The organism is Corynebacterium ihumii (assembly GCF_028609825.1).
GTDB classification, from domain to species: Bacteria; Actinomycetota; Actinomycetes; order Mycobacteriales; family Mycobacteriaceae; genus Corynebacterium; species Corynebacterium afermentans.
Window position 1 is genome coordinate 782,259 of record NZ_CP063190.1, and the last position, 54,539, is coordinate 836,797.

Genomic DNA, 54,539 nt, shown 5'->3' on the forward strand with positions numbered 1-54,539 from the left:
TGCCACCTCGCTCTGTGTCGATTTGTGCGTAGCAATCTAAATTCATGTCAGACCGTGGGTAATAAACGAATATTTCAGGAAGAACTTCAGACCTATATGAGGTGAGGATTTCCACCTTTTTAGAAAGAAAAGAGAAAGGTGCGGTGTTATTGGCTAACAATTCAACTTCTACTTTCCCGTTGGAGCTGAAAGAACAAGCATTTAGTCCCCGCGCCAAGCCCGCGTACTCCTCCGGGATCGGCTCGACGTTGTGGAAGCCGGCGGCGGCGAATTCCTCGGGCGAGATCTCAGTGCAGGGGTCGAAGATGTCGTCGCCGAGGGCGTAGGGGTCGAAGTCGCCGATTTCGAGGGTGCCGCTTTTGAAGTGGAACGCGGCGGGAGTATCGACAGAACTATCTTCAGAACTGCTAGCAGAGCGGTCAATCGCAACACCGGCGGATTCGGCGCTGTGCTCGTTCGCATGGTTGTTGGCGGTGGGGGCCGGAGGGGCGTCGATAGGCGAAGGCTCCGAAGCGCAACCCGCGAGTACCCCGCATGCAACGAGCCAAGCGATGTGGCGTTTCACGTACCCCCTCCAATAAAAAAGCTTCCCCACCAGGACTCGAACCTAGAATGACGGTACCAAAAACCGTAGTGTTGCCGATTACACCATGGGGAATAGCACCGCTGATTGTAGACCAGACCCGCCAACTGCCAAAGACGGGGTTAACACTACGACGCTCTAAGCTAGGTCGCATGGCTCGAAGGCGAATGACAGCACCCCAGCGCAGAGATCAGTTGATCGGAGTGGGGCGCCAGGCATTCGCTGAGCGCGGGTTCGATGGCATTTCCATGGAGGAGATCGCGGCGCGCGCCGGGGTGTCCAAGCCTGTGGTGTACGAGCATTTCGGCAGCAAGGAAGGCCTGTACCAGGAGGTTGTGCGGCTGGAGATGGCCCGGCTGGAGCGCACGATTACATCGAATATCCAGGCCGGTCCGTGGCGCGACCGCATTGAGCGCGGCGTGCTGGCGTTACTCACGTACGTGGAGGAGGAGACGGACGGGTTTGTCATCCTCGCGCACGGGCAGCTGCCGGGGGAGGGGCGGACGTATTCGACGATTCTCAACCGCGTCACCGCCGAGGTGAGTTACCTGCTGGGAGAGGCGTTTAAGCACCGCGGGCTCGACGAGTCGATGGCGGGCCTGTACGGTCAGGCGCTTGTCGGCACCGTCTCCAATTCTGCGCTGTGGTGGCTGGACGAGCGCACGCCGGACAAGCACACTGTGGCGGCGCACATTTCCAACTTGTGCTGGAACGGGTTGCGGGGGATGGAAGCGCAGCCGCGCGTGTACGGAAGCGGCCAGGCGAGCGACGAGACAAGCGACGAAACCGCAGAGAAGGATGCGTAAGACACATGACTGAAACCACCCCGCCCGTGTTGGGCGGTTTGCTCACGGCGGCGCTGACGGACCCGAAGTTGAAGGGGCTGGTCACGCATGTGGGCGAGGATTCGTTGCACGTCACTGGCATCGACCAGGTGCGCTCTTGGGCGGCTGGTGCGATTGCGCGCGAGGCGCCGGTGCTTTTGGTCACGGCTACCGGCCACGAGGCGGAGGATCTTGCGGCGGAGCTGAAGGCCATTTTGGGCGAGGAGAAGGTCGCGCAGTTCCCGGCGTATGAGACGCTGCCGCACGAGCGTCTTTCGCCGGCGCCGGACATTGTGGGGCGCCACTCGAAGGTGCTGTGGGAGATGCCGCGCGTGATCGTCGCGGCGGCGCGCGCGGTGTGCCAGCCGGTGCTGCCACCTGCCCAGCCGATCAGCATCGCGGTGGACCAGGAGCACGACTTTGAGGACCTGACCGCGAAGCTGGTGCACTTCGCGTACAACCATGTGGACATGGTGGCGCAGCGCGGCGAGTTCGCCACCCGCGGCGGCATCATCGATGTCTTCCCGACTACCGCGCAAAACCCGGTACGCATCGAGTTCTGGGGCGACGAGGTCACCGACATCCGCTCGTTCGCAGTCGCGGACCAGCGCACCATCGAAGAGGTGCGGTCGGTCGATCTGCACCCTGCGAGGCAATTGCTTATCGACGATACCGTGGCCGCCAAGGCCGACGACCTCGCGCGAAAGTTCCCCTCGAACCCGACGCTGTCGTCGCTGCTGGCCCGCATCTCGGAGAAGCAGCCGGCGGACGGCATGGAAGCGCTCATCCCGGCGCTGACGGACAAGCAGTACTCGGTGCTGCCGGAGCTCATGCCCGCCGGCTCCGTGGTGATGGTGACCAACCCGGAGAAGGTGCGCACCCGCATCGCTGATTTGGAGGCGACGGACCGCGAGTTCCTCGAGGCCGGCTGGGAGGCAGCCGCCATGGGTGCCGAGGGGCCTGTGGTGGTGGAGGGCCTGGACGTGTCCGCCTCGTCGTACCGCTCGTACGAGTCGCTGGAGGTCTCCGCCTCCAAGGCCGGCAACGCCTGGTGGACGTTCGCCCCGCCCGGGATGTTCGCCGCCGACGACGCAGACACGCTGCCGCTGGAGTTCGAGGCCGCGCCTGCGCCGAAGGGCGACCCGAAGGCGATTGAACAGCTCTACGCCACGCTGAAGCTCTACATCGGCCAAAACCACGGCAAGGTGGCGTTCGTGGCGCCGGCTAAGGGCACGATCGACCGCATGGCGGAGCGCCTGCGCGAGCACGGCATCTCCGCCCGCGTGGCCACGCCCGGATTGGAGCCCGTCGAGGGCGCGGTGACGCTGTACCAGGCCCTGTCGCACGCGGGCCTGGTCTTCGGCGGGCCGAACCTGGTCGTGGTCACCGAAACGGACGTCACCGGCAACCGCGTGGGTGATATCGCAGGTGCTAAACGACGGGCCCCGCGCCGCCGCAACCGCGTCGACCCGCTTGCCCTGCAGCCTGGCGACTTCGTGGTGCACGACACCCACGGCATCGGCAAGTTCGTGAAGATGGCGGAGCGCACCGTCAAAGCCGGCGACGAGGACTCGCGCCGCGAGTACATCGTGCTGGAGTACCAGCCCGCCAAGCGCGGTCAGCCCGGCGACCAGCTTTGGGTGCCAATGGAGTCTCTGGACCTGCTGAGTAAGTACACCGGGGGCGAGAAGCCGTCGCTTAGCAAAATGGGCGGCTCAGACTGGAAGTCGACGAAGCGCAAGGCGCGCGCCGCGGTCCGCGAGATCGCAGGCGAGCTGGTGGAGCTCTACGCCAAGCGCCAGGCCGCGCCGGGCCATGCGTTCGCGCCGGACACCCCGTGGCAGCACGAGATGGAAGACGCCTTCCCGTTCGTGGAGACCGAAGACCAGCTCACCGCCATCGACGCGGTGAAGTCAGACATGGAAAAGCCCACGCCGATGGACCGCGTCATCGTGGGCGATGTGGGCTTCGGCAAAACCGAGGTCGCCGTGCGCGCCGCGTTCAAGGCAGTCCAGGACGGCAAGCAGGTCGCGGTGCTCGTGCCCACAACCCTTCTGGCCCAGCAGCATTTCTCCACGTTCAACCAGCGCATGGACGGCTTCGGCGTAACCGTGCGCGAACTGTCGCGCTTTACCACCGCCGCGGAGTCGAAGAAGATCATCTCGGGGCTTGCGGATGGCTCGGTGGACATCGTCATCGGCACCCACCGCCTGCTGCAGACGGGCGTGCAGTGGAAGAACCTCGGCCTGATCATCGTGGACGAGGAGCAGCGCTTCGGCGTCGAACACAAGGAACACATCAAGGCGCTGAAATCGCACGTGGACGTGCTGACCATGACCGCGACGCCGATCCCGCGCACCCTGGAGATGTCGCTGACCGGCATCCGCGAGATGACCTCCATCACCACCGCGCCGGAGGACCGCCACCCCGTGCTGACCTATGTCGGCCCGCAGGAAGACAAGCAGGTCGCCGCCGCGATCCGCCGCGAGCTGCTCCGCGACGGCCAGGTCTTCTACATCCACAACAAAGTCTCCGACATTGAAAAGACCGCCCGCCAGCTTCGCGAGCTGGTCCCGGAGGCACGCATCGTCGTCGCCCACGGCCAGATGAGCGAGCAAGTGCTCGAGCAGACCGTGCAGGGGTTTTGGAACCGTGAGTACGACATCATGGTCTGCACCACCATCGTGGAAACCGGCCTGGACATCGCCAACGCCAACACCCTGATCGTGGAAAACGCCCAGAACATGGGCTTAAGCCAGCTGCACCAGTTGCGCGGGCGCGTGGGGCGCTCCCGCGAGCGCGCCTACGCGTACTTTTTGTACCCGAAGGACAAAACGCTCACGGAGACTTCCTACGACCGACTGGCCACCATCGCCCAGAACAACGACTTAGGCTCCGGCATCGCCGTGGCGCAAAAGGACCTGGAGATGCGCGGCGCCGGCAACGTGCTGGGCGCCGAGCAGTCCGGCCACATCGCCGGGGTGGGCTTCGACATGTATGTGCGCCTAGTCAGCGAGGCCGTGGAGACCTTCAAGGGACTGATGAGCGGCGAGCCCGTCGACGCCACCGACAAGGGCCCCAAGGAAATCCGCGTGGACCTGCCCGTGGACGCCCACATCCCGGAGACCTACATCAACTCCGAGCGACTGCGCCTGGAGGTCTACCGCAAGCTCGCCGAGGCGCGCGACGACGACGCCCTGACCGCCGCCGCCGACGACATGATCGACCGTTTCGGTGCCCTGCCGAGCGAGGTTGAGCACCTCATGGCGGTGGCGCGGCTGCGCAACCAGGCCCGTGAGGTGGGTGTTTCCGACATCCTCACCCAGGGCAGCCGCATCAAGCTGCACCCGGTGGAGCTGCCGGACTCCAAGCAGGTGCGCCTGAAGCGCCTTTACCCGGGTGCGAACTTCCGCGCCGCGGCGAAGGCGCTGCAGGTGCCGATGCCGCGCGAAGGTGGCGCGAAGCGCGCCCTGAACGCGCCGAACCTGCGCGATACGGAGCTGTTGCAGTGGGTGGCCGACTTCATGACGGAGATGCTCGACGCGCCGCAGATCTCGGTCGCGGGGGCCACCAAAGCTGAGGAGAAGCCGAAGAAGAAGGTGTTCTCCGTCAGCGAGTAGGCGGTTCGGGCCCCTGGGTGGTCTGTGGGGAGCGCGACTCCTGGGCGGTGCTCGGTTCCGCGGCCCTACGCCTCCCGCGCGAAAGGGGAGAGGAGGCCGACGTTGCCCCCGCGTCCTAGAGGAACTGGGGCAGGATCAAAAGCATCCCGATGCTCCAGGTCAGGTGCACGGCGATCGGGGAGTAGAGCCTGCCGGTTTTCGCCGCTTCGAAGTAGGCCACCGCCCCCAGTACGCCGGCGGCGAACACCAGCAGCGGCACGCCCATCACGCACGTGACCAGGCTGTAGGCCAGTGTGGACCACACGCCGGCCTGCACCACCGACTGGCCCATGCCCCGCAGCTGGCGCGGCACCACGTCGCGGAACACCAGCTCCTCGCCGAGGCCGTTGACCACCAGCACCAGCAGCGTCAGGGCGTATCCGCCCTTGTCGGGCGTGTCCAGCAGCTCCGCCGCGGGGCCAGCGAGGAAGGGGATATGCTGTACCACCAGGGCGCCGAGGACGAACACGAGCGCCAGGGCGGCACCGATGAGGGCGCCCCGGAGGACGTCGATAAGCTTTTTGGGCCCCATAAACGCCTGGCGGTTGCCCCACAGCCACCACGCGGCCGCGTACACCACGGCGGTACAGGCGGTGGCCCAGTAGAAGCCCGCGGTGCCATCGCCGGCGCGGCGTGCTAGAAATAGTCCGAGTGCGCCGAGGGTGCAGGGAGCTAAAAAGAGCCATTGCCTGGTCAAGTGGGATCTCCGTCCAAATACATTCGCCGGTCCGGGAGTAAGATTACGGCATGGTTGCACAACGAACTGGTCTGGTCACCGGGGCGACGGGCTACGTCGGCGGACTCGTGGTCGAGCAACTGCTTCGCGGTGGCTGGCGCGTGAAAATCCTCGCCCGCAACGAAGAAAAGGCCCTAGCGAGATCCTGGGGCGATGAGGTGGAGATCGTCGAAGGTGACGCCGCAAAGCGCGACGACGTCGCACGAGCCCTCGAAGGAGCGGACTGCGCGTGGTACCTGCTGCACTCCATGGACGACGGCGCCGGCTTCGCCCAAGAGGAAGCCGACATGGCGCGACGGTTGGGGGAAGAAGCCAAGCGCGCCGGGGTGGGCCGAATCGTGTACCTGGGCGGGCTGCACCCACAGGGCGAGAACATGTCCGAACACCTCGCCTCGCGCGTCCGGGTTGGGGAGATTCTCATGGATTCCGGTGTGCCCACCGCGGTGCTGCAGGCGGGCGTGGTCATCGGTGACGGGTCGCTGTCGTTCCAGCTGCTGCGGCATGTCACTGAACGCGTGCCCGCGTTTGTCGCACCGGAGTGGATCACCAATGAGATCACTCCGATCGGCGCCCGTGACATTGCCTTTTACCTTGCCGCGGCGGCAGATCTCCCGGCGGAGATGAATCGCACTTTCGACGTGGGCGGGCCGGACTCGATGCCGTATGTGGAGATGATGCAGCGCTACGCCGAGGCGGTGGGGCTGCACCGCCGCCCGTACTTCACCGCGCCGATCATGACCCGCGCGCTGGCCGCGTGGGGGTTGGGTGTGCTTACCCCGCTGGACCACAATCAAATCCGGCCGATCTTCGAATCGGTCAGCGTGGACACCGTGGTTAAGGAACACGACCTGGAAGCGCTGGTGGGAACGCCGGCGGGTGGTAACCAGCGCTTCGAGGACGCGGTGCGGGCGGCCGCCGAGGGCACCGAGCCAGGCTGGTATGGCGGGTTGGCCACCACGTTCCATCTGGCGGCGGTGGCCGCGGGCGCGTTAAGCCGGCGGCCGTTGGTGCAGGTGCCGCTCAACCTCGCCGCGGCGGTGGCGGGCACCATCGCCGCTGGCAACGCAAGGGAGACCGGACGCTCGCCGTGGCCCGCGGTTGTGGCGAGCGGGCTCGGCGTCGCCGCGATGTCGGCAGTTACTTCACGGAGAAGGTGATCATCTCGGTGTCGTCCGGCTTGCCGCGGTAGCGGCCATCGTCGCCGGGGAAGTTATTGTCCAGCGCGGTGAGGTAGCGGCCGTCTTCCAGCTGGATGATGGTCTCGACGCTGAGTAGTGCGAATTGGAACGGGTCGCCGACGCCGTAGGCGCGGGCGTCGGAGACCATGCCGATCTTGCCCGGGTTGGCAATATCGAGCAGGTCCGCCATCAGGTCCTTCTTCAGCGTGGAGCCAGCCTTGGCGTCCGCGAAGTCCTCGACCTCGAAGACCTTCTTCAGCTGCGCCTCCGAGCCGCGGAAATCGTCGCGCTCGAGCACGAGCAGGCGACCGTCCCTGGTTATAAACGCGTCGCCGATCAGAGCGTCATCGCCCTCGGCCACGTAGTTCCAGGTCTTGCCGGTGTACTCGCCGGATTCGGTGTCGAACTGGGAGATCACGCGCACACGCTTGTCGGTGGCCTCGTCGAGGTAGCCCTCGAAGATCGGGTAGAGGTAGCGGCCGTCGGTGGCCATGGCCTCGAAGCCCTTGGAGTTGCGCAGGTTCGGTTCTTCTTCAGCACCCAACGTCGGGTTGGACGGGCTCTTAACGTCCGGGTAGGCGTACGGGGCGTCGAGAAGCGTGCCGTCCTTGTCCACGTGGAGGATGTAGGGGCCGAACTCCTCGCCGACCCAGAAGGTGCCGTCCGCGGCCTGCACGAAGGACTCCGGGTCGAAGTCCGCGCCGGTAAGTAGGCGGTCCTCGGTGTCGTTGTTGACGATGTCCCAGGAAATCTTGTTGTTCGGGTCCTTCAGCGAGACGTAGTCCAGCACTTCGATGCCGCCGGTGTCCTTCGGGTTCTTCGCGGTATCCGCGGTCTCCCAGTTCGGCTTCACCTTGTAGATGCGCAGCAGGAAGTCGGAGGAGTTCTTCTTCGAGCCGAAGCCGTTGTCGGGAAGCGCGTAGAACTGACCATCGCCCTTCTCGATGATGCCGGAAAAGCCCGGGATGACCTGGCCCTTGAACGGGTGGGTCTGCCCGTTGCCGTCGAAGGCATCCTTGCCGGAATCCGGGCCGGGCGCCTGGTAGAGCGCCGAGAGCTTCGCGCGGCCGTCAAGGACGGGGCCTTCCGCATCAGGTGCCGTCTGGGTCGGGGCCGTGACCTGGTTACTGGACCCGGTGCCCTCAGAGCTTCCGCCGGCGGCGGCGCCGATCGCGCCACCGACAAGGCCGCCGACGACGAATACGCCTGCGACAGCAGCGATGATCTGCTCGAGGCTGAGGTCTTTGAAGATCTGATCGAGCGGGGAGGGGAGATGAATATTCATGGGCTGTAGCCTTTTTAATCGCTTGCGGGTGGACGCGAAACTCAGAAGATGCTGAGATTTCGCACAGCGAGTGTAAGGCCACGCGGCCGGCTCCGCTCGGTGAAAATGAGCTCGCCGATTGCGGTTTGCACACGCCGGGGAAGTACGATGTTTCCCCGTCGCCCCTATAGCCCAATTGGCAGAGGCAGCGGACTTAAAATCCGCCCAGTGTCGGTTCGAGCCCGACTGGGGGCACCACGATTATTTCGCCGCGCCGAGCGCCGCCTTGATCAGCGGGATCTGTAGCGGCAGGCGCCCGATGGAGATGATCTGTTTCTGCCACGGCTCGTTGCGCCACTGCCACGCCATGTTGAAGTTGGCCGGCCACACCGCGGCGAGCAGCGCAGCGGCGAACTTCCCGCCGGCAGCCCGCGTTTTCGGGTTTGCCAGCAGGGCAGCGGCGGCGAGTTCGGCCACGCCGGAGACGTAGGTGTAGGTGCGTGCGGAGCCGGGAAGGGCGTCGGGCACGATGCCGTCGAAAGGCTCAGGCTTTGCAAAGTGGAGCACGCCCGCGCCAGCGAACAGGGGAATGAGGAACTTCTGAAACTTGGTCACCTTGCCGAGAGTACGCCTCACACCGCCTGAGCCACCTGGTCGGCGACGAAGGCGGACCCGGCGCGGGAGGGGTGCAGGGCCATGTTGTAGCCGGCCGTGGTGGTGTCGATGAGCCCGGCCACCCAGCGGTCGGCGTCGCGGGCGCACGTGCTGTGGTCAGTGGAAAGCGTGTGGATGTCGATGAACGTCGCGCCCACCTGGGCGGCGAGCGCGCGCTGGTAGGACTGGGTGCGTTGCTCCCATTGTCGCACCCGGGGTGCGGGGACACCGAGTGGGGCGTTCGGCATCACGTTGATTAGGCAGATCCGCCCGGTTCCACCGGTGACCGAGAGCATCCCCGGGATGAGGATCTTGGCCCGGGGTGCGGCGGCGCGCACTTTGGCCATAGCGTCGTGCATGTTGCGGAAGTAGTTGTCGCGCACCGCGTCGGCGTTGTACGGCGCGCCGGGGGATTCGACCAATGGGCGCCAATGATCGTTGAACCCGACCGCCAGCGTCACCGCCCGAGTGTTGGCGTTGAGGTCGCCCGCGCGAACCGCGAGGTCGACGTGGCCGGGCAGGCTGGCCGATTGGTGGCCGGTGCACGACCAGTCCGCCACGGTAAGACCGGTGCGGGCTTGTAGCTGGCGCGGCCAGTTGTCCGGTCCTTGCAGGCAGCCTGCCTGGCTGGGGTAGGAGGAGACCAGCCTTTCCGACGACCCGGAGGACAGCTGCGAGCTTCCCGCGAGGTTGAGCGCGGAGTTGCGGTACTGGTCCGGGTTCGAGGTAAATGAATCGCCGAAAACGACCACGTTGCCGGTGGGCTGAGCCGTGACAGGCGCGGCTGTGCTGGCGACAATGGCCGCGCATGCGGCAATGCCAGCGGCGACTTTGCGGAACAGAACTTTCATTCAGACGACCCTACCGGTTGCCTTTGATGTCGCTGTACGCCGCGAGCGCGGTCTTTCGGGATTCCTTGACGTCGACCATCGGCTCCGGATAGCCAGGCAGCAGCGCCTCCGGCGCCCACCGCGAAACGTACGCGCCGGCGGGGTCGAACTTCTCCTGCTGCGTTAGCGGGTTGAAGACGCGGAAGTACGGCGCGGCATCGTCGCCGGAGCCGGACACCCACTGCCAGTTGAACGGGTTGGAGGCGGCGTCGGCGTCGACGAGCGTGTCCCAGAACCACTCCTCCCCGTGGCGCCAGTGAATGCCCAGATTCTTGGTCAGCCAGGAGCCCGCGACCATGCGTACGCGATTATGCATGGTGCCGGTTTCCCACAGCTCGCGCATGCCGGCATCCACCAGCGGCATGCCTGTTTCACCCCGCTGCCACCGCGCTAGCTGGTCCAGGTGCTGCGCGGCGTCAAGATCCGGTTCCATGGCAGGATCCGCAAACGCCTGCGCGTGCTCCCACGGTGCGGCGTTGCCGCTCCACGCCCACTCGAAGCCGTCGAACTGGCTGCGTACATTGCGCACCGCCAGATCCGGCAGGTGGTACAAGCGGTACCAGGCAAACTCGCGCCACACCAGCTGGCGCAAAAACGCCCACGCGTGACTCGCGGCGGCCGGGTGCGCCTCCGCAAACGCTGCCGTTTCCGCCCAGACGTAACCGGGGGAGAGCTCTCCGAAGCGCAGGTGTGCGCTCAGCCCCGAGGTCGCGCCGGCGGCCAGGTCGTTGTTGTCGTAGCCGCGCCCATCTACCAGCCCGTCCAAAAATTCGTGGAAGCGCGAAAGGGCCGCGTCCTCGCCAGGGGTGTTGTGCGCGGCCAAGCCAGCGGCCCACGCCGGTGCCTCCGGAACCTCCAGCCGCGTGCCGCCGGGTAGTACCGGCACCGCCACCGGCTGCGGCGGGTGCGCGACCAGGTGCTGCTGCACGGCCTTATAAAACGGCGTGAACACCCGGTACGGGGTGCCGTCGCCGGTATTGATCTCCCACGGCTCCGCGAGCAAAAACCCCGGGAACGTGCGCGCGTCCACCGCGCGCTTGACCTCCGCGTCCAAGTCAATCGCATCGTAGCGGCGGTTCCACACCACCTCAGCACCGAGCTCTGTGACCAGGCGCGGGACGATCTCGCGGGGGTCGCCCTGCTCGTAGATGATGGGGAGCTTCGTGCTTAACGACGCAACACTGCGTTCGCGCCACCACGCGGCGGCGCGGCCTAAGGGGCGGGTGCCGCCGGAGGTGTCGTCGATAAGCACACCCGCAACCTCCCCGCGCGATACGGCCCACGAAAGCGCGGGGTTGTCCGTGACGCGCAGATCGTCGCGGAACCAAACAAGAGTGGTGGGCACGTGCGCCTCCGTTCAGTAGAGTCAAGGCCATGACTGATCGTATGAATGTGGAATCCTTCAACCTCGACCACACCAAGGTAGCCGCCCCGTTTATCCGGCTCGCGGACCGCAAGGAGCTGCCCGCTGGCGACACGCTGGTGAAGTGGGACATCCGCTTCAAGCAGCCCAACGTCGAGCACCTGGAGATGCCGGCGGTGCACTCGCTGGAGCACATGTTCGCCGAGCACGCCCGCAACCACGCGGACAACGTCATCGACTTCGGCCCGATGGGCTGCCAGACCGGCTTCTACCTCATGCTTTCCGGCGACGTTGCCGAGGCTGAGGTCGCTGAGCTGGTGGAAAAGACGCTGACGGACATCACCAAGGCCGACGAGGTCCCGGCCGCCAACGAGAAGCAATGCGGCAGGGGTGCAAGCCACGACCTGGAGGCGGCCAAGCGCGAGGCCCAGGCGTTTTTGGACAAGCGCGACGAGTGGGGCAGCGTCTTTAAGTAGTCGGGTCCACCACCCGGAATTCCAGCGGCGCGGTGCGCAGGCGGTAGACGCCCGGCACCGCGTCGAATATTGCGAGCAGCTCGTGGGCGAACTCCGCGGTGGCGGGGACGACAACATGGTCGCTCGCACACTCGGTTGTCGGCGACTGCGGGTTGAGCAGCAGCCACGTTTCGCCGTTGAGCAGCGCGAATGACCTCCCGTGCAGCAGGCGGTGGCGCGCGGCACGGAGTAACGCGCGCGCAGCCGCCGGATCCAGGTCCACGCGCCCCTCGGCATCGACCTCGAGGTAGCGGGCGTGCATCGCGCCTATCGACGCCCCTTCGGACCCCACCGCCTCATCCAACAATGCCCGATCCTGCGGGTCGGCGCTGATTGGGGCGCGGTCCGTAGAAGCAAGGCCAAGCGGCACGCGGTCGCCGACAAAGGCCGCGAATTTCAGCGGGTCCCAGGACAGCATCTGTTCCACGTCGTCGCCGTTTATGCCGACCGCGTACGTGAAGCGGATCAGGCCGGTCGGCCCGTCTACCACACCGAGGACCGGGTCGGTGACAAACACGAAGCCGGACAAGGTGCCGCGCGGGTTGTCCAGCACGAGGTAGTGGCCAGGCTCGATGTCGTCGCGGGCGGCGCGGGCGAGCAGGCGTGCCGGCCACTCGTCGGGAAGCGCAGGCGTGCCGCGCACGCGCAACGTGAGCTCCGTTTGGGTGCCTGCGGCAGGCTGGGAAGACTCCACGCGGGACTTGCCATACGTGCAGTACAACACGTGGGGGACCGGCTCGGGCAGCACGTACGCGTGGACCTCTAGGCGGCGGTAGGAAAACACGTACGCGTCCTCGCCGCCGGCGGCCTGCGCGATATGGCCGCGCACCACATCACCGCCGGTTTTCGGGCCGCGGCGGGCGTTGTCGAGCACTCCCATGCAGGCCACCATATCCCCGCTGGAAGGCGGCGAGTGATCGGCTGGCATCACACTGGCGGGAACCTTTTCGGTACGTGTGGCGTTATACCCGGTGAACTCTTGGACAAACTCATTGGAAAGGAATGTGGGACGTGAGAAGCACTAACCCTGTTCTGCGCAACATTCCGGGGGCGGATGCGGACAACGGCTACCAGGCCGGCCAGACCGCGACGCTTCCGGGGAACGCGCCCGAAATTGATCAGCAACGCCCGATGACGGTCGACGACGTGGTGACCAAGACGGGCATCACGCTCGCCGTGATCATTGCGTTCGCCGCAGTGAACTTCGGCATCTTCCTCACCGGCAACATCCGCCTTGGCATGATCCTGACCTTCGTCGGCGCCATCGGCGGCTTCATCACCACCCTGGTCAACGCGTTCCGCCGCGAATTCGGCTCAAAGACGCTGACGCTGATCTACGCCGCGTTTGAGGGCTTGTTCCTCGGCGGCTTCTCCCTGACCGTCTCCGGCTGGTTCAACGTCGGCGGCGCCGATGCCAGCCAGCTCATCTTCCAGGCCATTTTGGGCACGATCGGCGTGTTCATCGGCATGCTCGTCGTCTACCGTCGCGGCGCTATCCGCGTCACTCCGCGTTTCCACCGCATCGTCACCGGCATGATCTTCGGCGTGGCCATCATGGCGGTGGGCAACCTCCTACTGGCAATCTTCGCTGGCATCTCCCCGCTTCGCGACGGCGGCACGCTGTCCATCATCTTCGGCGTGGTCTGCGTCGTGCTGGCCGCCCTGTCCTTCCTGCAGGACTTCGACCTGGCCGACAAGCTGGTCCGCACCGGTGCGCCGGAGCGCGCCTCCTGGGGTGTTGCGCTTGGTCTGGCTGTGACCCTGGTGTGGCTCTACACCGAGATCCTGCGCCTGCTGTCCTACTTCAACGACCGCTAGGCCGCTAGGCCCACAGAAACGCAAAGCGCCTCGCTTCCGGAGATAATCCGGAAGCGAGGCGCTTTGTCGTGCGTGCGGCTTAGTAGTTGTTGTCTGGCACCACGGACTGGCCGTTGACGGACACGGTGGTAAACACCGGCTTGCCGTCAATGATCTCCGGGTTGCCCAACACAACCTTCACGTCTTCTTCGCGGTTGTCCGGGGAGACAACGACGCGGGTGCCGGTGCCCTCGGCGAGATCCTCGCCCCACTGCTCCCAGACGATGTTCTCGAGGAAGTCGTCCTGGTTTTCGCAGTCCACGGTGAGGCGGTCCGGGCGCACCAGGTCGGTGGCGCCGCAGTTATTGAACACCGGGGCGGCAGCGACGGCGGCCTCTGCAGTCTCCTGCTCCTGCACCGCGTTTGCCTCGGTGACGTTGGTCGCCGTCGCGGTGCTGGTGGCGGTGGTCGCGGTGCCGGCGCCCTTCAGGGAGTTCGGGTCCTGGGTGGTGGCGGTGTCGACCTTCTCGGAGGAGGGGTTCTCGTGCGGCGGGGTGCAGCCTGCCAGAGCGATGGCGGCCAGGGCGGCGACGCCGGCGACAGCTTTGCGGGAAGAGGTGGCAATCACAGGAATGGTCCTTCTGTTTTTGGAAAGAGAAAAGTATTGGCTACTTCGCGCGGGGCGTGGATGCCTTGACTGAATCATACGGCTCGGCGGAGACGATGGTGACGGAAATCTCGCGGCCGTTCGGGGCGGTGTATTTGCGGGTTTCGCCCTCGGAAGCGCCGACGACGGCTGCGCCGAGCGGGGACTGCTCCGAGTAGGTCTCAAGGTCCGCGTTGTCCGTGGAGGCTGCGCGGGTGCCGATGAGGAAGGTCTCGCGGTCGTCCTCGTCGCCGTCGTAGTAGACGTGCACGACGGAACCGACGTGGGCGACACCCTCGACGATGCCGGTGCGCTCGGTGGTGGAGTTGGACAGGATTTCGGAGATCTGCTTGATGCGCGCCTCCTCCTGGTCCTGCTGCTCGCGGGCTGCGTCGTAGCCGGCGTTCTCCTTGAGGTCGCCCTCTTCGCGGCGCTCGTTGATCTCGGCCGCGATGGCGGGGCGGTTGTCAATGAGCTGCTGCAGTTCGGCCTCGAGCTTGGCCTTCATTTCAGGAGTGATGTACTGCTGCTGGGATTCAGCCATAGGGGTCTAAACCTTCCCTGATACGTGAAATCGGCCCGCCGCTCGCGGGCCAATGTGTGCAGATATACAGCCGGAAGATTACCACACGCGGATGTGGCGGTTTCCGCTAGCGTGCTGCGTAGAAGCTGCTCTCCGGGTCCATGTAGAAGGGGAGATTTTCGGAGCAGCCGTAGATGCGCCCCGACACCAAAGGCTCGCGCACCGGCAGGTCCACGGCGATGCGGGAGTGCTCGTCGCCGCCAGCTGGCAGGACCACCTCGCGGCGGCCCACCTCGGCGTGGGAGTAGTCCACCGCCGTGACGATGCAGTACGCGGGCGTGTCAGGGTTTTTGCGGTCCACGTCGATCCAGAGTCGGCCCGTGTTGTCGTCGATATGCTCCTGCGAAATAAATTCGGCGCGGACCGGTTGGTTGAAGCGCTCCATGATCGTGCGGGCGCCCACGAAAAGCAGTGCGATCATGAGCAGCGCGGAGACAATCGCCACCACCTTGCCGCCGATTGAGCCGCCGGAGCCGCGGTTGCGACCGTAGCGTTCGGCTGGGCGGGGAGAGGTGGCGGTGCTCACGGAAACGGCTCCTTGCAGGTGGTAAGGACTTTAGCGTTGATGGTACTAAGATGACGCGGAGGTACAGAACTGACCCCTACGAAAGTTGGATTGATCGAGTGACCGGGTTTCGTCTCATGGCAATTCACGCCCACCCAGACGACGAGTCCTCAAAGGGTGCGGCCACCATGGCCAAGTACGCCGCGGAAGGCAACCGCGTCAAGGTCGTCACGTGCACTGACGGCAGGCGCGGCGACATCCTCAATCCGGCTATGGACCGCCCCGGCGTGCTAGACAACATCCTCGACGTGCGCCGCGAGGAGATGGCGCGCGCCGCGGCGGCGCTCGGCGTCGAGCACGTCTGGCTGGGCTACGAGGACTCCGGGCTGCCGGAGGGCGACCCGCTGCCGTCGCTGCCGGAAGGCTCGTTCGCGGTGCAGGACCCGGAAGAAGTGGCAGCGGAGATTGTGAAGCAGATCCGCGAATTCCGCCCGCACGTGATCATCACGTACGACGAAAACGGCGGCTACCCGCACCCGGACCACCTGATGGTGCACGCGATTTCCATGATCGCCTGGGAGCGCGCAGGCGACCCGGATTTCGCCCCCGGCGCCGGCGAGCCGTGGACGCCGCTGAAGCTGTACTACTCGCACGGCTTCATCCTGCAGCGCATGAAGCTTCTGCAAGAGCGGCTTATCCAGCGCGGCGAGAAGAGCCCGTACGAGCTGATGATCAAACGCTGGGAGGAAAACGAAGGCGACGTCTTCGACCGCGTGACCACCCAGGTGGAGTGCGCCGACTACTTCCCGCAACGTGCCGAAGCGCTGACGGCCCACGCCACGCAGATCGATCCCGCCGGCGCTTTTTTGGCCAGCCCGGTGAAGGACCAGCAGGACGTCTGGCCCACCGAGGAGTTTGAGCTGGCCGCGACCAGGGTAAAGACCACCCTGCCGGAAACGGATCTGTTTGCCGGCATCGAGGAGGAAAACTAAATGTCTACGTTCACCATCTCTGCCGCCAGCGCCGCGAACTTCGTGCTGGCCCAGAACCCGGGCGAGACCCCGGTCGGCCCGGACTTCGGCAAAGCGTCGCCGATTGGGTTGCTGCTGCTGGTGGTCCTGGCCATTGTCGTGCTGTTCATCGGCTGGTCGTTTCACCGCCGCTTTTCCCGTTTCAAGCGCCGCCAGGCGTTCGCGGAAGCCCGCGGGATTGATCCGTTCGATGAGAAAGCCATCGACGAGGCCATGGAGAAGGCTGGTCTGAAGGACCAGCGGAAGAAAAACGCTTTCTAGCTGTCTAGAATCTATCCTGTGTCTGTCCTTTCGAAGCTGCAATACCCGCTGTACCCGCTGTATGAGGCGCGCCTGAAGCGCGAGCTGCGCGGCAAAAAGCGCCCGAAGCACATTGCCGTGATGGCCGACGGCAACCGGCGTTGGGCGCGCGAGGCGGGCTTCGAGGACATTTCCCACGGCCACCGCGTCGGCGGCGCGAAAATCGGCGAGCTTGTGCGCTGGTCCGCGGAGATGGACGTGGACGTGCTCACCATCTACCTGCTGTCCACGGAGAATCTGCAGCGCACCACCGAAGAGGTGGAGCTGTTGTTCGACATCATTTCCGGTGTCATCGAGGATCTCGCCACGGAGGACTACACCTGCCGCGTGCGGTTGGTTGGGCATTTGGATTTGTTGCCGGAGGACGTCGCTAAGCGGATGCGCGAGGGCGCGGCCGCAACCGATACGAAGCATGGACTCACCGTGAATATCGCGGTCGGCTATGGCGGGCGCCAGGAGATCGTGGACGCGGTGCAATCGCTTATCGACGACAAAGCGCACGCCGGAGTGCCAGCCACGGAGATGGCCGCCGAGATCACCGTGGAATCGATCGGGGAGCACCTCTACACCTCCGGTCAGCCGGACCCGGACCTGGTTATCCGCACCTCCGGTGAGCAGCGCCTGTCCGGGTTTTTGCTGTGGCAGGCCGCGTACTCGGAGATCTGGTTCACCGACATCTATTGGCCGGCGTTCCGCAAAATCGATTTCCTGCGCGCGCTGCGCGATTACTCGCAGCGCTCCCGCCGCTTTGGCAAGTAGCTACATTTTGCGCATGCGCACGCGTTGGACGGTGTGGTCGTAATCCTTGCGCAACACCAGCGAGGCGCGCACGCGGGTGGGCAGGATGTTTTCCACCAGGTTGGGCAGGTTGATGGTCTGCCACAGCTCGCGGGCGGCGTAGGCGGCCTCGGCGTCGTCCATGCCGGCGAAGCCCTCGAAGTGGTTTCCGGGCTGCTGGAACGAGGTATCGCGGAGTTTGAGGAAGCGCTCGATGTACCAACGCTCGATGTCTTCGGTCTTCGCGTCGACGTAAATGGAGAAATCGAACAGGTCCGAAATCATCAGCGTTGGCCCGGTCTGCAGCACGTTTAACCCTTCGAGGATGAGGATGTCGGGCTGGCGGACTTCCACGAACTCGTCGGGGAGGATGTCGTAGGCCTCGTGCGAGTAGACCGGTGCCTTGACCACTGGCTGGCCGGACTTGACCTCGGTGACAAACCGCATGAGGTTTCTGCGGTTGTAGGACTCCGGGAAGCCTTTGCGTTTCATGATCCCGCGCTCTTCCAGCACCGCCTTGGGGTGGAGGAAGCCGTCGGTGGTGACCAGGTCCACCCGCGGGTGCGAGTCCCAGCGCTGCAACAGCACTTGCAACACACGCGCGGTGGTGGACTTGCCCACGGCCACCGAGCCGGCCAGGCCGATGATGAACGGCACGTGCCCCGGGTCGCCGCCGATGAATGTCTCGGTGGCGTTGGTGAGCTTTTGCCGGGCGCGCACCTGCAGGTGAATCAGGCGCGACAGCGGCAGGTAGATGTCCTCGACCTCCTGCAGGTCGAGGTTTTCGCCGATGCCGGAGAGCTTCTTTAGCTCCTCCTCGGTGAGCACCTGAGGCATTTTGGCGCGGCGCTTGCGCCAGTCCTCGCGGTGGAAGTCGAGGTACGGCGACGAATCGGCTCGAGACATAGCCACCATTGTTGCACCCGCGCAAAAGGGGAATAAATCAGCCTTCTGGGCGTGCCGATTTTCCTATACTTCGAGGAGCCGTAATCAACGCGAAAAGAAAGGACCCGGTCGACGTGTCTGAAGACCTCCGTTACCAGGATCTGGCCACCTACGATCCCGAAGTGCACGCTGCAATTGTGGACGAGCTGGCGCGCCAGCGCGACACCTTGGAGATGATCGCTTCCGAGAATTTCGTGCCCCGCTCTGTGCTGCAGGCGCAGGGCTCGGTGCTGACCAACAAGTACGCCGAGGGGTACCCGGGCCGCCGCTACTACGGCGGCTGTGAGCACGTGGACGTGATCGAGGACTTGGCGCGCGACCGCGCCAAGGAGGTCTTCGGTGCCCAGTACGCGAACGTGCAGCCGCACTCGGGTGCGCAGGCCAACGCCGCGGTGCTCATGGCGCTGGCGGAGCCGGGCGACACCATCTTGGGCCTGGACCTGGCGCACGGCGGCCACCTCACTCACGGCATGAAGATCAACTTCTCCGGCCGTCTCTACAACGTGGAGGCGTACCAGGTGGAGGAGGACACCCACCAGATCGACATGGCCAAGCTGCGCGAGCAGGCCCGCGAGGTCAAGCCGAAGGTGATCATCGCTGGCTGGTCCGCGTACCCGCGCCACGAGGACTTCGCGGAGTTCCGTTCCATCGCCGACGAGGTCGGCGCCTACCTGTGGGTGGACATGGCCCACTTCGCCGGCTTAGTCGCCGCTGGCCTGCACCCGAGCCCGGTCCCGCACGCGCACGTGGTGTCCTCCACGGTGCACAAGACCTTGGGCGGCCCGCGCTCCGGTTTCATCCTCACCAACGACCTGGAGCTGCACAAGAAGCTCAACTCCGCGGTTTTCCCGGGCCAGCAGGGCGGCCCGCTGATGCACGTCGTGGCTGCGAAGGCGACGGCGTTCAAGATCGCCGGCACCGAGGAATTCAAGGACCGCCAGCAGCGCACCCTCGACGGCGCGAAGGTGCTGGCGGAGCGTCTGCTTGCCGACGACGCACGCGAGGCCGGCGTCTCCGTCGTCTCCGGCGGCACCGAGGTGCACCTCGTGCTGGTGGACCTGCGCAACTCGCCGATGGACGGGCAGCAGGCTGAGGACCTGCTGCACTCGGTGGGCATCACCGTCAACCGCAACGCGGTGCCGTTCGACCCGCGCCCGCCGAAGGTGACCTCCGGCCTGCGCATCGGCACTTCCGCGCTGGCCACCCGCGGCTTCGGCGAGGAGGATTTCCGCGAGGTCGCCGAGATCATCGCGGAGACGTTGATGAAGGCTGAGAATGCCGACGTTGATGCGCTGCGCGGCCGCGTTGAAGCCCTGGCGCGCAAGTACCCGCTCTACCCGGACCTCGAGGATTGGAAGATGCTCTAGTCCTCCTCGGCTTCTCCGGCGTCGGCGCTTGCGCCGTCGCCGCCGTCGACTGCGTGCCCGCGCTGCTCCGCAAGAGTGGCGCGGGCTTTTTGCAGCCACTCGGGCTGGTCGCCCAGCAGCGCGCGGATTTCCTCGGTGGTCATCGCCTGGTCCACGCCGGCGTTTTTCAGCGCGGTCACGGAAATGCCCAGCTTGCGGGCCACCTCGGGGCGCGGGTGCGGGCCGGAAAGCCGCAGCTCCTGCAGCCACTGCGGCGGGTTGTCCTGGAGTTCGCGCAGTTCGGCGTGGGTCACGGCGCCGTCCTGAAACTCTTGCGGGGTGGCGGGGAGGTAGATGCCCAGCTTCTTTGCGGCGGTCACCGGCTTCATGGCGGTGCCGGAGGGGGTCTGTTCAGTCATGGCCAAAACGGTAGCATTGGCAGCCATGCTCACCATTGCCTTCGTCACCGGCACTGAGCCGGGGAAGTGGTTCCGCCGATTCGAGGAACTCACAAGAAGTCGCCTTGAGACGGTGCCGTCGGATGATCCGTTCGTGCTCGTCGGCAAGCAAGCAACTGCGGCGCTCGTGCGGCTTCCGGACGAGCGCGTCACCGACGAGCACCACGTGGTGCGCCTCTACGAAGAGGCAGCCGGCGTCGCGGTGCCGAAAGATTCCGTCTATGCGGAGGTCGGGGAGGTCACCCGCGCGGATGTGGCGGAGGAGATCGTGAATTTTGATGGGCCATCTCCTATCGACGACCTCCGGTCCGCCCTCCAAGTCGTCGCCGCGAACGTCGGCGTGGCCTTCGCACCCCTGCCGCTGTTGAAGAACCTCGCGCGCAAACAGATCAAAGCGTTACCGCTTGTGGGGGAGGAGCCGGCGACCCAGATCGCGCTTGTGTGGCGCAAAGTGGACGATTCGGACGCTGTGCAGGACTTTGTCGGCGTGACCAAGGGGAGGACGGTGCGTTCCTCGCGCGGAAAAGCGCACCCCCGATCGGGTGCAAAGAGGGCTCGACGTTAACGCAAAGTTCATAATGGACGATGCACTAATTTCAAGAATGAAAGGTAATGATTATGTTTTCCCGTAAGATTGTCGCTTCCGCAGCTGCCCTGACCCTTGGCGCAACCGGCCTGGTTGCTTGCTCCAACGATGGCGAGGGCGAGCCGACCTCCACCGAGGTTGTCTCCGAGACCGCTACCGAGACCGAGGTCGCCACTGAGACCGCTGGCGAGGGCGACGCCGACAAGTCCGGCGAGGCTACCGACGGCGCCGCAGCTGGCGATGCTGAGGCTACCGAGGAGATCACCACCGCTGACGGCGCAACCGCAATGGTGCCGGCTGGCGTGAAGTCCGCTATGGATCAGTACGCGCAGCCGGAGTGGGGCGAGCCGATGGCGGTTGAGGAGACCGACGGCGGCTGGATCGTCACCTACGACAACGAGCACTACATCACCTGGAACGAGAACACCGGCGGCGCACCGACCTGGGGCCAGATCGCTAACGAGTGGATCACCGACGTCCGTCTGGACCAGAAGATGGGCTTCCCGGTCGCACCGGAGACCGAGAACGCTGATCAGTCCGGCTGGACCCAGGAGTTCGAGAACGGCACCATCGAGTGGACCCGCGGCGGCACCGCTGACGCTTTCGAGGCCATCGTCACCGAGAAGTAAAACGGCGCGTAACCTCGCCTGATTTCGAGCGCCACCTGGCTGCGGCCGGGTGGCGCTTTTGTGTTGTCTCGCCCACGTTTGCGCGCCGTGGTGCGGATCTGGACAATGGGTCGCATGCAAAAATCGGACTTTGCCATCCGGCCCATCCGACCGGAAGACTATCCGCAGGTACGAGCCATCTATGAGATGGGACTACAGACAGGCAACGCTTCTTGGGAAACCAAGGGGCAGAACTGGGAGCAATTTTCCCGCAAGAAGATCATGGAGACCGTCTTCGTGGCGGTCGATGCGGACGACGACAACAAAGTCCTCGGCTGGGTAGGGGCCGCAAAAGCCTCCACCCGCAGCGTGTTCCACGGCGTGGTTGAGGACTCGATCTACACCCACCCGGACGCACGCGGCCGCGGCGTCGCCGGCGCGTTGCTAGACCACCTGATCCAGACGTGCATCAGCTTGCACAAGTGGTCCATCCACTCCTGGATCTTCCCCGAAAATGAAGGATCCGCGGGCCTGCATAAGTCCCGCGGATTCGAAAAGGTGGGCACGTTCCACAACATGGCGCGGATGGCCTACGGCGAGCGCCAAGGCGAGTGGCGCGACTGCGACATCTGGGAGCTGATTCTGCCGATGTCGCGCGACTCCTAGCTCAGGTCTTCTTTGAGCGCCTCCTCGCGCACCGGCAGGAGGAGGACGAAGGCGATAACCGTCAGCGGGACCATGAGTAGGAACACAGGCGTCAGGCCGTCGTTGTAGCTGCTCAGCACCGCTTCCCGGAGGGGATCCGGAAGCTGGGCGACAGTGCCGGGGGTGAGGCTGTTCGCCGCGCCGTCCTGAAACTTCGCGGCGTACGCCTCGCCCTCCGGGCCCAGTTTCGCCAGCGCCTCCGGCAAGCGCTGCTCCAAGTTGTCACGCATGTTGTGGATGAACAGTGAGCCCGAAAGCGACGCGCCAATGGACGAGCCGATCTGACGGAAGAAGTTGTTCGTCGACGTCGCTGTGCCGACGTGCTTGAGCGGGAACGAGTTCTGCACGATGAGCACCAGCACCTGCATGACCAGGCCCAGGCCAAAGCCGAAGATGAACATGTAGATGCCCAGCCTGGTCAGCGACGTGGTGACATCCAGGCGCGAGAACAGGAACAGCCCCAGCGTGGTGATGAGCATGCCAACCAGCGGGTAGATCTTGTATCGGCCGGTCTTGGAGATGATGAAGCCGACCGTCATGCCGGTGACGAGCATGCCGATGACCATCGGCAGCATCATCAGGCCCGCCTCGGTGGGGGTGAGCTGGTGGACCATCTGCAGGTAGGTGGGCAGGTACGCCAGACCGCTGGCCATGGCCAGGCCCAGCACGGTGCCGGCCAGGGTGGTCAGGACCATGTTGCGGTTTTGGAACAGATCCATCGGGATCAGCGGGTTGGTCACGCGCAGCTCCACGAACACGAACGCCACGGCCGCAACCAGGGCGATCAGCGAGGTGGTGATGATGGTGGGGGAGGTCCACTCGTACTTGGTGCCGCCCCACGTGGTGGTGAGGATCAGCGAGGCGGTGGCCACCACCATCAGCGTGGTGCCCACGTAGTCGTAGTGCATGCCCTTGGCGGTCCCGCGGCGCAGGCGCAGCACGGCGGCGCACACGCTCATCGCGAGCAAGCCCAGCGGAATGTTCATCCACAGCGCCCAACGCCAGCCGGGCCCGTCGGTGAACCAGCCGCCCAGCACCGGGCCGAGCACCGAGGACACGCCGAAGACGGCACCCATGACACCCATGTACTTGCCGCGCTCACGGGCAGGGACGACCTCGGCGATGATGGACTGTGAGTTCACCATCATCCCGCCCGCGCCCAGGCCCTGCACGGCGCGGCCGATGATCAAAAGCTCCATGGTGTGGGCGAACCCGCCGATGGTGGAGCCGGCCACGAACAGGCCGATGCCGGTGATGTAGAGCCACTTGCGGCCCAGGATGTCGCCAAGCTTGCCGTTGACCGGCATTGCGATGGTCATGGTGACCAGAAACGCCGAGATGACCCAGCTCATGTGGTCCACGCCGCCGAGCTCGCCCACGATGGTGGGCAGGGCGGTGGCGAAAATCATCTGGCCCAGCGAGCTCATCAGCATGGTCAGCAGCAGGGCCGAGAACACCAGTCCCACGTTCGGCGCGGTGGCCTGGGGCGGTTGTTTGTCCGCGCGGGTTTCTACCATTTCATCTCCTTTGCGTAAACGGTGAGATCGTGTGCGTTTGCCAGTAGTTGTTTGACGGGGTCATCCTGGTCCGGAGGGTGCCACAGGTAGCGGCTCACTGCGCCCTGGAAGAGGATCACGATGAACTGCGTCTCGTCCTCCAGCGTCCCGGGGAACTTGCGGTCCTCGGGGAAGCGCTCGAAGTGGGCGTAGACGGCGCGGCCGACCTCGGTGAGGAAGCCTCGTTTGCGCGCGGCCTCGGCGTGCATCAGCCCCGGGTTGTTTTCCAGTAACTCGTGGCGGCATTTCGCGGCCGGTCCGTCGAAGCGTCCTGGCTCCACCTTGATGGAGCGGATGACAAGTTCGAGCACGTTCTCGCTCGGTGTCGTCTGGATTGCGGCGAGCGCATCCTCGCTGAACGTGAAAGGGAACGAACCTAGGATCGCCTCGTCCTTGGAGTCGACGTAGTTGAAAAACGTGCGCCTGGAAATGTCTGCGGCGCGGCAGATGTCGTCGACGGTGACGTTGTCGTAGCCCTGCGCGCGGACAAGCTTCGCGGCCTGGTCGCGGATGCGTTGCAGCGTCTCGCGCCGCTTCTGCTCCCGGATTCCTTCATTTTGCACGGGGTGCAATATTACACCCGGTGCAATTTAAGGCAAACCGGCCGATAATTCGCCTTCTACCAGGGCAATGTCGTCTTCCAGGTACGTCAGTTTCACAACGCCGGGCGTGCGCTTTTCGACGTCCCAACGGCCCTGTCCGTCATTACACCCCTTCGTCAACGGGATGGATTCGCCGCCCTCGCCGATCAGCGCGGTGCAGCCAGTCAGGGGATAGGTCACCGAGGCGGTGCCGCCGCCGAAGGTCGCCACCGCGGGCCACGCCTTGACCTTCGCGTCATCCTCCAAACTGTTCAGGGTGCCGGTAAAGGTGCCCGATATGGACTCGGTGGCGGCCGGAGGATCGTCGATAGGCTGCGGCTGCGCAGTCACCGTGACGGTTTCCGGCACCTCATTGACGGGCGCGGGTTTCGGGTTGGCGTACCAGTAGGCCGCCGCGAGCGCGACGCCGATGATGGCGACGATGAGCGCGAGCACCCCGCCGACGACCCACGGCTTGTTCGGCCCGCCCGCGGTGCGCAGCTCGGAGAAAGAATCAGGCATGGAAAAGCCCCCAGCAGGTTGGTTGATGTGCTGGGGGCTGATTCTAGCTAGGTGTGAGTTGTGGCCTAGTTTCGGTCAGTGTTGGCCATGGACAGCACGTCGAGGCGCTTGTCTAGCTCTTCCTCGGTGAGCTTCTCGCCGTCCACGAAGCCGAGGTCGATGGTGGCCTGGCGGATGGTGATGCCCTCCTTGACCGCGTGCTTGGCAATCTTCGCAGCGTTTTCGTAGCCGATTGCGGAGTTCAGCGGGGTCACGATCGACGGGGAGGACTCGGCCAGCGTGCGCATGCGCTCCTCGTTCGGCTCGATGCCGTCGACAAGCTTGGTGGCGAACTGGCGGGCCGTGTTCGCCAGCAGGCGGGAGGACTCGAGCACGTTACGCGCCATCATCGGGATGAACACGTTGAGCTCGAACTGGCCCTGGGTGCCGCCGAACGCGACAGCCGCGTCGTTGCCGATGACCTGCGCGGAGACCTGCGTTGCGGTCTCGCACAGCACCGGGTTGACCTTGCCCGGCATGATGGAGGAGCCCGGCTGCAGGTCCGGCAGGTGGATCTCCGCGAAGCCGGCCAGCGGGCCGGAACCCATCAGGCGGATGTCGTTGGCGATCTTGTACAGGGACACGGCCACGGTGCGCATCGCGCCGGAGAACTCCACCAGGCCGTCGCGGTTCGCCTGCGCCTCGAAGTGGTTCTTCGCCTCGGACAGCTGCTCGATGCCGGTGAGCTTGATCAGCTCCTCGGTGACCTTGCCGCCGAACTCTGCCGGGGTGTTGATGCCGGTGCCCACGGCGGTGCCGCCGATGGCGAGCTCGCCCAGGCGCTCCAGGGTGGCCTCGACGCGTGCGACACCGAGCTCGATCTGGCGGGCGTAGCCGGAGAACTCCTGGCCCAGGGTCACCGGGGTGGCATCCATGAGGTGGGTGCGGCCGGACTTGACCACCTCGTGCCACTGATTGGCCTTCTTCTCCAGGGACTCCTGCAGCACCTTCAGCGCCGGGATGAGGTCGCTGGCTGCGGCCTCGGTGGCGGCGACGTGGGTAGCGGTGGGGAAGGTGTCGTTGGAGGACTGGCCCATGTTCACGTGGTCGTTCGGGTGGACCTCAACGCCGTTTGCCTTCGCAATGGAGGCGATGACCTCGTTGGTGTTCATGTTGGAAGAAGTGCCGGAGCCGGTCTGGAACACATCGATGGGGAACTGGTCGTCGTGCTTGCCGTCCGCGATCTCCTTCGCGGCAGCGATAATCGCGTCCGCCTTCTCGGCGTCCAGGTTGCCCAAGTCCTTGTTTACCTGCGCACACGCGGCCTTGAGCAGGCCGAGCGCGCGGATCTGCTGGGACTCCAGGCCGCGGCCGGAGATGGGGAAGTTCTCCACGGCGCGCTGGGTCTGGGCGCGCCAGAGCGCGTCCTTCGGCACCTTGACCTCGCCCATCGTGTCATGTTCGATGCGGTATTCCTGATCAGCCATGATTGTCCTTTACTTCTGTCGCGTGCACGCTGCGCACGGTAAAGTGCGCGCGTGCCTTTCCACTGCACGATTATGCACCAACCGGACATAGCGAGGAGATGAAATGCCCGAACCGCAGGCCATGAAGCCCCCCACTTTGAGGGACGCGTTGGTGGGGCTCGCGTGCGTGATCGTTGTGGATGCCTTGCTGATAGGCCAAGCCTTTCTCATGCTGCGTTTGGAAGCCGGCAAGTCCACGTTGCTTGCGGCGTTTCCGGTTATGAGCCTTGTGGCGTTCGGCGTGCCTACGGTTGCGCTGCTGCGCTACCTGAAACGACGCAAAATTTCGCTCGGTTTCAACCGGCTCGGCGCGAAAGGATGGCACCTGCTCTGGGAATTCCCGGTCGCGGTGCTGTTCGCCGGGACAGCGGCGTCGTTGATCGGCCCGCTCGTCGGGTTCGAGTCGACAGAGAAATCCACGCTGAACGACGGCACGAGCCTTGGCATCATGCTCACGCTGGCCACATACCTGTTAATTGGGCCATTCCTGGAAGAAATCGTTTTCCGGCGCCTGCTGATGGGATATCTCGACACCGTGGCCCCGGCGCTTGTCAGCGTGGTGGTGAGCTCGGTGATTTTCGGCATCGCACACATCGCTCCAGCAGCGATGATCTACACCGGATTTATGGGGATTGCCCTCGCCCTAACGACTCGTTGGCACAAGTCGCTCTGGGCGGGGTTCCTCGTTCACTTTTGCAACAACCTGCTCGTGCAGATCGCGGTGCTCAGCGGGGCCTAGTTCTCCGGCTCGGTGTAGTCCACCACGGAGTAGTCCTGCAGCTTGGCCAGCTGGTGCTGGGACTCCACGAAGCGCACGGTGCCGGACTTCGAGCGCATCACCAGCGAACGGGTGGTCGCACCCGACTTGCGGTAGGTCACGCCCTGCAGCATGTCGCCGTTGGTGACGCCGGTGGCGGCGAAGTAGCAGTTGTCGGAAGTGACCAGGTCGTCGATGCCCAGCACGCGATCCAGGTCGTGGCCGGCGGCGAGGACCTTTTCGCGCTCCTCGTCGTCCTGCGGAGCGAGCATGCCCTGGATCTCGCCGCCCAGGCACTTCAGGGCGCAGGCCGTGACGACGCCCTCCGGCGTGCCGCCGATACCCATCGCGATGTCGATGCCGTTGTCGGGTTGCGCCGCGGCGATGGCACCCGCGACGTCGCCGTCCATGATGAAGCGGACTTTGGCACCGGCGGTGCGGATGTCGTCGACAAGCTGCTTGTGGCGCGGGCGATCAAGCACAACCACCGTGATGTCGGCGGGGCGCACGCCCTTCGCCTCCGCGACTGCCTGGATGTTCTCGGCTGTCGACTTCGTGATGTCGACCGCGCCGACCGCCTCCGGGCCCACAGCAATCTTGTTCATGTAGAAGGCGTCCTGAGGGTTGAACATGGAGCCGCGGTCGGCGGCCGCAATGACGGAGATCGCGTTCGGGCGGCCCTCGGCCATCAGGCGGGTGCCGTCGACCGGGTCCACGGCGATGTCCACGGCGGCGCCGCGGCCGGTGCCCACCTGTTCGCCGTTGAACAGCATCGGGGCCTCGTCCTTCTCGCCCTCGCCGATGACGATCACGCCGTCCATCTCCACGGAGTTGATCATCTTGCGCATCGCGTTCACGGCCGCGCCGTCGCCCTCGTTCTTCTGGCCGCGGCCCACCCAGCGGCCGGAGGCGAGTGCGGCGGCCTCGGTGACGCGCACCAGCTCCATCGCGAGGTTGCGGTCAGGGAAAAGTTCGGACTGTTCGGTCATGGGCAGGCCTTCCTAAGCATGAATCACAAAAAGACCCCTCTATTGTGGCACTACCATCCGCGTTAGTGCCCGTTCTTCCCACCTTTAAGGGGGACGCGGGGGCGCATGCCATACTGATCGGCGTGGCTAGCAACAAAAAACCCCGCATCTTCCAGGACGGACGAGACATCGCGATCAACTCCGTGCTCATTGTCGTGCTGATGGTCGTCGCCGTCGGCGCGACCGGGCTGTGCTCGTTTAACCCCGGCACGCCTGAGCAGGGGCCGGTCCAGGAGGTCGACGCGAAGACCTTCCTCGATTTGGAGGCGCGCGGCGTGGACTTCGCTGTGCGCTACCCGGAGATGCCGGAAGGTTGGGTCACCAACTCCGCGCGCCGCACCATGCTGGGCGGCCAGCCGGCGCCGACGGTCGGCTGGGTCACCCCGGACCGCGGCTTCATCCAGCTCACCCAGACCGGTGCCGACGCGAAGGAAGCGGCCGAGGGCGCGGACGCGAAGCCGCGCACCTTAGACCGCACCGAGGACGTCGACGGCCGCAGCGTGGAGGTCTACACCTCCGACGAGAAGGACGTGCGCGACCTGTGGGTCGTCGACGCCAGCGACGCCCGCCTGGTGCTCACCGGCGCCGGGGAGGCCCGTGAGTTCGAGGAGCTGATCTCGACCGCGCTGGCTACTGCTCCGATTGAGCATCCGGCGAGCTAGCGTTACCGCCCTGGCGGGAGCCGATGGCCTCCTCGACGCGCTGGGAGGCGCCGTCGAGGAGCACCTCGCACCGCTTCGCCAGCGCCTCGCCGCGCTCCCAGTACTTCAGCGACTCGTCCAGGCTCATTTGGCCTAACTCGAGGATCTTCACGGTCTCAATGAGCTCGTCGCGGGCCTGCTCGTAGCTCAAGGTGGCGGGATCCGGCAGCGCGTTGTCGTTGGCCTGGCCGGTGCCGAAAGAGTTCTCAGTCATGCTTTGTGTTCCTAATCTGCTTGCGTGGTGGACATGGAGGCGGCGGTAATGGAGCCGTCGCCGACGCGGATGCGCAGCTGCGATCCGGGCGGGGATTGGTCGATGGAGGTGACAACTTCGGCGTCTGAGCCGTCGCGCGGCAGCACCTGCACCACGGCGTAGCCGCGGGCAAGCGTTGCCGAGGGGCCCAAGGCGGAGACCTGGGCGCGCAGCCCGCGCACGTGCTGCGTTTCGCGCTGCAGCAGGTGGCTCACGTCGCGGCGGATCAGAGCGGTGGCACGCTCGATCTCCTCGCGGCGGCGGTTGATGGCCATCATCGGGTCAGCGAGCGCGGGGCGCGTGCGCACCGAAGTCAGGCCGTTGCGTTCGCGTTGGACCCATCCGCGCAAGGCGGCGGCCATTCGGGCCCGCGCTTCGTCGATAAGCAATCGCTCCTGCGCCACGTCGGGGACCGCGCGCTTCGCCGCATCGGTCGGGGTGGCTGCGCGCACGTCCGCGACGTTGTCCAGCACCGGGTTGTCCGGCTCGTGGCCGATCGCGGAGATCACAGGAGTGCCAAGCTTAGCGACGGCACGCTGCAGCGCCTCCTCCGAAAAGGGCAGCAGATCCTCCACAGACCCGCCGCCGCGGGCGACGATGATCACGTCCACCTCGGGGTCCGCATCGAGCTTCTCGAGCGCCTCGATCACCGCAGGTACGGTGGTCGGGCCCTGGACCGGGGTGTTGATGGTTTCGAAGCGCACCTGCGGCCACCGGCCCTGCGCCACGGAGTGCACGTCGCGCTCGGCCGCGGAGCCGCGGCCGGTGATCAAACCGACCTTCCTGGGCAGGTAGGGCAGCGGCTTCTTGCGCGCGGGGTCGAACAAGCCCTCGGAATCGAGCTGCTTGCGCAGCGCCTCGATGCGCGCCAGCAGCTCGCCCGCGCCGACGTGCCTGATCTCCGTGACGCGCATAGAGAAGGAGCCGCGGCCCGTATAAAAGGACGGTTTCCCCAGCACGACGACGCGGTCGCCGTCGTTGAGCGGCACCTGCATGCCCGTGAGCAGCGAAGTCTCCGCGGTGAGCTGGACGCTGGCCTGCTCCTGGGTGTCGCGCAGCGTGAGGTAGGAATACCGCCACGTTGGCTTTGTATTGACCTGGGTGAGCTGGCCCTCGATCCACAGCCAGCCGAGGCGTTCAATCCAACCCCTCACCGACGTGTTGAGCTTGGACACCGACCACGGCGATTCCGGCGAGCTCTTCGAATCTGCCACCGCATGCTCCTTTCCATTAGACGGATGCCACGTTACCCGGCGAGCCGACACCGCCCGCCTATTGTTTTTGACGCTGATTAGTTAGGGTTGGTTCCATGACAGATCAGGGTAAAAAAGTCCTCCTCGCATCCCCCCGCGGCTACTGCGCTGGTGTCGACCGCGCAGTGGAGACCGTAGAAAAGGCCCTGGAGAAGTACGGCGCACCCGTCTACGTGCGCAAAGAGATCGTGCACAACAAATATGTCGTGGAAACGCTGCAGGAGCGCGGCGTGATCTTCGTCGACGAGACCGACGAGGTGCCCGAAGGCGCCCATCTGGTGTTCTCCGCCCACGGCGTCTCGCCCGCGGTGCGTGACTCCGCCAAGAACCGTAACCTGCTCACCCTCGACGCTTCCTGCCCGCTGGTGACCAAGGTGCACAACGAGGCCAAGCGCTTCGCCCGAGACGGCTACCACATCCTGCTTGTCGGCCACGAGGGCCACGAGGAGGTCGAGGGTACCGCCGGTGAGGCCCCGGAGATTACGCATCTTGTCGACGGAGTGGACGGCGTGGACCGCCTTCCCGACTTCCCGGAAGACCAGAAGCTGGTGTGGCTGTCCCAGACCACGCTGTCGGTAGACGAGACCATGCTCATTGTGGACAAGCTGCACGAGCGCTACCCGAACCTGGAAAACCCGCCGAGCGACGACATCTGCTACGCCACCCAGAACCGCCAGGCCGCGGTCAAGGAGATCGCCCCGCGCTGCGAGCTGGTTATCGTGGTCGGCTCCCAGAATTCCTCGAACTCCCGCCGCCTGGTCGAGGTGGCGCTGGAGGCAGGCGCGAAGGAGTCGCACCTGGTGGACTACGCCTCTCAGGTCAAAGACGAGTGGTTCGACGGCGTTTCCACCGTCGGCGTGTCCTCGGGCGCGTCCGTGCCGGAGATTCTGGTCAAGGAGCTGGTGGAGGAGCTCGCCCGCCGCGGCTACGCGGACGCGGAGGAAGTGACTACCACCGTGGAGACCATCACGTTCTCCCTGCCGCGCGATCTGCGCCTGCCGCGCCGCGAAACCCCGGCGGTAGCCCAGGGCTAGAGCGTTACCCCTTGTAGAGGTCCTCGCCGAGCCGGTCCGCGATCGAAGTGGAGCCGGACCGCGGGGACCTTTTCTGTGTGCGCTCGGCCCGCTGAGTGCGTTCAGTGCGCTTCGCGCTGCGTTCCGTATCCGCGCGGCGCAAAAGCTCGTCCACCGACACGGCCTTGGCGCGCTCGCGGGCGCGGCGACCTTCAGAATTCGTGCGGCGGTTGCTGCGGTTGATCCGGGTGCGCTCAACGGTTTCGCGGCGCACCAGCTGTTCGTTGTGGCGCTTGATCAGGCGGATGCGCACGAACGCGATGATCACCGAGCCGAGCGTGACGGCGAACAGCACCGGGAACAGCTCGGTGACCGGGTAAAACACCAGGAGCAGCGCGGCCTTGCCGGAGGCGCCGCCGGCAGCGATCTCGTTGCGCGACATCACCCAGCCAGCGACCACCACCGCAATCACGAACAAGATCGGCGCGCTGGCCACGTTGAGGAATAGGCCGCGCGGATTGACCAGGGTGGACACCACAATCACCGCGACGGCGTAGAGGGCCAGAAACGGCCAGCCGATCACGCCGGTGGACAGCGAAAGCAGCGCGCCAGTAAACAGCGCGGCGAAAACGATGCCAATGCCGGACCCCGTGGGCAACCCGTGAAACGTTGCGGACGGGGAGGTTGAGTTCCGGTGAGAGACATGCGACACGCCAGACGAGTCTACTCCCCGGTGTTCTCGGCGGCGTGCCGGGCACGCGAAGAGACCGGTTTCAGTGCCGGGGCCTCGCCGCGCCGCGACGGCACCTGCGCCTCTTCGAGCTTGCGGGCGGTGACCATCACGCGCGAATCCATCGACGCCAGCGTGGCGTTGTACGCCTCCACCGCCTTGTCCAGCGAAGCGCCGACCCGGTTGTAGTGCTCCGCCATGGTGGACAGGCGCTGGTGCAGCTGGCCGCCCAGGCGCTGGATCTCCTTCGCTGCGTGGTTCAGCGATTCCTGCCGCCACCCCAGCGCCACAGTGCGCAGCAGCGCGAACAGGGTGGTGGGGGTGGCGATGACCACGTCTCGGGCAAAGGCGTAATCCAGAAGCTCGGGGTCGATGGAAAGCGCGGCGTCCAGAAACGGGTCCGCCGGCACGAACAGCACTACAAACTCCGGGGTGGGCTGGAACGCCTCAATGTAGGACTTCGCCGACAAGGTGTCCACGTGCGCGCGCACCAGGTGGGCGTGGCGGCGCATGAACGCCTGGCGCTCCTCCGGGTCCTCGGTGCCGAGCGCATCCAAATACGCCTGGAAGGGCACCTTCGCGTCGACGACGATGTTTCGGCCCTGTGTGAGGCGGATGATCATGTCGGGGCGGACACGTGAGCCGTCGATAAGCATGTGCTCCTGGGTGTCAAAGTCGACGTGCTCGAGCATGCCGCCGAGCTCAACCACCCGCTCGAGCTGGATTTCGCCCCAGCGGCCGCGGGTCTGCGGCGAGCGCAGGGCGGTGATGAGCTGGTCAGTGCGATCGCCCAAGCGTGCCGACGTCCGCCCGATCGCCTGCACCTGTCCCGCCAGCGAGGATGCGGAGACGGCCTGCTGCTTATCCATCTCGTCGAGCTGGGTGCGCATGTCTTTCAGCGCGCGGGCGACGGGACGCAGGTCCTGCGGCGGCTGTTGCGGCGTGGAGCGGCGCATCCAGGCGGCGCCGGTGAACACGCCGGCGATGAAGCCCGTGAGTAAGCCGGTGGCGAGGAGAAGAAGCACGGTGGCGGTCGACATGGTTGGAAGTCAACCACACCGGCCCGACACGCTAACGCTTGGGTTCGCTCATTTGTTCGTCTATGGGGTCTGTGCTGCCGGACTGCCACCCACGCAACCGTTCAAGGCCACTGTCGCGCAGTTTGCGCAGGCTGGAGGTGCCGAAGCGCTCGGTGCGCTCGGTGCGCTCGTCTGTTTCCTCGTCCGCCACGGGCGCGTTGACCCATTCGCGCTCGCCGCGCCACTCCTGGCGTTTGTGCACGGACTCTTTCTCCACGATCTCCGCGATGACGCGGCCCTCGTCGGTGGCGAACTCGATGTCGTGCGCTCCCAGCTCGCCGGCGTTGATGCGCAGCACCTCCAGCAGGTAGCGGTACACCACCGCGACCATCGCCGCAGCCGGCACCGCGAAGAAACCGCCGACAAGGCCGAACAGTGCGCCGCCGACGGTCACGGAGACCAGCACGATCACCGGGTGCAGGTTCATCGCGCGCGACTGCAGCATGGGGGAGAGCACGTTGCCCTCCAGCTGCTGGGTGGCCAGCACGATCGCCAGTACGATCAACGCCTTGGTGAACCCGAGTGTGACCAGCGCGATCAGCACCGCCAACGCGCCTGCCACCACGGCGCCGACGATCGGGATGAAGCCGGCCACAAACGTGATCAGCGCGAGCGTGAACGCCATTGGCACGCCCACGATCGCGATGCCGGTGCCGATGATGATCGCGTCCACCAGGGAGCACACCGCCTGCGCGCGGATGAAGCCGGACAGGGTGTTCCAGGCGCGGGTGAGCAGTTCCGTCAGGTACAGGCCGGTGCGGCCGCCGGTGGCGGAGCGCAGCCACGGCAGGAAGCGGTGGCCGTCCTTGAGGAAGAAGAAGGTGAGCACGAACAGCACCATCAGCGTCACCGACAGCCCGGCCGCGGTGTTGATGCCGGAGAACACCCCGCCGGCGATCGCGCCCGCCTGGTTCTGGATCCACCGCTGGATCTCGTTGACGCCCTCGTTGAGGTTTTCCGGGTCCATGTTCAGCGGCGGGCCCTGCGCCCACAGCTGCAGGCGCTGAATGCCCTCGAACGCCTGGATATACAACAGGCGCGATTGCCCCACCAGGTCGGGGGCGATGAGCATGCCGATAAACGCCAGCACCCCGAAGAACAACAGCATCGTCAGCAGGGCTGCGAGGCTGGAGGGGACCTTGTTTCGTCGTAAAGCTGCTGCGATGGGGGCGAGCACGGTGCACACGATGAGCGCGAGCACGACCGGCAAAATGCCTGCCCAAAACGCGCCGATGAGCTGGCCCACCGCGTACAAAAACACGGCGATGACCAGGATGCGCAGCGTGAACTTCGCCGCGGAAGCGATCCAGTCGTTGAACACAACGTTGCGGTCCACGCGGTCGTCGCGCACGGGGGTCTGGATCGGTTCACTCACGCGCACCATTGTGCCCCATTGCATTTTGCTTTGCGACGGCCCACCTCACGGCCCCCTCCGAACCTCGCACAAGCCTCCGCTAGGATGTTGCGACGTGAGCCTTACTCTTGGAATTGTCGGTCTGCCCAACGTTGGCAAGTCCACCCTCTTTAACGCCCTGACGCGCAACGAGGTGCTTGCCGCGAACTACCCGTTCGCCACCATCGAGCCCAACGTGGGTCTGGTGGAGCTGCCGGATCCGCGCCTGGACCGCCTGGCGGAAATCTTCGACTCGGAGCGCGTGCTGCCCGCCACGGTCTCCTTCGTAGACATCGCCGGCATTGTCAAGGGCGCCTCCGAAGGCGAAGGTATGGGCAACGCGTTTCTGGCCAACATCCGCGAGGCGGACGCGATCTGCCAGGTCGTGCGCGCGTTTTCCAACGACAACGTCATCCACGTCGACGGCAAAGTCGACCCGTCCTCGGACATCGAGGTCATCAACACCGAGCTGATCCTCGCCGACCTGCAGACCATTGAAAAGGCCCTGCCGCGCCTGGAAAAGGACGGCCGCAAGGACAAGGACATCGCCGCCCAGGCCGAGGAAGCCAAGAAGGCCCAGGCCGTGCTCGAAGACGGCCGCACGCTCTTCGCCGCCTCCAAGGGCGGGGAAGTGGACCTTGCGCTGCTGCACCACCTGCACCTGATGACGGCGAAGCCGTTCCTCTACGTGTTCAACTCCGACGAGGACGTCCTCACCGACGACGCGAAGAAGCAGGAGCTGCGCGACCTGGTCGCCCCCGCCGAGGCGGTGTTCCTGGACGCCCAGACTGAGACGGAGCTTTTGGAGCTTGACGACGAAGACGCCGCCGAGCTCCTCGCCGCCGTCGGCCAGGACGAACCGGGCCTGCAAACCCTGGCGAAGGCCGGCTTCGACACCCTCGGCCTGCAGACCTACCTCACCGCAGGACCGAAGGAGGCCCGCGCCTGGACGATCCGCAAGGGCGACACCGCCCCGAAGGCCGCCGGCGTGATCCACTCCGACTTTGAAAAGGGCTTTATCAAGGCCGAGATCGTCGGCTTCGACGACCTGGACGCGGCCGGCTCCATGGCCGACGCCCGCGCCGCCGGCAAGGTCCGCCAGGAGGGCAAGGACTACGTCATGGTCGACGGCGACGTGGTCGAGTTTAAGTTCAATGTGTAGCTAGGCCTCGGGGCTGCCCACACAGAACTCGTTGCCTTCTGGGTCCTGCATGACCGTCCAAATCAGTCCCGGTGCCTCGTGGGTGGTGAGTTCGGTAGCGCCTAAGTCTTTGAGGCGCTCCACTAAGGTTTCGCGTTTCGTCCCGCCAACATCTATGTGCATGCGGTTTTTCCCAGGTGTCGGATCCTCAACGCGCTGAAATCCCAGCGCCGGGGTGGAATCAACCATCACAAAATCGCCGTAATCCGCGGCGATTTCGCAACCGGCTGCGGCGGACCAAAACTCGGCGAGCTTTGAGGGATCGTTGCAGTCGAAGGTGATCTGCCGGATCGTGAAGTTGGGATCGCTCATGAGCATTATTATGGTGGCTGGGCTTAAAATGCGCTGCCTGGTGTACGAGCGGAGTTAGAGCCTTCCGGCCTAATGGAGTGTTTTGTATCGCGAGGTTTTCTCCCGCGAGAAAGTAGGAACTCGATCTCGTAGCCATTTTCGGCTTCGGTGACCCAAGCATCAACCTGATCTTCACTGATCGGCTTCCCTTGTATTGTCTTCACGGTAGTCACCGTAATGCGGAAACGGTGTTGTTGCGTAGGGTGGGAGTGTACTTGCATGCGGGATCCAGTCGTTCGGGAACCGAGAGACCGAGCTGGTATTCCTGCGTGAACCAGTTCCGAAACTGGATCCTCGGATCCATAAGTCGGCGAACAAGAAGCTTCACCAGCTCGACGCTGCTGTATCCCTTGACTCCCTTCTCGTACCGCCCGGGAATCGCCTAGAGGCTCTCAAGGGAGATAGGAAAGGGACGTTTAGTACCCGAGTGAATGACCAGTGGAGAATCACATTCCGCTGGAAGGGCGCAGGGCCCGAACACGTGACCATTGAGGACTACCACTAAGGAATGCCATGTCGAACAAGCTGTACCCGCCGATTCATCCTGGGGAGATTCTCTTAGAAGACTTCATTGAGGGATTCGGAATCACTCAGCACAAGCTTGCTGTGTCTATCGGGGTTCCGCCCCGTCGTATTAACGAGATTGTGCACGGCAAACGTGGAATCACGGCTGACACCGCCCTTAGGCTCGGAAAATATTTTGGGGTGGAGCCGATATTCTGGATGAATCTGCAGAACCAGTATGAGATTGAGCTGGCGGAAGATAAGGCCCTCGCCGAGATCGAGCAGATTCAGCCGGTCCAGGCTGCCTCGGCGTAGGAAGTCAGCGACCCTACAAGCGTCGCGTCATATCGGGGTAGTGGACGACAACCCCAACCCGAGTCTAGGGCGGGCGCTAAGGAATCTGGGGTCGCTTGCGTGTGGCTTTGAGCTCCGAGCGACGCTTCTTCGCCTCTCGACGGCGCCGCACCGAGCCCCTGGTCGGCCTTGTCTTCCGACGCGGGGGAGGTGGCGGGGCGAGCGCCTCGCGTAACAACGCGGCCAAACGCTCGCGCGCCTCGGCGCGGTTGCGGATCTGCGAGCGTTGGCTCGACGCGGCCACGGTGAGGACGGTGCCGTCCAGCCGGTGTTCGAGGTTGGTAAGGGCGCGGCGGCGTTGGGCGTCGGTAAGCGATGCGCACGCGGCGATATCGAGGGAGAGCTGCACCTTGCTGTCGGTGGTGTTGACGCCCTGGCCGCCCGGCCCCGACGACTTCGCAAACCGCTCCGTCAGGTCGGCGGCGGCGATGACGAGGCCGCCGGGGATCCCCGGGCCGGGTGCGATGGTCAGGTCCTGCATGCCCAACACCCTACGTTCACATTGGCGTCGAAGATGAAGCGGCTGGCAATGGGTAGAGCGGGAGCCCGTCGCAAAGTACCAGCGCCTAGCGCCGCGGCAGCACGACCTCTGGGTACTTGCGCACGTAGCCGACCGCGATGACGACGAGCGCCGCGAACGCGCCAATCACGGTCTCCGCGGTGCGGGCGAGCAGCATCGGCCAGACGGGGGAGGCCTCGACCGTCTGCACCATCAGCAGGGCGGTCGGGGTGATGAAGCTGGCGGCGATGGTGTAGTTGCGGGTTACGTACATCTCGGTGAGGTACTGCAGAATCACAATCCACACGACGATCTGCCAGCCCTGCATCGGGTGGGACAGCAAAAAACCTGCCACCGCGATGCCGGTGAGGGTGCCCAGGACGCGCTCGATGGCGCGGTAGTACTGCATCTTGAACCGGGAGTTCACCAGCGGCGCGACGGCGGCGACCATGGCCCAGTAGGAGTGGGTCAGCGGGTCGAAAATAGTCACGGAGATCAGCCCCAGCACACCCGCGAGCAGAGGGGAGAAAAAGAAGCGGCTGGCTTCGACCCGCAGGCGCCGCCGCGGCATCCGGCCCGCCTCGGGGGACCGGGAGGGGCGCTCCGGTTCCTTCGCGTCGCCGCCTGGCCCCTCGCCGATGAGGTGGGAGATTTGGCCGAGCGCCAGGCACAGCAGCGCCGCGGTGCCGGCGATGGCGAAGGCGAGCACCGGATGGACCGGATTATTCAAGGACCCGACGGCAGCGACAGAGAAGATCACAAACACCGACCCGGTCGGCTTCATGTCCGCGGCCAGCGCGATGGTCGCCCACACAGCCGACACCAGTGAGGTGACCAGCATCAACACCCACGGGCTAAGGTCCAGCCACGCCATGGTGGCCCCCGCGGTCACCGACGTTGTCAGGGCGATACCTGCAAGGACGTGGTGCTTCAGCCGCACTTGGCGGGTCATGTGCCTGCCGTACACGCCGGTGAAGGCGCCGAAGTTCGCGTAGATGGCCAGATCCATGCGGCCGAGCGCGAGCAGGGTGAACATGGGGATGGCCACGCCGAGGGCGGTGCGGAAGGCGGGGATGTGGTCGCGCCGGGCAGGGCCCATCTCAAACAGCGGGCTGAAGTGGTGCAACCGGGAACCTCCCATACGCGATCCGTGCTCGATTGTGGTTTTCCGCGGGCAGAGTCTAGCGCGGGCGCGGCGCCGGGGCTGATCAGCCCGTGCACATATCAACAGGCGGGCATATGATGGCCCGGTTGTTGTAACCGCGAGGAGGAGTTTCGTCAGAGTGCTACACGCGGGGGAGTACGCGTTCGCGTCAAGAAACCAACCCAACTACGCCTGGTGGAGGCCGCTCGCCGAAATCGTCGCGGTCGCCGTGCTTACCGTCGCGTTCGTCGCGGTGATTGGTGTTTCCCTTGAAGCCGCGGGGGTGGATACATCGAGCGGCGCGGCGGACAAGTACTTCGGGTACGGCTCCGTGGTCGTGGAGATCCTGGCGGTGCTCGTCGCAGTCCGGTTCATCGGGCGCAGGCCAGTTGCGTCCGTGTTCACAGGGCGAACAGGAACGAAACCTTGGGTGCCGTTCGCCGCGTACGCGTTGGCGTTTGTGGTCATCGCCGCTGTCATGGGAGTGGTCGGCGTGGTCGGTTACGGCGCGTCCTGGGACCAAGTTATCGGAGATATCCGGAGCGATTTTCCGTTGGAGCTCGTCATTATTGTGCTCGCGGCGCTCGCGGAAGAGATGGCGTTTCGCGGCGTGTTCTTCCAGGCGTTTACGTCGTGGACCAAGCACCCGGCCGTGGGCGCGGTGCTCGCCGCAATCCCGTTCGTGGCGATGCACCCGCAGGCGTATGGCTCACCGGTCGCATTCGCCCATTTTTTCCTTGACGCGCTGCTCTACGCGCTTTTGGTGTGGGCGTTCAACAGCCTCTGGGTCGCGGTTGCGGTGCACGCGGCCTGGAACACCTTCGGCTCGATCCAAGCCCTGGGAATCCCGAACTCGGCTGCGAGCCTCGTGGCGGCATTCGCGGCTGTGGCGGTGGCTTCTGCCGTGGTGATCGCAGTGCTACCCCGCGCCTCGTCGGGTCACACGCGGACGCCTGCTCAGCGTGGCGCCGTCCGCTAGCATCACATCTTGTGCTTGAGGTCTTACACATATTCACCCGCCTTGGCTTGACGTCGTTTGGCGGGCCGACGGCGCACCTGGGGTACTTCCGCGACGAGTTCGTGGAGAAGCGAAAGTGGCTCACCGACGACGAGTACGCCGACCTCGTCGCCCTGTGCCAGTTCATGCCGGGTCCCGCTTCGAGCCAGGTCGGCATGGCAATCGGCCTGAAGCGCGCGGGATACGGTGGCATGCTCGCAGCGTTTGTGGGCTTCACGCTGCCGAGCGTGGTCCTCATGGTCGCGTTCGCGCTCGGCGTGGCGCGCCTCGGCGACATTTCGGACGCCGGCTGGCTCGCGGGGCTCAAGGCGGCGGCGGTCGCGGTCGTCGCGCAGGCGGTCATGGGGATGGCGAAAAGCATCGTCACGGACCGGCTGCGCGCAGGCGTCGCGCTCGCCGCCTTCCTCATCGTGCTGCTCGTGCCGCACCCCGCGGCCCAGGTCGGCGCGATCGTTGCGGGCATGCTCGTGGCCACCTTTGCACTTTCGCCTATCGACGCCCCTCCGGCCCCCAGCCGCACCCCCGCCGCCAGCCGCACCGTCGGCGTGGGGGCGCTGGCGGTGTTCGCGGCCCTGCTCGCGCTGCTGCCGCTGGCGGGACGCATGGGCACGAGCTGGGGCATCTTCGACAGCTTCTACCGCTCCGGCGCCCTGGTATTCGGCGGCGGACACGTGGTGCTGCCGCTGTTAGAGCAAGCGACGGTGCCCACCGGGATGGTGGACCACGACACCTTCCTCGCCGGCTACGGCGCCGCCCAGGCGATGCCGGGACCGCTGTTCACCTTCGCCTCCTTCCTGGGCGCCTCTGCGCAGGGCGTGCACTGGCTGTGGGGTGCGGCCCTGGCCACGGTGGCGATCTTCCTGCCGGCGGCGCTGCTGGTCGTCGGCATCATGCCGTTCTGGGATCGGCTGCGCGCCAACCCGCACGCCGCCAATGCCCTCGCCGGCGCGAACGCGGCGGTGGTGGGCATCCTGGCCGCGGCGCTGTACACCCCGGTGTTCACCTCCGGCATCCACGGGCCTGCAACGATGGCGGTGGCGGCCGCGGCGTTCGTGGCGCTGCGCAACTTCAAGGTCCCGGCGTGGGCGGTGGTCATCGGCGCGGCGCTTGCGGGCTGGGCGGTGCTGTAAGCGGCGACAGGACAGGCCCTGGCCCGACTAACGCCGCGCAAGTGGGGAATGCTTAAGGCCATGACGAGTAGGAGCCAGGCAGAAGTGACCCAAACTGTGATCCTCCCGCAGTCGCGGGACGCGCTGTTTATCACCCTCGGCTTTAAAGAGGGCGGCGAGCAGGCGGCGCTGGAGGTGCTTTCCAGCCTGTCCAGCCTGACTGGCGGCGTGGGTTTCCGTTACCCGGAGGCGCACCTGACCGCGGTGGCCGGCGTTGTCGCGAAGATGTGGGACCGCCTCTTCGCGCTGGAGAAGCCGGAGCACCTGCACGAGTTCGTGGAACTGACGGGCGCGAAGCACCACGCGCCGTCCACCCCGGGCGATGTGTTTTTCCACATCCGCTCCGACGAGTTCGACGTCGCCTTCGAGCTGGCGCGCCGCATCAACGCGATCGTGGAAGACCACATCGACTACTACGACGAGGTCCACGCGTTCCAGTACCAGGATTTCCGCGACCCGCTCGGTTTCGTCGACGGCACGGAAAGCCCCCGCGGCCAGGAGGGCGTCGAGGTGGCGATCATCCGCGACGGCATCTGGAAGGGCGGCAGCTACATCGTCGAGCAGAAGTACGTGCACAACTTGAAGGACTGGAACGCCCTGCCGGTGGAGGAGCAGGAGCGGGTCATCGGCCGCACGAAGCACTCCGACATCGAGCTGGACGAGAAGGCCCCGAACAGCCACGTCGCCGTCAACCAGGTTGAGGACGAGGACGGCAACGGCCTCGAGATCGTGCGCAACAACCTCTCGTTCGGCGACGCGCTGGGCAAGTAGGGCACCTTCTTCATGAGCTACGCCCGCGACCCCCGCGTCACCGAAGTTATGCTGCGGCGGATGTTCATCGGCGAGCCGGAGGGCAAATACGACCGCATCCTGGACTTCTCCGAGGCGCTGACCGGCTGCAACTTCTTCGCCCCGCCGCGGGTGTTTTTGGACCACTGCGCCGACTACGCCCACGAGCACCTGCGCTCCGAGGGCGGCGGGGAGCCGAACCAGCCGGCGATCAACCTGCCGCAGGGCAAGGCGGTCTTCCCGGACCGCGCGGACGTGCCCACCTCCCACAACGCCGAGGACGTCGAGGCGGCCAAGGCGCGCTTCGAGGGCGCGTTACGCAGGGAGCAGTAGCTTTACGACGAGCCCGCCCCCGGCCCGCGGCGCCAACTCAACCGAGCCGCCGTGGGCCTTTGCTATCGCCTTGACCAGCGCCAGACCCAACCCGTGGCCGGAACCTGAGGTGCGGCGGGCGCGGGCGAACGGTTCGGTCCAGGTGGCCACCTCCGCCGGGTCGAGCGGCTCACCGGCCGACTCCACGGTGATTTCGGCGAAGGCGCCGGCCTGCCGGAGCGCGATTGACCCGTCGGCGCCGTGGATGGCGGCGTTGCGCGCAAGGTTGTCCACCGCCTGGCGGATCAGGCTGGGGAGGCATCGACGGTCAGCGGTGTTGCGTCCACGGGCATGCCGTGGGCGGCGCCGACCTCCCGGCACACGGCGGCCAGATTTACGGGCGCGCGGTCGCGGACCTGCACGTTAGCCAGCTGCAGCAGCGAGGACACGGTCGCGGCGTTGCGGGCGTTGACCTCGCGGATCCGGCCCAGCGCAGGGCGCAGGTCGGCGTCGTCGCCGGAAAGCGCCACGTCGGCGACGGTCTGGATGGTCGCGATTGGGGTCTTCAGCTCGTGGGAGGCGTTGGCGGCGAAGCGGCGCTGGCGCTCGACGGCGTCGGCGAGCTCGTCGAGCATCGCGTTGAGCGCTTCGGCCAGCTCGCCGACCTCGTCGCGGGGCCCGTCGTAGTCGATGCGGGCGGAAAGGTCGCCGCGGGTGACGGTGCGCGCATCGTCGGCGATCGAGCGCAGCGGGGTGATCACGAGTCCCGCCACGAACCAGCCCACCACGCCCGCAAGCGCGGTGAGCAGCGCGAGCGCCCCGAGCGAGGCCAAGAGGATGCGGCGCAGGATCTCGTCGGTGACCGGCACGGCGCCGTCGATGACCACGCCGTCGTCGGTGCCCGGAAACGACGCCATCACCGGCACCGGGGTGAGCTTCAAGTAGGCGTACACCAGACCGATCAGCGCGAGGCCGACGCCGAGGACGGTGGCCACGAACATCACTGTGATGCGGGCGCGCAGGCTCAGCCTCATCGCTCGGCCTCCGCCACGTAGTACCCGGCGCCGGTGACGGTGTGCACGATGCGCGGCTCGCCCAGCTTCTTGCGCAGGTGCGACACGGTCACGCGCGGGGAGTTCGTGAACGGGTCGGCGTTTTCGTCCCATGCCTCCGCTAGCAGGTCCTCGGCGGAGATCACCCCGCCGTCGGCCTCCATGAGCACCTTCAGCACCGCGAACTCCTTCGGGCTCAGGCTCACCGGCACCTCGCCGCGGGTCACCTCGCGGCGGAACGTGTCTAGGCGCACGTCCCCGCAGCGGTACACCTCGCCGCGGGCTGGCGCGTTGCGCTTGGCCAAGGCTTTCACCCGCGCGACCAGCTCGGGCAGCTCGAACGGCTTGGCCAAGTAGTCGTCGGCGCCGAGGTCGAAGCCTTCCAGGCGGTCGTCCAGGGTCCCGCTGGCCGTCAGCATGATCACCCGTGTCGCGGGCTGGGACTCCACGATGCGGCGGCACACTACGTCGCCGTGCACCCCGGGCAGGTCCCGGTCCAGCACGACGACGTCGGGCGGCAGCTCGTCGATAAGCTTTAGCGCCTCGAACCCGTCGTAGGCGAGGCGAGTTTGCATCCCGGCGCGCGACAGGCCGGTGGCGATGGCGTCGGCGAGGAAGGCCTCGTCGTCCACGATAAGCACCCGAATTGTCATGGTTGCGATCGTATGCGTCGCGATGTTGCGGAGACATAAACATCCGGGTTAACGCGGGCGCAACACCGGGGTTTCTAGCTTGAACCCCATGCAGACCAGAATCGTTGGAATCGACGCGGCCCGGGCCGTAGCGCTCGTCGCGATGATCGTCGCGCACCTCACCGTGCACGACGGGCTTACAGCGCAGGTGCTCTTCGGCTTCCCCGCGGGGCTCTTCGCGTTCCTCGCCGGGGTGTCCATGGGGCTCATGCGTGCCCGGCCGGTGCAGTTCGTGGTGCGCGGGGCGTGCCTCGTGGTGTTGCACTTCGCGCTGGTGCCGTTTTCCGGGACCATCGAGGTGGTCCTGGGCACGATCGGGGTCTGCATGATCGTGCTTGCGTGGGCGCCGAGGCTGGATTCGGCGTGGCTTGTCTGGCTCGCCGGTGCTGGAGCTTTGGGATCGGCGGCGCTTGCGCCGTCGGCCTCGCCGTACCCGCCGCTGATGTGGGCGGTGCTCATGGTCGCCGGGATCCTGTTCGCGCGCCACATGCCGATGCGCGCTGGGGCGGTTGTCGGGTGCTTGCTGTTCGCGGCCGATGTTGCGCTGCGGTGGTGGGTGCCGTTGCCCCCGCTTCTCGACGCCACCGGCCACACCGGCGGACTTATCGATGTGGTGGGGACCGCCGGGGCGTCGATAGGCATGTGCTCCCTGTGCTGCCTGGCGGGCCGCTGGCTGGGGTGGCTCGCGCCGCTGGGGCGGATGACGCTGACCCTGTACTGCCTGCACGTGCTGAGCGCGCAGTGGGTCGGGGTGTGGGTGAGCCTCGTCGGCGCCGCAGTGATCGCGTACGGCTGGCTCGCCGTGTTCCGGCGCGGGCCGATGGAAAGTATTGTTCGCCGCCTAGTGGCGGTGATTGGAAAGGAAAATGATGAAAAAGTTGGCGTTTAGTGTTGCAGTTGGTCTCGCTTTGGCGGCGCAGCCCGCGTGGGCGATGGAATCCGAGCAGTTCGCCGGCGACGCGGCTGAGGCGCAGCCGGTGGTCTCGGTGCGCGTGGACGACTCCGACCCCGACGACGGCGTGTGCACCGGCACCGCCATCGACCCGCACTGGGTGATCACCGCCCGCCACTGCGTCGAGGCGGCCGCCAAGCCGGGCGGCTCGGTGCGCACCGGGCAGGGCGAAAACCAGCAGGTGTTCCAGGTGGACCGCCACGAGCTGGCCCCGCGTGGCGACATCGCACTTTTGCACACCACCGAAGACATGGGGCTTTCCTCCTACGCCTCGGTGGCGGGGGAGGTGCCGAGCGGGGAGGTGAATATCTACGGTTGGTCCTCCGACGGCTCGGGAGGCTCGACCACACTGCCCGCCGCGGAGGCCACGGTGCGTGGGGAATCGCCGCTCGCGCTTTTCGACGCCCCGACCGCCCTCGACGTCGCTTTAAAGAACGGCGCGCGGATCCAGCCGGGCGACTCCGGCGGCGCCATCTTCTCTGAAGGCAAGGTCGCCGGCGTGATGTCGGCCGGCCTGTTCGAGGACCCGGAAAACCCCACCGAGGAGGAGATGAACTCCAACGCCGCGGTGGCGGTGGCGCCGGTTGCGGAGCAGGCCGAGTGGATCCGCGGCGTGGTTGGTGGTGCTGCCTCGGATTCGGCATCGAGCGAATCTTCTGAGCCCGCCGCCTCCCCGCGTTACGTGGTGCTCGGACTCGGCGCATTGGCTCTGGTGGCGGCCGGGTTCTTCATGGCGACGCGCCGTAAGACTCGTTAGAGAATCTCCGCGCTTACGAAACGGCTCACGCGCAGCGCGCCTGTCGGCATGGAAGTGTCGGTGGGGAAGTGCACGTTCTCCGGGGCGACGGTGAGCCGAACGCGCTCGCCTTGGAGTCGTTCCCATTCCAAGCCGTCGAGGCGCTCGTGGCCGCGGGCGCTGATCTCGCGCCGGCCCAAGGAGACGTACTCGGCTTCGCGCGTGTACACGGAGGTGGCGTGGTGGTGGTCGGTGAACTCACGGGGCGCATCCAGCTGGAGCAGGAAGTACTCGCTGGCGGGGTCCTCACCGTTCGGCATACTATCGATGAGCTCGGCGCCAGTCTTTGCCACCACGGTGCCTTCGATGACCAGATCAGGCTCATCGACGGGCGCGAGGCCACGCTTCTCCGGCAAGGACACCGTGAGCTCGCCGGCGTCGAGGGCGGCGCGGTCCTGGGTCGGGTGCCAATTGACAGCCAAGTGGCCCGGGCGAGGGTACTGCACGTTCATCTCCTCGGGCTCGGTCGGGGAGGAAAGCGCGGCGCCGTCAACGTCGTGCCACACAGTGGAACCGTCTCCGGTGCCGCTGAGCCAGTGCGCCTGGAACAGGCCGCGTCCAAGCTGGGACGCCTCGACGCCGGCACGGCTGCCGCCCGCGCCGGCGGCGCCGTAGATGAGGGAATCGCTGGAAGTCTCCAGGGAGCCGCCGTCGGTGGAAAACACCAGCACGCGGGCGAAATGGTTCGAGTGCTCGTCGGAGCTCATGGAGCTCAGCAGCAGCTCGGGCGCGCCGCCGCCGTTGGCCTCCACGAGGGCGTAGAAGTACTCGCCGTCGGGCACGTGGTCGACCTCGTCGCGGCCCGGGCTGGGCACGTTGAAGTTGTAGGCCGCCGGGTCGTCGAGGACCTTGGCGTACTCCGCGGGCCACTCGGCGGCGCCGCTGTTTTCTTCGGTGGCACCCTCTGGGGCCGAAGGTGCACCGATCTCGGTGGTCACCACCTCTCCCGAGTCGGGATCAACCCACTCGGTTGCGGTGACGACGACCGTCTCGCCAGCTGTGGAACAGGAGGCCAGGAAGAGGGCGCAAGCGAGTGGGGCCAGGGCGCGGGAAACCTTCATACAGCTAACGATAAGCCAGTCGCCGCGCACCCGCGCCGGCAGGCTCGCTAACGCTTAGCGACGGGCCCCAGCGCCCGATCCACCGCGAACGGGAACAGAAGCGCAACCAGGTTGGCCAGGCCGAAGGCGCCCGCGATGGCGACGGGAATGATCCAGCCGAGGTCGCCGGTGCTCGAGCCGCCGGTGTTCGGCTTGTTCGGCTCTGCGGGCTTGTTCGGCTTGTTCGGCTCGGGCTTGGCCTGGTCCGCGGCGGCCGCAACCTCGACCGGGACGGTGACCTCGGTGCCGGCGTCGGTGGTGATGCGAAGCTCCTGGGTGCCAGACATCCCCGCCGGGACGGTCAGCTTCACGGTGGCGGTGCCGAACTCGTTGGGGGTCATGTCGGCGTTGTTGGGGGAGATGGTGGCGGAACCGGAGGCGTCGCCAAGCGTTGCGGTGGCGGTGGTGGCGGTCGCACCCTGGTCGAAGAGCAGGGAGCTCAACTCGATGGTGGCCTCCTTACCCGCGGTGAGCGGGGCGGGGAGGTGCACGCCCACGTTGGACTGCGAGGTGCGCTGCTGTTGGCCACCGCTGAGCGCCTCCACCAGGGCGTTGAGGTCCACGTAGCCCAGGTTCGCGGGCGCGGTGCCCTTGGTAAAGGCCTTGAAATTATCGCCGCCAGCGAGCAGGAAGGTCGAGCCAGCCACCACATAGGTCTTCTCCGGGTCGATCGGAGCTCCGTCGACGGTGACGGAGGTGACCTTGGAACCGACCGGCGCGGCCGGGTCGTAGGAGTAGGAGACGTTGTCGGAGATGCCCAGCGGGAACATGGGGCGATCCGGGTCGTCGCGCCACTGCTCCTCCAACGCCTGCACCACATCGGAGCCCTTCAGCTCGACGTAGGTGTTCTCGCCGCCGAACGGCTGGACGGAAAAGGCCTGCTCGTAGGTGACGTCGCCGGCCTCGATCTCGGCGCGGACGCCGCCTGCGTTCATCACGCCGATGTCGGCGGTGACGGAGGAGTTGTTGCTCACGCCCTGCCGGGTGGCCTCGGCGATGAAGTTGTTGAGCTGGGACTCCTTGTCGCCCGCCTTGTACAGGTGCGCGTCCGAGTGGCCGATGACCTTCTTGCCCTCGGTGCCGGCCTTCGCCAGCGCATCCTTGATCACCGCGTCGATTTCGGGCTGCGGGGTGTCGCAGGCGCGGATCGTGTCGGCGTCGAGAAGCTCGGCGTTTTTCACGGTCAACTTCTTGGCGGCGTGGTCGAAGCGCAGGTCCACGTTGGCGAGGTTGGTGCCGTTGGAGCCGGCCTGGATCAAAAGCGGCTTCTCGCCGGAGGGCTCGATTGATTGGTGCGAGTGGCCGAGGAACGCCACGTCGACGGCGCCTGAGAACTCGTCAGCCTTGATGCCGCCTTCGTGCACGAGCGCGATGACCACGTCGGCCTCGCCGCTATCTTTCAGCTGCTCGGCGACCTCGTTCGTGGTCGCGACCGGGTCGTTCCAGGCGATGCCCTCGATGGACTTCGGGTTGACCAGGTTTGGCATGTCGTCGGTGATGGTGCCAACGAAGGCCACTTTCGCGCCGTCGAGGTCCTTGATCACGTAGTCCTTCGTGTTCTTTACGGTCTCGGCGTTGGCGGCGAGGAAGTCGAAGTCGGAGGCAGCGGTGACGCGGTCGGAGAACTCGGCGGCGCCTTCGTCGAGCTCGTGGTTGCCCAGCGCGGAGACCTGGAGGTTCATCAGATTGAGGATCTCAAGGGTGGGGGCGTCGTTGAGCAGCTTCGATGCGAAGGGGGAGGCGCCGATGTTGTCGCCGGCGGAGGTGAAGACGTGGGTTTTGCCCTCGGCGGCCTTGTCCACGGCGCACTTGAGGCGGGCCGCGCCCGGGACGTACTTCGTTTCCTCCCAGTAGCCGTGGAAGTCGGTGACGTTGGAGACGGTGAACTCGGAGGTCTCGGCCGCGAGCGCCGCCGGGGTGAAGGGCGTGAAGGCGGCGGCGAGGGCGGCGGTGGTGGTCGCGGTGACCAGCTGGATGCGGAAGCGGGCGGACACGAGGGGCCTTTCTTTTGGTCGGGTTGTGTGAGAGCAACCTTAGAAAGGGCGTTTTGCGGTGAGGTTTCTTTCAGGTGAATTCTGGGTAGCGGACTAGGAGGTCGTCGCCGATGACGGCGCCGTCGTTCAAGGTTGCATTGCTTATCGACGCCCCGTCCGCCGTCGTCCCCATAATGTGGCGAACCTCGTCCCCGTGGGCGATGAGGTGGTCGGCGATGATGCGGCGGTGGCAGCGCCACCACACCGCCTCGGAGCACATCACGGCGGTGGGGGTCGCGGCGGCGTGCCGGCGAAGTTCGGCGAGGGCGTCGGCGAATTCGTTTCCGAGGGCATGGTCGGCGTAGTTGTGGAAGCTGCGGTTGCGCCAGTTGCCGTTGACCTCGAAGGGGACGGTGTGCGAGACGTTGCGGCGGCCGGTGAGGCCCTCGCTGCGGCTGTAGGCGATGCCGCGGGTGGGCAGGTGCGCGGCGAGGTGGTCGTCGTTGAACCACGGGTATTTGCGTGGGCCGGGGAGTTTGCGCACGTCAACGATGGACTCCACCCCGGCGGCAGAAAGCATCGCGGTGAAGTCATCGAAGTCCAAGTTGGAGTGGCCCACGGTGTAAATGCGCATGCCGACCACGCTACGCCCGGGGGTGTCACACCCGCATCGGTGTCCAGGTGTCCTTCATCGGTGGATGGTCGGGCGGGTAAAACGCGGGGTCGCGACCGGTGTGTTTAGCGCACTCGCACCTGCCTTTCGCGGCATAGATCCTGCTCACCGCCGAGTGTTTCGCCGGGACCGATTGGTTGAATTTGAGCGGGTCACTCGGTCGCCGTCGGAACCCTGACCTGCCCGTATTCGGGTCAAAATCCATGTACCCCTTGTTAAAGGAGCCGTCTCTGTGGTCGTTGTTGCACCTGTGGTGCTCGCGGCACAGCCCGGTGAGGTTTTCAATGTCGGTGTTTCCACCTTTGATCCACGCGAGGATGTGGTGGGCCTCGCACTCGGACATCGAAGCGGTACACCCGAGCCAGGAGCAGACCCCTTGCACAGCAAACATCGCGATGCGCTGGGCCACAGATGCCAGCCGGCTGGTGCGCCCCATCCACAGCGGCACGGAGCTGACCCCGTCGACCTGCAGTAGAAAGTCGGTTGTGCCGTCCATGCCCAGGCGAACGAGGTCGAAGCAGTCCACCTCGATGCCGGTATTGGTGTCGAAGAGCATCGCGGCGTCGCCGTCCGCGAGGTCGTCGAGAGTCAGCGCAAGCACAACGGACGCGGCCCCGTCGTTAGACTTCTGGCACTGCTCCTCGTACTGCTCGAAGATGGCGAAGAACTGGTCGAAGCGGCGTTGCTCCGGGGTGCGCGAATCCGCCTCGCCTTGTAGTTCCTCCGGCAGGTTCGAATTCGGCGCCAACCCCTTGTCCATGTGCGCCTTCATCAGCGCCGCGTGGCCGGCGGTGGCGTTGATGTGGATGTCCACCATGCCGTCCGCCTTGCGACGGCCAAAGGTGGCACTCCTCTTTTCAAACCCGGCGTTCGGGTTGGAGTGGGGCGCATGCTTCCGGTTCGCCGCGTTCACCGCCTTGCGCACGAACAGGCGCAGATCTTCGGGGCTGCGGTGCAGGGCCTCTTCCATGGCCTCGGCGTGGATGCGGGTGCGCTCGCAGCACGCGGCCTTGAGCAGTTTGTCCAGCTCGCGGCGGATAATGTCCTGCTTCTCGGCGCTGACCTTCGAGGAGTTCTCGCGCGCCTTCCTCTGGCGGGCGCGTTCCTCCTCGGCGGCAGCCTCCGCGGCGGCCTGGGCTTCGGCCTCGGCATCCTCCCCGGTCATGTCGAACAGGTCCTCCACGTCCTCGGGCGGGGGAGGGGTGGGCTCCGGCGGCGCGCCGTACAGTAGCCGGCCGCGCTCAAGGCGGTTGTAGGCCTCACTCTTGGACAGGTCCAGGCACTGCTGCAGGTACGCGTTCGGGTAGTTGGCCCCGACTACTCGTCCGGCATCGTCCCTGTCGGCGATGAAGGCGAATGCTGCGTCGATAGATGCCTTCTTCTTAAACTGCTCCTCCAAGCGCTCGATGTCGTGCCGGACGTCTTCGAATGCGAGGGCGGAGGGGTCCTCGAACAGCGTGCTAAGTGTGCGCAGCGCCGAAGAAATCTCGTTGACGCACTGGGTGATCTCGCTGGTCACGGCCCCTCCTTCCCGTCAAGAGCGCGGTTGTTTGAAAGTGATGAACTCAATCTAACAACGCGGCCGACACGGCCGTCCCAGAAATAGCACACCCGTTCGAATAAAAGTTAATTCAGCACTTCAATATCGCTGGGGCCAAGGCCGAGCTGGCTGCCGAAAGGAAGGCTTGCGTCGGAGGAATAGCCGAAGTGTCCAGCAGGCACGTGCAGCCGCACCCGCTTTCCGACGTACTGGTCCCAGCCGTTCGTGCGGTCACTCGTGCCGTACTTGGTGTACTCGATCGCGCCGAGGCGAGCGAAAGGGCTTTCCTGAGCGACCTGCGATCCCGCCTTGTTCGCGGTGACGCTCACAGGGGAGTCGAAGACCAGCACGTAGTACACGTTGTCCGGGTCCTCGTCGTTCGGTGCCGGGCGGCCGTTGCGTGCCTGCTCGGTCGACCAGGCCTCGACGTTTCCGGTGAACACGGCGTTGCCGTTTGCGTCAACTACTGCCGGGCCGTTCTCCGCGGCAGTCGCGGAGCCACGCGCACTTTCGCCGGAGGGTGGGAGGACGGTGAGGTTGCCGTCGTGAAGCGGCTGCGGGTTGCTCACCGGAATCCAGTCGATGAGCAGGTGATCCGGCAGGTGGCTGTCGCTGGGGAAGCTCTCCTTCGCGCCGCCGCTAAGCGACGTGCCGGACAACGTAAACAGCTCAGAGACGGACTCCTTGCCCAGCGAGGACCCGGAGATCTGGTACACCCCGTTGCCACCTTCAGACGCCCACACCGCCAAACGCCCGCCGCCGTTGCCCGGCGCGCCCATGACCAGCACGTCTGTGGACGCGCGCGCCTTGCCATCGTCGCCGATAGTAAACACGATTACCGGGGAGGTGTCGCTGCCGCCGACTGCGAGGAGGAGTTCGGGCGTACCGCCGCCGGTGGCCTCGACGAGCGCGTACTCGTAGGTCCCGTCCGGGGTGTACTGCGCGGCTGAGTTCACCGGGTAGTCGCCGGGGTGGTTGATGACCCACTCGTACTCGCTTTGCCAATCTGCGCCAAGCGAGGGTCCCTCGGACCCGGCATCCCCCTCAGACGCGGCCGGCTCTTCCGCGTCAGCGGCCTCGCCGGTGTCTGCATCCACCCACTGCGTGGAGGTCACCATCACCGTTTCCTGCTCGCCACCACCCGCGCAGCCGGCAACAGTGAGAACGGAACCAACAACACCAAGCGCCACCGCGCGTCGCAACATCATGCACCCACTCTAACCGGCGCGCACAGGAAACTCTCGGCTATTTCCCGAGCTCTTTGCGGCGCTCGGCGGCGAGCTTCAGCCGCTCGGCGCGATCGGAGCGTTCCTTCTCCAGCAGTTCCTCGAGGATCTCGTCCTCCTCGTCGGAGATATCGAAGACGGTGTACCAAGCGACCACCAGAATGCCCACCACCGGCCACACCACCCAGGCGTAGTCGAGATCGAGCCCGATCTGCAGCACGAAAAACACCGCCAGGCCACCGATCAGCGTGGTGTATGTCGCGGTGTCCAGCTTCCGCTTCGCGGCGAGTTTTTCCTCCAGTTCAACCTCAGACGGATCGTGCTTCTCCAATCTCACGGGTTCGGCCGGGAGGTCGTCGAAAAGCATTGAAAGCTCCCCGCGCGTGCGTGCAACCGCCGCTTGACCTGTGCGTTCCTCAAACTCGCCCACATCCAGGTAGCCGTCCGCGAATAGCGTGCCCAGCCGGTCCAGCGCGTCCGAACGCTCGGCGTCGCCCACGCGGATTTCGTCCATCATCGCTCCCAACTTGCACTTGCCCCTGCGGCAAGCTGTTCAATCGCAGTCATGACAGATGGTATCGAGTACACGATCAGCGAGGCCGCCGAGGCTCTCGGGGTTTCCACCAAGGCGCTGCGCCACTGGGAGGCGCTCGGCCTCATCGCACCCGCGCGCACGTGGGCCGACCACCGCGTTTACAGCGAGGCGGACCTCGAGCGCGGCGCGGCCATCGCCCTCTACCGCGGCGTCGGCGTGCCGCTTGCGCAGATCGCGCAGCTTCTCGACGCCTCCGGGGCCACCCTCACCCGCGCCCTCAAACACCACCGGGAAGCACTTGCTTCTCGACGGCGCGCCCTCGACGCCCAGCTCGCATCTGTCCAGCACCTCATTGATAACGCACCGAAAGGATCTATCGACATGGACGCAATGAAGAAGTACCTCGGCGAGGATATGCCCGCCTACCAGGAAGAAGCCGAACAGCGCTGGGGCGATACCCCGGAGTGGGCGCAGTCCCAGGAAAAGCTCTCGCAGATGGGCGAAGGCGACTTCAAGCGCTTGCAGGAAGAACAGGACGCGCTCGCCACGGATTTGGTCAACGCTCGCGACGCCGGCGTAGCGCCCGGCTCACCGGAAGCCGAAGCCCTGGTGGAGCGGCACCGCGCCAGCATCGCCCAGTGGTACGACGTGACCCCGGCGCGCCAGCTCATCCTCGCGCGCATGTACGTGGGCGACCCGCGTTTCCACGAGGCCTACAACGGTGCCCAGGACTACCTGCTGGAGCTGGTCACCGCCCACGCGGCGGCCGAAGGCGTGGACGTGGACAACCCGCAGTGGAGCTAGGCGCTCTTGCCCTTCCCGGAACCAGACTTCCCGCCGCCGTCGCGCTTGTCCAGCGACGCCTTCAGCGCGGCCATCAGGTCCACCACGTTGTCATCGTCGTCCTCGGAACCGTCATCTGAACCCTCCGCGCCGAACGTCGCCTCGGTGTCCAGGGTCTCGCCTTGCTCGAACTTCGCGTCGACGAGTTTGCGCAGCTCCGCCTGGTAGTCGTCTTCGAATTCCTCGGGCGTGAAGTCGGAGGCGTAGGACTCCACCAGCTGCTTAGACAGCTTCAGCTCCTTCTCGCCGATCTTCGCCCGCGATTTCGTGCCCTTGAACTCGTCGTCGAAGTCGAGCTCGCGTACCTCGTCGGCCCACATCAGGCCCTGCAGCACGATGACCTTGTTCACCACCCGCAGCACGCCCAGCCGGGTCTTTTGCCGCAGGGCGAAGCGCACCACGGCGATCAGCTCCGAATCCAGCAGGGTCTGCCGCAGCAGCAGGTACGACTTCGGCGTTTTGCCCTCGGGCGCCAGGTAGTAGGACTTCTCCAGCATCAACGGGTCGATCTGGTCCGCGGGCACAAACTGCACGACTTCGATCTCGTCGTTGTCGGCTTCGGGCAGGGAGTCGAAGTCCTCGTCGGTGATCACGACGGTGTCGCCGTCTTCTTCAAACGCTTTGTCGATGTGCTTGTACTCCACCTTCTCGCCGCAGACCTCGCAGCGCCGTTCGTAGCGGATGCGCCCGCCGTCTTTGTCGTGGACTTGGTGGAATGACAAATCGTGGTCCTCGGTCGCCCCGTACGCTTTGACGGGGACGTTGACAAGGCCGAATGTGACGGAACCGGTCCAAACTGCGCGCATGCGCCTCACTCTACGCACGCCTCTACAGTGGGGCCATGGGCAATGACCAGAAGGTGCGCGTCGGCGGCCGCGAGCTCACCGTGAGCAACTTAGACAAGGTGCTCTACCCGGCCACCGGCACCACTAAGGCCGATGTCATGCGCTATTACCAGGCTGTTGCCGAAGTGCTCGTCCCTCAAGCCAATAGGAGGCCGGTGACCAGGAAGAGGTGGCCCGAAGGCGTCGATAAGCAAAGCTTCTTCCGCAAAGACCTCGAGGATTCGGCGCCCGAGTGGGTGCCAACCGGCACCATCCAGCACACCACAAGCGTCAACGCGTATCCGCTTATCGACGGCTCCGCCACCCTCGCATGGCTTTCCCAAGTCGCGGCATTAGAGCTGCACACCCCGCAGTGGCGCTTCGGCGCGGACGGCAAACTGCAGAACCCTGACCGGCTGGTGCTGGACCTGGACCCGGGCTCCGGCGTCGAATTACACGACACCGCGGAAATCGCGCTGGAGTGCCGCGAGATCCTTGAAGACATGGGGCTGACCTGCGCGCCGGTGACCTCGGGATCCAAAGGCATCCACCTCTACGCGGGTCTGGACGGCACCAGCGACGCCGACGCCGTGGCCAAAGTGGCCAAAACCCTCGCGCAGCACCTGCAGCGCGCGCACCCGGACCGCGTCACCGCCGCCATGGCGAAG

General features: G+C 65.6%; 59 protein-coding genes, 1 tRNA gene and 1 pseudogene (2 of these 61 cut by a window edge). 26 read left to right on the plus strand and 35 right to left on the minus strand.

Going from position 1 to position 54,539, the window contains the following annotated elements:
- Nucleotides 1-565: the 5' portion of a DUF3558 family protein gene (locus tag CIHUM_RS03940; RefSeq protein WP_158293375.1), read on the minus strand. The gene continues 101 nt to the left of window position 1, outside the view; only the first 565 of its 666 coding nucleotides appear in the window; the start codon lies at nt 563-565; its stop codon lies off the left edge, out of view.
- A 170-nt stretch (nt 566-735) separates the two neighbouring features.
- On the opposite strand from CIHUM_RS03940, the gene CIHUM_RS03945 reads away from it, so the two are divergent.
- Together CIHUM_RS03945 and mfd are read left to right on the plus strand one after the other, a co-directional pair.
- Complete coding sequence (locus CIHUM_RS03945) at nt 736-1,389, plus strand: TetR/AcrR family transcriptional regulator (protein ID WP_051106450.1); 654 nt, start codon at nt 736-738, stop codon at nt 1,387-1,389.
- A 5-nt stretch (nt 1,390-1,394) separates the two neighbouring features.
- On the plus strand, nt 1,395-5,027 hold the full coding sequence (mfd, locus tag CIHUM_RS03950) for a transcription-repair coupling factor (RefSeq protein ID WP_034999577.1): 3,633 nt from the start codon (nt 1,395-1,397) through the stop codon (nt 5,025-5,027).
- Nucleotides 5,028-5,142: 115 nt separating this feature from the next.
- Here the strand turns inward: mfd and CIHUM_RS03955 are convergent, their stop codons facing one another.
- Nucleotides 5,143-5,763, minus strand: coding sequence for a CPBP family intramembrane glutamic endopeptidase (locus CIHUM_RS03955; protein WP_034999579.1), 621 nt, complete (start codon nt 5,761-5,763; stop codon nt 5,143-5,145).
- 50 nt (nt 5,764-5,813) lie between these two features.
- On the opposite strand from CIHUM_RS03955, the gene CIHUM_RS03960 reads away from it, so the two are divergent.
- Nucleotides 5,814-6,959 (plus strand): NAD(P)H-binding protein, encoded by a 1,146-nt coding sequence (locus tag CIHUM_RS03960; RefSeq protein ID WP_074432034.1) that lies wholly within the window; start codon nt 5,814-5,816, stop codon nt 6,957-6,959.
- Here CIHUM_RS03960 and CIHUM_RS03965 read toward each other — a convergent pair.
- Complete coding sequence (locus CIHUM_RS03965; RefSeq protein ID WP_051106451.1) at nt 6,940-8,265, minus strand: esterase-like activity of phytase family protein; 1,326 nt, start codon at nt 8,263-8,265, stop codon at nt 6,940-6,942. The genes CIHUM_RS03960 and CIHUM_RS03965 overlap by 20 nt on opposite strands.
- Nucleotides 8,266-8,425: 160 nt before the next feature.
- Here CIHUM_RS03965 and CIHUM_RS03970 point away from each other — a divergent pair.
- Nucleotides 8,426-8,502, plus strand: a tRNA-Leu gene (locus CIHUM_RS03970).
- 3 nt (nt 8,503-8,505) lie between these two features.
- Here CIHUM_RS03970 and CIHUM_RS03975 read toward each other — a convergent pair.
- From CIHUM_RS03975 to CIHUM_RS03985, 3 genes are read right to left on the minus strand one after another with little or no spacing between them, the layout of a single operon-like run.
- Nucleotides 8,506-8,859 carry a DoxX family protein gene (locus CIHUM_RS03975; RefSeq protein WP_051106452.1) on the minus strand — a complete coding sequence of 118 codons (354 nt, stop codon included), beginning with the start codon at nt 8,857-8,859 and terminating at the stop codon, nt 8,506-8,508.
- Between the two features lie 17 nt (nt 8,860-8,876).
- Nucleotides 8,877-9,749 carry a GDSL-type esterase/lipase family protein gene (locus CIHUM_RS03980; protein ID WP_034999581.1) on the minus strand — a complete coding sequence of 291 codons (873 nt, stop codon included), beginning with the start codon at nt 9,747-9,749 and terminating at the stop codon, nt 8,877-8,879.
- A 10-nt stretch (nt 9,750-9,759) separates the two neighbouring features.
- Nucleotides 9,760-11,133 (minus strand): cryptochrome/photolyase family protein, encoded by a 1,374-nt coding sequence (locus tag CIHUM_RS03985; protein ID WP_034999583.1) that lies wholly within the window; start codon nt 11,131-11,133, stop codon nt 9,760-9,762.
- A 29-nt stretch (nt 11,134-11,162) separates the two neighbouring features.
- On the opposite strand from CIHUM_RS03985, the gene CIHUM_RS03990 reads away from it, so the two are divergent.
- On the plus strand, nt 11,163-11,627 hold the full coding sequence (locus CIHUM_RS03990) for an S-ribosylhomocysteine lyase (protein WP_034999586.1): 465 nt from the start codon (nt 11,163-11,165) through the stop codon (nt 11,625-11,627).
- Here the strand turns inward: CIHUM_RS03990 and CIHUM_RS03995 are convergent.
- Entirely contained in the window at nt 11,620-12,546 is a 927-nt protein-coding gene (locus CIHUM_RS03995; RefSeq protein ID WP_034999587.1) for a suppressor of fused domain protein, read from the minus strand. The genes CIHUM_RS03990 and CIHUM_RS03995 overlap by 8 nt on opposite strands.
- A 131-nt stretch (nt 12,547-12,677) precedes the next feature.
- Between CIHUM_RS03995 and CIHUM_RS04000 the strand changes: the two genes are divergently transcribed.
- The gene (locus tag CIHUM_RS04000) at nt 12,678-13,484 is read left to right on the plus strand and encodes a Bax inhibitor-1/YccA family protein (RefSeq protein WP_034999589.1); all 807 of its coding nucleotides are present in this window, start codon (nt 12,678-12,680) and stop codon (nt 13,482-13,484) included.
- A gap of 79 nt (nt 13,485-13,563) precedes the next feature.
- Here the strand turns inward: CIHUM_RS04000 and CIHUM_RS04005 are convergent, their stop codons facing one another.
- The 3 genes from CIHUM_RS04005 to CIHUM_RS04015 all read right to left on the minus strand — a co-directional run bounded on the left by CIHUM_RS04005 (nt 13,564) and on the right by CIHUM_RS04015 (nt 15,218).
- Entirely contained in the window at nt 13,564-14,091 is a 528-nt protein-coding gene (locus tag CIHUM_RS04005) for a hypothetical protein (RefSeq protein ID WP_034999591.1), read from the minus strand.
- 40 nt (nt 14,092-14,131) lie between these two features.
- Complete coding sequence (greA, locus tag CIHUM_RS04010; RefSeq protein WP_034999593.1) at nt 14,132-14,653, minus strand: transcription elongation factor GreA; 522 nt, start codon at nt 14,651-14,653, stop codon at nt 14,132-14,134.
- Nucleotides 14,654-14,759: 106 nt separating this feature from the next.
- A complete protein-coding gene (locus CIHUM_RS04015; RefSeq protein ID WP_034999595.1) occupies nt 14,760-15,218 on the minus strand; it encodes a DUF4307 domain-containing protein in 459 nt (152 codons plus the stop codon).
- A 116-nt stretch (nt 15,219-15,334) separates the two neighbouring features.
- On the opposite strand from CIHUM_RS04015, the gene mca reads away from it, so the two are divergent.
- The 3 genes from mca to CIHUM_RS04030 are packed head-to-tail and all read left to right on the plus strand — an operon-like array spanning nt 15,335 to nt 17,287.
- Nucleotides 15,335-16,189, plus strand: coding sequence for a mycothiol conjugate amidase Mca (gene mca / locus CIHUM_RS04020; RefSeq protein WP_034999597.1), 855 nt, complete (start codon nt 15,335-15,337; stop codon nt 16,187-16,189).
- The gene (locus CIHUM_RS04025) at nt 16,190-16,489 is read left to right on the plus strand and encodes a hypothetical protein (protein ID WP_034999599.1); all 300 of its coding nucleotides are present in this window, start codon (nt 16,190-16,192) and stop codon (nt 16,487-16,489) included.
- Nucleotides 16,490-16,507: 18 nt separating this feature from the next.
- Nucleotides 16,508-17,287, plus strand: coding sequence for an isoprenyl transferase (locus CIHUM_RS04030; RefSeq protein WP_034999600.1), 780 nt, complete (start codon nt 16,508-16,510; stop codon nt 17,285-17,287).
- On the opposite strand, the gene coaA is transcribed toward CIHUM_RS04030, so the two are convergent.
- Nucleotides 17,288-18,211, minus strand: a complete 924-nt coding sequence (gene coaA / locus CIHUM_RS04035) for a type I pantothenate kinase (RefSeq protein WP_034999963.1) — start codon at nt 18,209-18,211, stop codon at nt 17,288-17,290. It abuts the gene before it with no gap.
- Nucleotides 18,212-18,324: 113 nt separating this feature from the next.
- Between coaA and glyA the strand changes: the two genes are divergently transcribed.
- Nucleotides 18,325-19,617, plus strand: coding sequence for a serine hydroxymethyltransferase (gene glyA, locus CIHUM_RS04040; protein ID WP_034999603.1), 1,293 nt, complete (start codon nt 18,325-18,327; stop codon nt 19,615-19,617).
- On the opposite strand, the gene CIHUM_RS04045 is transcribed toward glyA, so the two are convergent.
- Entirely contained in the window at nt 19,614-20,042 is a 429-nt protein-coding gene (locus CIHUM_RS04045) for a DUF5997 family protein (protein ID WP_392389866.1), read from the minus strand. The genes glyA and CIHUM_RS04045 overlap by 4 nt on opposite strands.
- Between CIHUM_RS04045 and CIHUM_RS04050 the strand changes: the two genes are divergently transcribed.
- From CIHUM_RS04050 to CIHUM_RS04060, 3 genes are all read left to right on the plus strand, one after another.
- Nucleotides 20,041-20,619: a LysR family transcriptional regulator substrate-binding protein gene (locus tag CIHUM_RS04050; protein WP_034999604.1), complete on the plus strand. Its 579-nt coding sequence runs from the start codon at nt 20,041-20,043 to the stop codon at nt 20,617-20,619. The two genes, CIHUM_RS04045 and CIHUM_RS04050, sit on opposite strands and share 2 nt — an antisense overlap.
- Nucleotides 20,620-20,672: 53 nt before the next feature.
- Nucleotides 20,673-21,269 carry an LGFP repeat-containing protein gene (locus tag CIHUM_RS04055; RefSeq protein WP_158293376.1) on the plus strand — a complete coding sequence of 199 codons (597 nt, stop codon included), beginning with the start codon at nt 20,673-20,675 and terminating at the stop codon, nt 21,267-21,269.
- Between the two features lie 114 nt (nt 21,270-21,383).
- Complete coding sequence (locus tag CIHUM_RS04060; protein WP_034999609.1) at nt 21,384-21,914, plus strand: GNAT family N-acetyltransferase; 531 nt, start codon at nt 21,384-21,386, stop codon at nt 21,912-21,914.
- Here the strand turns inward: CIHUM_RS04060 and CIHUM_RS04065 are convergent.
- The 4 genes from CIHUM_RS04065 to CIHUM_RS04080 all read right to left on the minus strand — a co-directional run bounded on the left by CIHUM_RS04065 (nt 21,911) and on the right by CIHUM_RS04080 (nt 26,078).
- Nucleotides 21,911-23,470 carry an MDR family MFS transporter gene (locus tag CIHUM_RS04065; RefSeq protein WP_273680239.1) on the minus strand — a complete coding sequence of 520 codons (1,560 nt, stop codon included), beginning with the start codon at nt 23,468-23,470 and terminating at the stop codon, nt 21,911-21,913. The two genes, CIHUM_RS04060 and CIHUM_RS04065, sit on opposite strands and share 4 nt — an antisense overlap.
- The gene (locus CIHUM_RS04070; protein ID WP_243427162.1) at nt 23,464-24,072 is read right to left on the minus strand and encodes a TetR/AcrR family transcriptional regulator; all 609 of its coding nucleotides are present in this window, start codon (nt 24,070-24,072) and stop codon (nt 23,464-23,466) included. The genes CIHUM_RS04065 and CIHUM_RS04070 overlap by 7 nt, the downstream gene beginning before the upstream one ends.
- A gap of 27 nt (nt 24,073-24,099) precedes the next feature.
- Complete coding sequence (locus CIHUM_RS04075; RefSeq protein WP_034999616.1) at nt 24,100-24,612, minus strand: hypothetical protein; 513 nt, start codon at nt 24,610-24,612, stop codon at nt 24,100-24,102.
- 65 nt (nt 24,613-24,677) lie between these two features.
- The gene (locus tag CIHUM_RS04080; RefSeq protein ID WP_034999618.1) at nt 24,678-26,078 is read right to left on the minus strand and encodes a class II fumarate hydratase; all 1,401 of its coding nucleotides are present in this window, start codon (nt 26,076-26,078) and stop codon (nt 24,678-24,680) included.
- 103 nt (nt 26,079-26,181) lie between these two features.
- Between CIHUM_RS04080 and CIHUM_RS04085 the strand changes: the two genes are divergently transcribed.
- A complete protein-coding gene (locus CIHUM_RS04085) occupies nt 26,182-26,856 on the plus strand; it encodes a CPBP family intramembrane glutamic endopeptidase (RefSeq protein WP_051106455.1) in 675 nt (224 codons plus the stop codon).
- On the opposite strand, the gene glpX is transcribed toward CIHUM_RS04085, so the two are convergent.
- Nucleotides 26,853-27,863 (minus strand): class II fructose-bisphosphatase, encoded by a 1,011-nt coding sequence (gene glpX, locus CIHUM_RS04090; protein WP_034999621.1) that lies wholly within the window; start codon nt 27,861-27,863, stop codon nt 26,853-26,855. The genes CIHUM_RS04085 and glpX overlap by 4 nt on opposite strands.
- A 122-nt stretch (nt 27,864-27,985) precedes the next feature.
- Here glpX and CIHUM_RS04095 point away from each other — a divergent pair, with 122 nt between their 5' ends.
- Nucleotides 27,986-28,564 carry a DUF4245 domain-containing protein gene (locus CIHUM_RS04095; RefSeq protein WP_034999622.1) on the plus strand — a complete coding sequence of 193 codons (579 nt, stop codon included), beginning with the start codon at nt 27,986-27,988 and terminating at the stop codon, nt 28,562-28,564.
- Here CIHUM_RS04095 and CIHUM_RS04100 read toward each other — a convergent pair.
- Nucleotides 28,533-28,817, minus strand: coding sequence for an exodeoxyribonuclease VII small subunit (locus tag CIHUM_RS04100; RefSeq protein ID WP_034999625.1), 285 nt, complete (start codon nt 28,815-28,817; stop codon nt 28,533-28,535). The two genes, CIHUM_RS04095 and CIHUM_RS04100, sit on opposite strands and share 32 nt — an antisense overlap.
- Before the next feature lie 11 nt (nt 28,818-28,828).
- Complete coding sequence (xseA, locus tag CIHUM_RS04105) at nt 28,829-30,070, minus strand: exodeoxyribonuclease VII large subunit (protein ID WP_034999627.1); 1,242 nt, start codon at nt 30,068-30,070, stop codon at nt 28,829-28,831.
- A 95-nt stretch (nt 30,071-30,165) separates the two neighbouring features.
- Here xseA and CIHUM_RS04110 point away from each other — a divergent pair, with 95 nt between their 5' ends.
- Nucleotides 30,166-31,143, plus strand: coding sequence for a 4-hydroxy-3-methylbut-2-enyl diphosphate reductase (locus tag CIHUM_RS04110; RefSeq protein ID WP_273680240.1), 978 nt, complete (start codon nt 30,166-30,168; stop codon nt 31,141-31,143).
- A gap of 4 nt (nt 31,144-31,147) precedes the next feature.
- Here CIHUM_RS04110 and CIHUM_RS04115 read toward each other — a convergent pair whose 3' ends face one another.
- Genes CIHUM_RS04115 through CIHUM_RS04125 form a run of 3 tightly spaced genes read right to left on the minus strand, consistent with a single transcriptional unit; the run spans nt 31,148 to nt 34,306 of the window.
- Nucleotides 31,148-31,834: a DUF6542 domain-containing protein gene (locus CIHUM_RS04115; RefSeq protein ID WP_187370393.1), complete on the minus strand. Its 687-nt coding sequence runs from the start codon at nt 31,832-31,834 to the stop codon at nt 31,148-31,150.
- A gap of 11 nt (nt 31,835-31,845) precedes the next feature.
- Complete coding sequence (locus CIHUM_RS04120) at nt 31,846-32,892, minus strand: DNA recombination protein RmuC (protein WP_034999630.1); 1,047 nt, start codon at nt 32,890-32,892, stop codon at nt 31,846-31,848.
- Between the two features lie 31 nt (nt 32,893-32,923).
- Nucleotides 32,924-34,306 carry an AI-2E family transporter gene (locus CIHUM_RS04125; RefSeq protein WP_243427163.1) on the minus strand — a complete coding sequence of 461 codons (1,383 nt, stop codon included), beginning with the start codon at nt 34,304-34,306 and terminating at the stop codon, nt 32,924-32,926.
- A gap of 94 nt (nt 34,307-34,400) precedes the next feature.
- Between CIHUM_RS04125 and ychF the strand changes: the two genes are divergently transcribed.
- Nucleotides 34,401-35,486, plus strand: coding sequence for a redox-regulated ATPase YchF (gene ychF / locus CIHUM_RS04130; RefSeq protein ID WP_034999632.1), 1,086 nt, complete (start codon nt 34,401-34,403; stop codon nt 35,484-35,486).
- Here the strand turns inward: ychF and CIHUM_RS04135 are convergent, their stop codons facing one another.
- Nucleotides 35,487-35,837 (minus strand): VOC family protein, encoded by a 351-nt coding sequence (locus CIHUM_RS04135; protein ID WP_034999969.1) that lies wholly within the window; start codon nt 35,835-35,837, stop codon nt 35,487-35,489.
- Between the two features lie 265 nt (nt 35,838-36,102).
- On the opposite strand from CIHUM_RS04135, the gene CIHUM_RS04140 reads away from it, so the two are divergent.
- Nucleotides 36,103-36,381, plus strand: coding sequence for a type II toxin-antitoxin system RelE/ParE family toxin (locus CIHUM_RS04140; protein WP_074432060.1), 279 nt, complete (start codon nt 36,103-36,105; stop codon nt 36,379-36,381).
- Between the two features lie 8 nt (nt 36,382-36,389).
- Nucleotides 36,390-36,695: a HigA family addiction module antitoxin gene (locus CIHUM_RS04145; RefSeq protein ID WP_034999634.1), complete on the plus strand. Its 306-nt coding sequence runs from the start codon at nt 36,390-36,392 to the stop codon at nt 36,693-36,695.
- 76 nt (nt 36,696-36,771) lie between these two features.
- Here the strand turns inward: CIHUM_RS04145 and arfB are convergent, their stop codons facing one another.
- Nucleotides 36,772-37,215 carry an alternative ribosome rescue aminoacyl-tRNA hydrolase ArfB gene (gene arfB / locus CIHUM_RS04150; protein WP_034999636.1) on the minus strand — a complete coding sequence of 148 codons (444 nt, stop codon included), beginning with the start codon at nt 37,213-37,215 and terminating at the stop codon, nt 36,772-36,774.
- An 85-nt stretch (nt 37,216-37,300) separates the two neighbouring features.
- Nucleotides 37,301-38,374, minus strand: a complete 1,074-nt coding sequence (locus CIHUM_RS04155) for an FUSC family protein (protein WP_051106457.1) — start codon at nt 38,372-38,374, stop codon at nt 37,301-37,303.
- Between the two features lie 142 nt (nt 38,375-38,516).
- Here CIHUM_RS04155 and CIHUM_RS04160 point away from each other — a divergent pair, with 142 nt between their 5' ends.
- From CIHUM_RS04160 to CIHUM_RS04170, 3 genes and pseudogenes are all read left to right on the plus strand, one after another.
- Nucleotides 38,517-39,356: a CPBP family intramembrane glutamic endopeptidase gene (locus CIHUM_RS04160; RefSeq protein ID WP_034999639.1), complete on the plus strand. Its 840-nt coding sequence runs from the start codon at nt 38,517-38,519 to the stop codon at nt 39,354-39,356.
- An 11-nt stretch (nt 39,357-39,367) separates the two neighbouring features.
- The gene (gene chrA, locus CIHUM_RS04165; RefSeq protein ID WP_034999641.1) at nt 39,368-40,525 is read left to right on the plus strand and encodes a chromate efflux transporter; all 1,158 of its coding nucleotides are present in this window, start codon (nt 39,368-39,370) and stop codon (nt 40,523-40,525) included.
- A 96-nt stretch (nt 40,526-40,621) separates the two neighbouring features.
- Nucleotides 40,622-41,686 (plus strand): annotated as a pseudogene (locus tag CIHUM_RS04170) (Dyp-type peroxidase).
- Here CIHUM_RS04170 and CIHUM_RS04175 read toward each other — a convergent pair.
- Genes CIHUM_RS04175 through CIHUM_RS04185 form a run of 3 tightly spaced genes read right to left on the minus strand, consistent with a single transcriptional unit; the run spans nt 41,669 to nt 43,370 of the window.
- Nucleotides 41,669-42,046 (minus strand): sensor histidine kinase, encoded by a 378-nt coding sequence (locus CIHUM_RS04175; RefSeq protein WP_262360373.1) that lies wholly within the window; start codon nt 42,044-42,046, stop codon nt 41,669-41,671. The pseudogene CIHUM_RS04170 and the gene CIHUM_RS04175 sit on opposite strands and share 18 nt — an antisense overlap.
- The gene (locus tag CIHUM_RS04180; protein WP_243427165.1) at nt 41,971-42,699 is read right to left on the minus strand and encodes a HAMP domain-containing protein; all 729 of its coding nucleotides are present in this window, start codon (nt 42,697-42,699) and stop codon (nt 41,971-41,973) included. Before CIHUM_RS04180 ends, CIHUM_RS04175 begins: the two co-directional genes overlap by 76 nt.
- Entirely contained in the window at nt 42,696-43,370 is a 675-nt protein-coding gene (locus CIHUM_RS04185) for a response regulator transcription factor (protein ID WP_034999643.1), read from the minus strand. Before CIHUM_RS04185 ends, CIHUM_RS04180 begins: the two co-directional genes overlap by 4 nt.
- Nucleotides 43,371-43,458: 88 nt before the next feature.
- Between CIHUM_RS04185 and CIHUM_RS04190 the strand changes: the two genes are divergently transcribed.
- A complete protein-coding gene (locus CIHUM_RS04190; protein WP_034999646.1) occupies nt 43,459-44,298 on the plus strand; it encodes a DUF418 domain-containing protein in 840 nt (279 codons plus the stop codon).
- Nucleotides 44,276-45,118: a trypsin-like serine protease gene (locus CIHUM_RS04195; protein ID WP_243427166.1), complete on the plus strand. Its 843-nt coding sequence runs from the start codon at nt 44,276-44,278 to the stop codon at nt 45,116-45,118. The genes CIHUM_RS04190 and CIHUM_RS04195 overlap by 23 nt, the downstream gene beginning before the upstream one ends.
- Here CIHUM_RS04195 and CIHUM_RS04200 read toward each other — a convergent pair.
- The 6 genes from CIHUM_RS04200 to CIHUM_RS04225 all read right to left on the minus strand — a co-directional run bounded on the left by CIHUM_RS04200 (nt 45,115) and on the right by CIHUM_RS04225 (nt 52,186).
- Nucleotides 45,115-46,218: a hypothetical protein gene (locus CIHUM_RS04200; RefSeq protein WP_034999651.1), complete on the minus strand. Its 1,104-nt coding sequence runs from the start codon at nt 46,216-46,218 to the stop codon at nt 45,115-45,117. The genes CIHUM_RS04195 and CIHUM_RS04200 overlap by 4 nt on opposite strands.
- Nucleotides 46,219-46,265: 47 nt before the next feature.
- Nucleotides 46,266-48,251 carry a bifunctional metallophosphatase/5'-nucleotidase gene (locus CIHUM_RS04205; RefSeq protein WP_074432038.1) on the minus strand — a complete coding sequence of 662 codons (1,986 nt, stop codon included), beginning with the start codon at nt 48,249-48,251 and terminating at the stop codon, nt 46,266-46,268.
- Between the two features lie 70 nt (nt 48,252-48,321).
- On the minus strand, nt 48,322-48,864 hold the full coding sequence (locus CIHUM_RS04210; RefSeq protein ID WP_034999971.1) for a DUF488 domain-containing protein: 543 nt from the start codon (nt 48,862-48,864) through the stop codon (nt 48,322-48,324).
- Between the two features lie 25 nt (nt 48,865-48,889).
- Nucleotides 48,890-50,422: an HNH endonuclease signature motif containing protein gene (locus CIHUM_RS04215; RefSeq protein ID WP_051106458.1), complete on the minus strand. Its 1,533-nt coding sequence runs from the start codon at nt 50,420-50,422 to the stop codon at nt 48,890-48,892.
- 107 nt (nt 50,423-50,529) lie between these two features.
- Nucleotides 50,530-51,651 (minus strand): hypothetical protein, encoded by a 1,122-nt coding sequence (locus CIHUM_RS04220; RefSeq protein ID WP_148363852.1) that lies wholly within the window; start codon nt 51,649-51,651, stop codon nt 50,530-50,532.
- A gap of 37 nt (nt 51,652-51,688) precedes the next feature.
- Nucleotides 51,689-52,186 (minus strand): DUF1707 SHOCT-like domain-containing protein, encoded by a 498-nt coding sequence (locus tag CIHUM_RS04225; RefSeq protein WP_034999653.1) that lies wholly within the window; start codon nt 52,184-52,186, stop codon nt 51,689-51,691.
- Nucleotides 52,187-52,234: 48 nt separating this feature from the next.
- Here CIHUM_RS04225 and CIHUM_RS04230 point away from each other — a divergent pair, with 48 nt between their 5' ends.
- Complete coding sequence (locus CIHUM_RS04230; protein WP_034999655.1) at nt 52,235-53,008, plus strand: MerR family transcriptional regulator; 774 nt, start codon at nt 52,235-52,237, stop codon at nt 53,006-53,008.
- On the opposite strand, the gene ku is transcribed toward CIHUM_RS04230, so the two are convergent.
- Nucleotides 53,005-53,853 carry a non-homologous end joining protein Ku gene (ku, locus tag CIHUM_RS04235; RefSeq protein ID WP_051106460.1) on the minus strand — a complete coding sequence of 283 codons (849 nt, stop codon included), beginning with the start codon at nt 53,851-53,853 and terminating at the stop codon, nt 53,005-53,007. The genes CIHUM_RS04230 and ku overlap by 4 nt on opposite strands.
- 35 nt (nt 53,854-53,888) lie before the next feature.
- Between ku and CIHUM_RS04240 the strand changes: the two genes are divergently transcribed.
- Nucleotides 53,889-54,539: the 5' end (the start) of an ATP-dependent DNA ligase gene (locus CIHUM_RS04240; protein WP_034999657.1), read on the plus strand. 1,635 nt of this gene lie beyond the right edge of the window; 651 of the gene's 2,286 nt are visible here — the first part of the coding sequence; its start codon is at nt 53,889-53,891; its stop codon lies off the right edge, out of view.

Bases quoted from the DNA above. Each gene is read 5' to 3' on its own strand.
- CIHUM_RS03945 (WP_051106450.1), top strand. From the start codon at position 736: ATGGCTCGAAGGCGAATGACAGCACCCCAGCGCAGAGATCAGTTGATC.
- mfd (WP_034999577.1), top strand. From the start codon at position 1,395: ATGACTGAAACCACCCCGCCCGTGTTGGGCGGTTTGCTCACGGCGGCG.
- CIHUM_RS03960 (WP_074432034.1), top strand. From the start codon at position 5,814: ATGGTTGCACAACGAACTGGTCTGGTCACCGGGGCGACGGGCTACGTC.
- CIHUM_RS03965 (WP_051106451.1), bottom strand. From the start codon at position 8,265: ATGAATATTCATCTCCCCTCCCCGCTCGATCAGATCTTCAAAGACCTC.
- CIHUM_RS03980 (WP_034999581.1), bottom strand. From the start codon at position 9,749: ATGAAAGTTCTGTTCCGCAAAGTCGCCGCTGGCATTGCCGCATGCGCG.
- CIHUM_RS03990 (WP_034999586.1), top strand. From the start codon at position 11,163: ATGACTGATCGTATGAATGTGGAATCCTTCAACCTCGACCACACCAAG.
- CIHUM_RS03995 (WP_034999587.1), bottom strand. From the start codon at position 12,546: ATGGGAGTGCTCGACAACGCCCGCCGCGGCCCGAAAACCGGCGGTGAT.
- greA (WP_034999593.1), bottom strand. From the start codon at position 14,653: ATGGCTGAATCCCAGCAGCAGTACATCACTCCTGAAATGAAGGCCAAG.
- mca (WP_034999597.1), top strand. From the start codon at position 15,335: ATGGCAATTCACGCCCACCCAGACGACGAGTCCTCAAAGGGTGCGGCC.
- CIHUM_RS04025 (WP_034999599.1), top strand. From the start codon at position 16,190: ATGTCTACGTTCACCATCTCTGCCGCCAGCGCCGCGAACTTCGTGCTG.
- coaA (WP_034999963.1), bottom strand. From the start codon at position 18,211: ATGTCTCGAGCCGATTCGTCGCCGTACCTCGACTTCCACCGCGAGGAC.
- CIHUM_RS04050 (WP_034999604.1), top strand. From the start codon at position 20,041: ATGCTCACCATTGCCTTCGTCACCGGCACTGAGCCGGGGAAGTGGTTC.
- CIHUM_RS04045 (WP_392389866.1), bottom strand. From the start codon at position 20,042: ATGGCTGCCAATGCTACCGTTTTGGCCATGACTGAACAGACCCCCTCC.
- CIHUM_RS04055 (WP_158293376.1), top strand. From the start codon at position 20,673: ATGTTTTCCCGTAAGATTGTCGCTTCCGCAGCTGCCCTGACCCTTGGC.
- CIHUM_RS04060 (WP_034999609.1), top strand. From the start codon at position 21,384: ATGCAAAAATCGGACTTTGCCATCCGGCCCATCCGACCGGAAGACTAT.
- CIHUM_RS04065 (WP_273680239.1), bottom strand. From the start codon at position 23,470: ATGGTAGAAACCCGCGCGGACAAACAACCGCCCCAGGCCACCGCGCCG.
- CIHUM_RS04075 (WP_034999616.1), bottom strand. From the start codon at position 24,612: ATGCCTGATTCTTTCTCCGAGCTGCGCACCGCGGGCGGGCCGAACAAG.
- CIHUM_RS04080 (WP_034999618.1), bottom strand. From the start codon at position 26,078: ATGGCTGATCAGGAATACCGCATCGAACATGACACGATGGGCGAGGTC.
- CIHUM_RS04085 (WP_051106455.1), top strand. From the start codon at position 26,182: ATGCCCGAACCGCAGGCCATGAAGCCCCCCACTTTGAGGGACGCGTTG.
- glpX (WP_034999621.1), bottom strand. From the start codon at position 27,863: ATGACCGAACAGTCCGAACTTTTCCCTGACCGCAACCTCGCGATGGAG.
- CIHUM_RS04100 (WP_034999625.1), bottom strand. From the start codon at position 28,817: ATGACTGAGAACTCTTTCGGCACCGGCCAGGCCAACGACAACGCGCTG.
- CIHUM_RS04110 (WP_273680240.1), top strand. From the start codon at position 30,166: ATGACAGATCAGGGTAAAAAAGTCCTCCTCGCATCCCCCCGCGGCTAC.
- CIHUM_RS04120 (WP_034999630.1), bottom strand. From the start codon at position 32,892: ATGTCGACCGCCACCGTGCTTCTTCTCCTCGCCACCGGCTTACTCACG.
- CIHUM_RS04135 (WP_034999969.1), bottom strand. From the start codon at position 35,837: ATGAGCGATCCCAACTTCACGATCCGGCAGATCACCTTCGACTGCAAC.
- CIHUM_RS04145 (WP_034999634.1), top strand. From the start codon at position 36,390: ATGTCGAACAAGCTGTACCCGCCGATTCATCCTGGGGAGATTCTCTTA.
- arfB (WP_034999636.1), bottom strand. From the start codon at position 37,215: ATGCAGGACCTGACCATCGCACCCGGCCCGGGGATCCCCGGCGGCCTC.
- CIHUM_RS04155 (WP_051106457.1), bottom strand. From the start codon at position 38,374: ATGGGAGGTTCCCGGTTGCACCACTTCAGCCCGCTGTTTGAGATGGGC.
- CIHUM_RS04180 (WP_243427165.1), bottom strand. From the start codon at position 42,699: ATGAGGCTGAGCCTGCGCGCCCGCATCACAGTGATGTTCGTGGCCACC.
- CIHUM_RS04185 (WP_034999643.1), bottom strand. From the start codon at position 43,370: ATGACAATTCGGGTGCTTATCGTGGACGACGAGGCCTTCCTCGCCGAC.
- CIHUM_RS04190 (WP_034999646.1), top strand. From the start codon at position 43,459: ATGCAGACCAGAATCGTTGGAATCGACGCGGCCCGGGCCGTAGCGCTC.
- CIHUM_RS04195 (WP_243427166.1), top strand. From the start codon at position 44,276: ATGATGAAAAAGTTGGCGTTTAGTGTTGCAGTTGGTCTCGCTTTGGCG.
- CIHUM_RS04200 (WP_034999651.1), bottom strand. From the start codon at position 46,218: ATGAAGGTTTCCCGCGCCCTGGCCCCACTCGCTTGCGCCCTCTTCCTG.
- CIHUM_RS04210 (WP_034999971.1), bottom strand. From the start codon at position 48,864: ATGCGCATTTACACCGTGGGCCACTCCAACTTGGACTTCGATGACTTC.
- CIHUM_RS04220 (WP_148363852.1), bottom strand. From the start codon at position 51,651: ATGATGTTGCGACGCGCGGTGGCGCTTGGTGTTGTTGGTTCCGTTCTC.
- CIHUM_RS04225 (WP_034999653.1), bottom strand. From the start codon at position 52,186: ATGATGGACGAAATCCGCGTGGGCGACGCCGAGCGTTCGGACGCGCTG.
- CIHUM_RS04230 (WP_034999655.1), top strand. From the start codon at position 52,235: ATGACAGATGGTATCGAGTACACGATCAGCGAGGCCGCCGAGGCTCTC.
- ku (WP_051106460.1), bottom strand. From the start codon at position 53,853: ATGCGCGCAGTTTGGACCGGTTCCGTCACATTCGGCCTTGTCAACGTC.